General features: G+C 71.5%; 50 protein-coding genes (1 of these 50 running past the window's edge). 22 read left to right on the top strand and 28 right to left on the bottom strand.

All coding sequences use genetic code 11. The annotated features are described in order from the left end of the window. Positions 1–1,453: the 5' portion of a molybdopterin-dependent oxidoreductase gene (locus tag ACWDR3_RS25525; RefSeq protein WP_450354880.1), read on the bottom strand. It extends 164 nt beyond the left edge of the window; only the first 1,453 of its 1,617 coding nucleotides appear in the window; the start codon lies at positions 1,451–1,453; the stop codon falls past the left edge of the window. A 294-nt stretch (positions 1,454–1,747) separates the two neighbouring features. Here ACWDR3_RS25525 and ACWDR3_RS25520 point away from each other — a divergent pair, with 294 nt between their 5' ends. The 3 genes from ACWDR3_RS25520 to ACWDR3_RS25510 are packed head-to-tail and all read left to right on the top strand — an operon-like array spanning position 1,748 to position 3,302. After that, complete coding sequence (locus ACWDR3_RS25520; protein WP_450354879.1) at positions 1,748–2,332, top strand: RNA polymerase sigma factor; 585 nt, start codon at positions 1,748–1,750, stop codon at positions 2,330–2,332. Further along, a complete protein-coding gene (locus tag ACWDR3_RS25515; RefSeq protein WP_450354878.1) occupies positions 2,329–2,958 on the top strand; it encodes an Asp23/Gls24 family envelope stress response protein in 630 nt (209 codons plus the stop codon). The genes ACWDR3_RS25520 and ACWDR3_RS25515 overlap by 4 nt, the downstream gene beginning before the upstream one ends. Then, on the top strand, positions 2,955–3,302 hold the full coding sequence (locus tag ACWDR3_RS25510; protein WP_450354876.1) for a hypothetical protein: 348 nt from the start codon (positions 2,955–2,957) through the stop codon (positions 3,300–3,302). Before ACWDR3_RS25515 ends, ACWDR3_RS25510 begins: the two co-directional genes overlap by 4 nt. A gap of 219 nt (positions 3,303–3,521) precedes the next feature. Here ACWDR3_RS25510 and ACWDR3_RS25505 read toward each other — a convergent pair whose 3' ends face one another. Beyond that, on the bottom strand, positions 3,522–3,797 hold the full coding sequence (locus tag ACWDR3_RS25505; protein ID WP_450354889.1) for a hypothetical protein: 276 nt from the start codon (positions 3,795–3,797) through the stop codon (positions 3,522–3,524). Between ACWDR3_RS25505 and ACWDR3_RS25500 the strand changes: the two genes are divergently transcribed. From ACWDR3_RS25500 to ACWDR3_RS25485, 4 genes are read left to right on the top strand one after another with little or no spacing between them, the layout of a single operon-like run. Beyond that, positions 3,783–5,057 carry an NAD(P)/FAD-dependent oxidoreductase gene (locus ACWDR3_RS25500; protein WP_450354888.1) on the top strand — a complete coding sequence of 425 codons (1,275 nt, stop codon included), beginning with the start codon at positions 3,783–3,785 and terminating at the stop codon, positions 5,055–5,057. The two genes, ACWDR3_RS25505 and ACWDR3_RS25500, sit on opposite strands and share 15 nt — an antisense overlap. Further along, positions 5,054–5,785: a DUF1365 domain-containing protein gene (locus ACWDR3_RS25495; protein ID WP_450354875.1), complete on the top strand. Its 732-nt coding sequence runs from the start codon at positions 5,054–5,056 to the stop codon at positions 5,783–5,785. Before ACWDR3_RS25500 ends, ACWDR3_RS25495 begins: the two co-directional genes overlap by 4 nt. Then, positions 5,782–7,080, top strand: coding sequence for a class I SAM-dependent methyltransferase (locus ACWDR3_RS25490; RefSeq protein WP_450354873.1), 1,299 nt, complete (start codon positions 5,782–5,784; stop codon positions 7,078–7,080). Before ACWDR3_RS25495 ends, ACWDR3_RS25490 begins: the two co-directional genes overlap by 4 nt. Next, entirely contained in the window at positions 7,077–7,874 is a 798-nt protein-coding gene (locus ACWDR3_RS25485) for a DUF1295 domain-containing protein (RefSeq protein ID WP_450354871.1), read from the top strand. Before ACWDR3_RS25490 ends, ACWDR3_RS25485 begins: the two co-directional genes overlap by 4 nt. A 60-nt stretch (positions 7,875–7,934) precedes the next feature. On the opposite strand, the gene ACWDR3_RS25480 is transcribed toward ACWDR3_RS25485, so the two are convergent. Further along, positions 7,935–8,687 carry an anti-sigma factor gene (locus ACWDR3_RS25480; protein ID WP_450354869.1) on the bottom strand — a complete coding sequence of 251 codons (753 nt, stop codon included), beginning with the start codon at positions 8,685–8,687 and terminating at the stop codon, positions 7,935–7,937. Further along, positions 8,684–9,268, bottom strand: coding sequence for a sigma-70 family RNA polymerase sigma factor (locus tag ACWDR3_RS25475; RefSeq protein WP_450354868.1), 585 nt, complete (start codon positions 9,266–9,268; stop codon positions 8,684–8,686). The genes ACWDR3_RS25480 and ACWDR3_RS25475 overlap by 4 nt, the downstream gene beginning before the upstream one ends. A gap of 226 nt (positions 9,269–9,494) precedes the next feature. On the opposite strand from ACWDR3_RS25475, the gene ACWDR3_RS25470 reads away from it, so the two are divergent. Further along, positions 9,495–10,166, top strand: a complete 672-nt coding sequence (locus ACWDR3_RS25470; RefSeq protein WP_450354867.1) for an alpha/beta hydrolase — start codon at positions 9,495–9,497, stop codon at positions 10,164–10,166. Between the two features lie 30 nt (positions 10,167–10,196). Here the strand turns inward: ACWDR3_RS25470 and ACWDR3_RS25465 are convergent, their stop codons facing one another. The 7 genes from ACWDR3_RS25465 to ACWDR3_RS25435 form a co-directional block, all read right to left on the bottom strand. Continuing rightward, entirely contained in the window at positions 10,197–10,325 is a 129-nt protein-coding gene (locus ACWDR3_RS25465; protein ID WP_401726555.1) for an LPFR motif small protein, read from the bottom strand. A 42-nt stretch (positions 10,326–10,367) separates the two neighbouring features. Further along, positions 10,368–10,934, bottom strand: coding sequence for a type 1 glutamine amidotransferase domain-containing protein (locus ACWDR3_RS25460; protein WP_450354866.1), 567 nt, complete (start codon positions 10,932–10,934; stop codon positions 10,368–10,370). Between the two features lie 284 nt (positions 10,935–11,218). After that, on the bottom strand, positions 11,219–11,578 hold the full coding sequence (locus tag ACWDR3_RS25455) for an STAS domain-containing protein (protein ID WP_450354865.1): 360 nt from the start codon (positions 11,576–11,578) through the stop codon (positions 11,219–11,221). Next, positions 11,575–12,834 carry a PP2C family protein-serine/threonine phosphatase gene (locus ACWDR3_RS25450; RefSeq protein WP_450354864.1) on the bottom strand — a complete coding sequence of 420 codons (1,260 nt, stop codon included), beginning with the start codon at positions 12,832–12,834 and terminating at the stop codon, positions 11,575–11,577. Before ACWDR3_RS25450 ends, ACWDR3_RS25455 begins: the two co-directional genes overlap by 4 nt. After that, positions 12,834–13,643 (bottom strand): alpha/beta fold hydrolase, encoded by an 810-nt coding sequence (locus ACWDR3_RS25445; RefSeq protein ID WP_450354863.1) that lies wholly within the window; start codon positions 13,641–13,643, stop codon positions 12,834–12,836. Before ACWDR3_RS25445 ends, ACWDR3_RS25450 begins: the two co-directional genes overlap by 1 nt. 27 nt (positions 13,644–13,670) lie before the next feature. Beyond that, positions 13,671–14,747, bottom strand: a complete 1,077-nt coding sequence (locus ACWDR3_RS25440; protein WP_450354887.1) for an AI-2E family transporter — start codon at positions 14,745–14,747, stop codon at positions 13,671–13,673. Positions 14,748–14,812: 65 nt separating this feature from the next. Beyond that, positions 14,813–16,348: a carboxylesterase/lipase family protein gene (locus tag ACWDR3_RS25435; RefSeq protein WP_450354862.1), complete on the bottom strand. Its 1,536-nt coding sequence runs from the start codon at positions 16,346–16,348 to the stop codon at positions 14,813–14,815. A gap of 173 nt (positions 16,349–16,521) precedes the next feature. Between ACWDR3_RS25435 and ACWDR3_RS25430 the strand changes: the two genes are divergently transcribed. Further along, entirely contained in the window at positions 16,522–18,267 is a 1,746-nt protein-coding gene (locus ACWDR3_RS25430; RefSeq protein ID WP_450354861.1) for a CocE/NonD family hydrolase, read from the top strand. On the opposite strand, the gene ACWDR3_RS25425 is transcribed toward ACWDR3_RS25430, so the two are convergent. After that, the gene (locus ACWDR3_RS25425) at positions 18,264–19,304 is read right to left on the bottom strand and encodes a helix-turn-helix domain-containing protein (protein ID WP_450354860.1); all 1,041 of its coding nucleotides are present in this window, start codon (positions 19,302–19,304) and stop codon (positions 18,264–18,266) included. The genes ACWDR3_RS25430 and ACWDR3_RS25425 overlap by 4 nt on opposite strands. Before the next feature lie 25 nt (positions 19,305–19,329). Next, complete coding sequence (locus tag ACWDR3_RS25420; protein WP_450354858.1) at positions 19,330–20,319, bottom strand: alpha/beta hydrolase fold domain-containing protein; 990 nt, start codon at positions 20,317–20,319, stop codon at positions 19,330–19,332. 241 nt (positions 20,320–20,560) lie between these two features. Between ACWDR3_RS25420 and ACWDR3_RS25415 the strand changes: the two genes are divergently transcribed. After that, a complete protein-coding gene (locus ACWDR3_RS25415; protein WP_450354857.1) occupies positions 20,561–21,298 on the top strand; it encodes an SAM-dependent methyltransferase in 738 nt (245 codons plus the stop codon). Positions 21,299–21,362: 64 nt separating this feature from the next. Here ACWDR3_RS25415 and ACWDR3_RS25410 read toward each other — a convergent pair whose 3' ends face one another. Both ACWDR3_RS25410 and ACWDR3_RS25405 read right to left on the bottom strand, forming a co-directional pair. Then, positions 21,363–22,757 carry an alpha/beta hydrolase gene (locus ACWDR3_RS25410; protein ID WP_450354856.1) on the bottom strand — a complete coding sequence of 465 codons (1,395 nt, stop codon included), beginning with the start codon at positions 22,755–22,757 and terminating at the stop codon, positions 21,363–21,365. A gap of 152 nt (positions 22,758–22,909) precedes the next feature. Next, on the bottom strand, positions 22,910–23,764 hold the full coding sequence (locus ACWDR3_RS25405; RefSeq protein WP_450354855.1) for a PaaX family transcriptional regulator: 855 nt from the start codon (positions 23,762–23,764) through the stop codon (positions 22,910–22,912). 164 nt (positions 23,765–23,928) lie between these two features. Between ACWDR3_RS25405 and ACWDR3_RS25400 the strand changes: the two genes are divergently transcribed. The 6 genes from ACWDR3_RS25400 to ACWDR3_RS25375 all read left to right on the top strand — a co-directional run bounded on the left by ACWDR3_RS25400 (position 23,929) and on the right by ACWDR3_RS25375 (position 29,684). Next, on the top strand, positions 23,929–24,594 hold the full coding sequence (locus ACWDR3_RS25400; RefSeq protein ID WP_450354853.1) for a response regulator transcription factor: 666 nt from the start codon (positions 23,929–23,931) through the stop codon (positions 24,592–24,594). A 64-nt stretch (positions 24,595–24,658) separates the two neighbouring features. Continuing rightward, on the top strand, positions 24,659–26,044 hold the full coding sequence (locus tag ACWDR3_RS25395; protein ID WP_450354852.1) for a sensor histidine kinase: 1,386 nt from the start codon (positions 24,659–24,661) through the stop codon (positions 26,042–26,044). Between the two features lie 52 nt (positions 26,045–26,096). Next, positions 26,097–26,591 carry a hypothetical protein gene (locus ACWDR3_RS25390; RefSeq protein ID WP_450354851.1) on the top strand — a complete coding sequence of 165 codons (495 nt, stop codon included), beginning with the start codon at positions 26,097–26,099 and terminating at the stop codon, positions 26,589–26,591. After that, the gene (locus tag ACWDR3_RS25385; RefSeq protein ID WP_450354850.1) at positions 26,579–27,691 is read left to right on the top strand and encodes a peptidoglycan-binding protein; all 1,113 of its coding nucleotides are present in this window, start codon (positions 26,579–26,581) and stop codon (positions 27,689–27,691) included. The genes ACWDR3_RS25390 and ACWDR3_RS25385 overlap by 13 nt, the downstream gene beginning before the upstream one ends. Then, positions 27,688–28,410: an ABC transporter ATP-binding protein gene (locus ACWDR3_RS25380; RefSeq protein ID WP_450354849.1), complete on the top strand. Its 723-nt coding sequence runs from the start codon at positions 27,688–27,690 to the stop codon at positions 28,408–28,410. Before ACWDR3_RS25385 ends, ACWDR3_RS25380 begins: the two co-directional genes overlap by 4 nt. 89 nt (positions 28,411–28,499) lie before the next feature. Next, on the top strand, positions 28,500–29,684 hold the full coding sequence (locus tag ACWDR3_RS25375) for an ABC transporter permease (RefSeq protein ID WP_450354848.1): 1,185 nt from the start codon (positions 28,500–28,502) through the stop codon (positions 29,682–29,684). 66 nt (positions 29,685–29,750) lie between these two features. Here ACWDR3_RS25375 and ACWDR3_RS25370 read toward each other — a convergent pair whose 3' ends face one another. Continuing rightward, positions 29,751–30,863: a hypothetical protein gene (locus ACWDR3_RS25370; RefSeq protein WP_450354846.1), complete on the bottom strand. Its 1,113-nt coding sequence runs from the start codon at positions 30,861–30,863 to the stop codon at positions 29,751–29,753. A 120-nt stretch (positions 30,864–30,983) separates the two neighbouring features. On the opposite strand from ACWDR3_RS25370, the gene ACWDR3_RS25365 reads away from it, so the two are divergent. Continuing rightward, the gene (locus ACWDR3_RS25365) at positions 30,984–31,829 is read left to right on the top strand and encodes an alpha/beta fold hydrolase (RefSeq protein WP_450354845.1); all 846 of its coding nucleotides are present in this window, start codon (positions 30,984–30,986) and stop codon (positions 31,827–31,829) included. Between the two features lie 113 nt (positions 31,830–31,942). After that, entirely contained in the window at positions 31,943–33,664 is a 1,722-nt protein-coding gene (locus ACWDR3_RS25360) for a hypothetical protein (RefSeq protein ID WP_450354844.1), read from the top strand. Positions 33,665–33,760: 96 nt separating this feature from the next. On the opposite strand, the gene ACWDR3_RS25355 is transcribed toward ACWDR3_RS25360, so the two are convergent. From ACWDR3_RS25355 to ACWDR3_RS25310, 10 genes are all read right to left on the bottom strand, one after another. Then, positions 33,761–34,402 carry a cutinase family protein gene (locus tag ACWDR3_RS25355; RefSeq protein ID WP_450354843.1) on the bottom strand — a complete coding sequence of 214 codons (642 nt, stop codon included), beginning with the start codon at positions 34,400–34,402 and terminating at the stop codon, positions 33,761–33,763. Between the two features lie 95 nt (positions 34,403–34,497). After that, complete coding sequence (locus tag ACWDR3_RS25350) at positions 34,498–35,754, bottom strand: PucR family transcriptional regulator (protein ID WP_450354842.1); 1,257 nt, start codon at positions 35,752–35,754, stop codon at positions 34,498–34,500. Between the two features lie 122 nt (positions 35,755–35,876). Further along, positions 35,877–36,851 (bottom strand): alpha/beta hydrolase, encoded by a 975-nt coding sequence (locus tag ACWDR3_RS25345; protein WP_450354841.1) that lies wholly within the window; start codon positions 36,849–36,851, stop codon positions 35,877–35,879. Positions 36,852–36,860: 9 nt separating this feature from the next. Then, a complete protein-coding gene (locus tag ACWDR3_RS25340; protein WP_450354886.1) occupies positions 36,861–40,838 on the bottom strand; it encodes a beta-ketoacyl synthase N-terminal-like domain-containing protein in 3,978 nt (1,325 codons plus the stop codon). Positions 40,839–40,966: 128 nt separating this feature from the next. Then, positions 40,967–42,709: a fatty acyl-AMP ligase gene (locus tag ACWDR3_RS25335; protein WP_450354840.1), complete on the bottom strand. Its 1,743-nt coding sequence runs from the start codon at positions 42,707–42,709 to the stop codon at positions 40,967–40,969. A 94-nt stretch (positions 42,710–42,803) separates the two neighbouring features. Next, complete coding sequence (locus tag ACWDR3_RS25330; RefSeq protein WP_450354885.1) at positions 42,804–44,372, bottom strand: acyl-CoA carboxylase subunit beta; 1,569 nt, start codon at positions 44,370–44,372, stop codon at positions 42,804–42,806. A 195-nt stretch (positions 44,373–44,567) separates the two neighbouring features. Further along, complete coding sequence (locus ACWDR3_RS25325) at positions 44,568–45,719, bottom strand: diaminopropionate ammonia-lyase (protein WP_450354884.1); 1,152 nt, start codon at positions 45,717–45,719, stop codon at positions 44,568–44,570. 155 nt (positions 45,720–45,874) lie between these two features. Beyond that, a complete protein-coding gene (locus ACWDR3_RS25320) occupies positions 45,875–47,332 on the bottom strand; it encodes an MFS transporter (protein ID WP_450354839.1) in 1,458 nt (485 codons plus the stop codon). Between the two features lie 231 nt (positions 47,333–47,563). Further along, positions 47,564–48,325, bottom strand: a complete 762-nt coding sequence (locus ACWDR3_RS25315) for an SDR family NAD(P)-dependent oxidoreductase (protein WP_450354882.1) — start codon at positions 48,323–48,325, stop codon at positions 47,564–47,566. Positions 48,326–48,330: 5 nt separating this feature from the next. Continuing rightward, a complete protein-coding gene (locus tag ACWDR3_RS25310; protein WP_450354838.1) occupies positions 48,331–49,869 on the bottom strand; it encodes an acyl-CoA synthetase in 1,539 nt (512 codons plus the stop codon). 219 nt (positions 49,870–50,088) lie between these two features. Here ACWDR3_RS25310 and ACWDR3_RS25305 point away from each other — a divergent pair, with 219 nt between their 5' ends. The 3 genes from ACWDR3_RS25305 to ACWDR3_RS25295 all read left to right on the top strand — a co-directional run bounded on the left by ACWDR3_RS25305 (position 50,089) and on the right by ACWDR3_RS25295 (position 53,278). Then, complete coding sequence (locus ACWDR3_RS25305; protein ID WP_450354837.1) at positions 50,089–50,877, top strand: enoyl-CoA hydratase/isomerase family protein; 789 nt, start codon at positions 50,089–50,091, stop codon at positions 50,875–50,877. Between the two features lie 186 nt (positions 50,878–51,063). After that, positions 51,064–52,122, top strand: coding sequence for a 2,3-butanediol dehydrogenase (locus ACWDR3_RS25300; protein ID WP_450354836.1), 1,059 nt, complete (start codon positions 51,064–51,066; stop codon positions 52,120–52,122). Position 52,123: 1 nt separating this feature from the next. Beyond that, a complete protein-coding gene (locus tag ACWDR3_RS25295) occupies positions 52,124–53,278 on the top strand; it encodes an acyl-CoA dehydrogenase family protein (protein WP_450354835.1) in 1,155 nt (384 codons plus the stop codon). A gap of 97 nt (positions 53,279–53,375) precedes the next feature. On the opposite strand, the gene ACWDR3_RS25290 is transcribed toward ACWDR3_RS25295, so the two are convergent. After that, complete coding sequence (locus ACWDR3_RS25290; RefSeq protein ID WP_450354834.1) at positions 53,376–54,083, bottom strand: TetR family transcriptional regulator; 708 nt, start codon at positions 54,081–54,083, stop codon at positions 53,376–53,378. Between the two features lie 195 nt (positions 54,084–54,278). Between ACWDR3_RS25290 and ACWDR3_RS25285 the strand changes: the two genes are divergently transcribed. Beyond that, complete coding sequence (locus ACWDR3_RS25285) at positions 54,279–56,282, top strand: alpha-ketoacid dehydrogenase subunit alpha/beta (protein ID WP_450354833.1); 2,004 nt, start codon at positions 54,279–54,281, stop codon at positions 56,280–56,282. A gap of 86 nt (positions 56,283–56,368) precedes the next feature. On the opposite strand, the gene ACWDR3_RS25280 is transcribed toward ACWDR3_RS25285, so the two are convergent. Then, entirely contained in the window at positions 56,369–57,418 is a 1,050-nt protein-coding gene (locus ACWDR3_RS25280; RefSeq protein ID WP_450354832.1) for a cyclase family protein, read from the bottom strand. Positions 57,419–57,671 lie beyond the last annotated feature (253 nt).

Here is a 57,671-nt window from a genome sequence, read left to right as displayed (position 1 = left end):
CGCGGGTGTCCTCGGCGGCGAGGCGGGCCCGCTGCCAGGGGCCGTCGTCCACGCGGACCTCGACCTTGTCGATGCCGCGGTGCTGGGCCCAGGCGACCCCGGCGACCATGACGGTGCCGGTCCTGGGCCGGGCGAACGGCTTCGGGGTGTCGATGCGCGACTCGGTCTTGATCGGCGCCTTCCGCGCCCAGCCGCGCTTGACCCAGTAGGGGTCGTAGGAGTCGAACGTGGTGAGCTCGATGTCCTTGATCCACTTGCAGGCGGAGACGAAGCCGTACAGGCCGGGCACCACCATGCGGACCGGGAAGCCGTGCGCGAAGGGCAGCGGTTCGCCGTTCATGCCGATGGCGAGCAGCGCGTCACGGCCGTCCAGGACGTCCTCGACCGGGCTCCCGATCGTCATGCCGTCCACCGAGCGGGCCACCAACTGGTCGGCCGGACCGCCCTCGGAGGGTCGCCGCACGCCGCACTCGGCCAGCAGATCCGCCAGGCGTACGCCGATCCAGCGGGCGTTGCCGACGTACGGGCCGCCGACCCCGTTCGACACGCAGGTGAGCGTGATGTCCCGCTCGATCAGTTCGCGCCGCAGCAGATCGTCGAAGGAGAGCGTGAGCGGACGGCGTACGCCCGTGCCGTGGATGCGCAGCCGCCAGGTCGTGGCATCGACCTTGGGGACCACCAGGGCGGTGTCGACGCGGTAGAAATCGCCGTTCGGTGTGGTGAAGGGACTGACCCCGGGGATCCGCAGCTGAGCGCCCTTGGGTACGGCGGGGGCGGCGGATGCGGGGCGGGGCAGCGTGAGGTTGTTGCGTGAGGCGACCGCGTCCCGGCCGCTCGAACCGTTCAGGGTCCGGCCCAGCGCGCCCGCCCCGGCGGAGGCTGCCGCGGCCGCGGTCGCCGCGAGCACGAAGCCACGGCGGTCCCAGCCGGTGCCGGGAGGTGGAGTCTCGTCCATGCCGGCGGCGGATTCGGACGCGGGGTCCCGGCGGACCAGGCGGCCCACCAGGACGTAGAGCACCGCCGCTCCCACCAAGGCGCCCGTCACGGAGGGCAGCGCGTCGGCGAGGCCGGTCGAATCCGGGCGGCTGGTTGCCGCGACCGCTCCGACGGCCCCGAAAAGCAGGACACCGGCGGCCCCGACGCGCCGAAATCGCAGGGCGACACATCCCAGGAACAGCGCGAAAAGAGCCAGTACCGCGAGAATTCCGAGCTGGAGAAACAGCTTGTCATTGGTGCCGAAATGCCGGATCGCCCAGTCCTTCACGGCCGCCGGTGTCCGGTCGATCGCCGCGCCTCCGACCGCCACGACCGGACCGGCCTGCGGTCGTACGGCCGCCGACACCAGCTCAGCGACGGCGAGCGAGGCGAACCCGGCCAGCACACCGCTGACCGCGCCAAGGGAGAGGCGCGTCCAGCCGAGGCGCTGTCGAATGTGCTGCTCGTGGTCGGTCACGGTGGGAATCCGGTTCGGAAAGCCCGATGGATTGGTCGATCTCCCGATCGAGCGAACCTTTTTTCCGGACCAATCCGCGCCTCCTCCGGCTACGGATAAAGGCGGCCTCGGATTCGACTCGCTTGACTGAGCGAGCGGAAACCCGGATTTCGCTCAGGAAATCGAGGCGGTGCTTCTGCCGGTCGAGGGGCATGAGTACGGTGCCCGCTTCAAAAAGTGGTGCGTCAGTGGTGCGTCACAGGCACGGCGCAGCGGTGTCCAACCCTTCAGAGACCGGACGAGAGGAGCCGCCCAGTGGCGGGCGCCCACACACAGACCGCACCACCGGACACCGGGGGCGAGACGGACGACGCCCTGCTGGCGGTCCGGGCCGCGGAAGGGGACGAGGACGCCTTCGCCGTGCTCGTCCAGCGCCACGCGCCGATGCTGATCCGGCTGGCCACCCGCCTGCTGGACACCCGTCCCGAGGCCGAGGACGCCGTGCAGGACGCCTTCCTCAGCGCCTGGCGGAGACTGCCGGAGTTCCACGGGCACTCCTCCTTCGGCACGTGGATGTACCGCATCGTCACCAACCGCTGTCTGAACGTGCTGCGGGCCCGCAGACCCGTGGCACCGCTGGACGCGGCAGCCGACCTGCCCGCGGCCGAGCACGCCACCTCTCCGGCCCGGATCACCGAGGGCCGAGACGCGGTCCGTGAACTGCGCGAGGCCCTCGATCTGTTGTCCGCCGAACAGCGCGCCTGTTGGGTGTTGAGAGAATTGGACGGCCAGTCCTACGAACACATCGCGGAGGTGGTCGGCATCAGCCAAGACGCCGTCCGCGCCCGCGTCTTCCGCGCACGCCGCTGCCTGACACAAGCAATGGGGGCCTGGCGATGACCGCCCACACCGACCCGACCGACCACGGACCCGGCAGCGAGGACGAGCGGCTGGCCTGCGGACGGCTGCTCTCCCAGGTCTGGGACGACTGGGAGCGGCAGACGGACGACCCGCACCTGCTGACCTGCCCGCACTGCCAAGAAGCCGTACAGGATCTCGACCAGTTGGAAACGGCCGTACGAGATCTGCGCGACGACTCCGCGGAGCCGTCCGCCTCCGAGGTGACCTCGCTGACGCGGCGGGTCATGGACGTCGTACGCCTCGAACTGCGCCCCGGCCGGCCGTTGCCGCTTGGGGAGCCCGGCGAGGATCTCTGGATCATGGAAGCGGTCGCTGCTCGAAGCCTGCGCGCCGCGGCCGAGAGCGTGCCCGGCGTCCGGGCGGGCTCCTGCCGGCTGCTGCCCGTGGTCGAAGGCGGCACTGTCGAGGTCGGTGCGGTGGTCGAGGTCCGCCTCGACATCCACGCCCCGGTCGACGCCTACCTCCCCGAGCTCGCCGAGCAGGTGCGCGGACGGGTGCGGGACGCGGCGGACCGTGAGCTGGGCATGCCCACAGCGGCCGTGGACATCCGTGTCACCGACCTCCTCGACACCCCGGCCGACAGCCAGGAAGGCCGTGCCCGATGACCCAGCACACCGCACACGCCACGCTCGCCGAGGAGATCGCCCGGGCCGTCGAGGCCGTCCCGGGTGTGGCCTTTCTCCGGCCGGGGCTCACCGGGAGGCTTCGCTCCACCCTGTCCCGGACGGACGGGAGCACGCGGTCCGCGCCGCCGTCCGGGGTGCGGGTGAGCAGGCCCGACGGCGCGGAGGTATGGCGCGTCGAGATCCGCCTGGTCGCACTCCGGCACGTGCGCAGCGTGGACGTCGCCCGCGCCGCCCGGAGCACCGTCGAGGAACGCGTGGCGCAGCTGTTCCCCGCGGACACGACGTCGGCGCAGGTCACCGTGACCGTCACCGGCCTGGTCTGACCTCGCCGCCGGGCGGGGCGGTATCTCGACGAGGTACCGCCCCGGCGTCCTGCCCGGATGTGAACCGACCTCCCGCCCGGATCGCAACCGACGTCCTGCCCGGATCTGAACCGACCTCCCGCCCGGATCTCAAGAAGATCCGCCCCCGGCCAATCCGCGCCCTCCCCGGCCTCGGATTACGCGCGAGATCAGAGTTCGCGACCGGGAGGAGAACCGATGTCACGCGCGCCGGGGAGCGGGCCGCACGGGCGGCAGGAAGCGGTCCGGGGAGGCGTGTCGCGCGGGCGGCAGGAAGCGGCCGAGGGAGGTGCGCCGCGCGGGCCGCAGGAGGCGGCCGCGGATGATGCGGAGCGCAGGCTGCAGGGGGCGACCGGCGATGGTGCGGAGCGCGGGCTGCTGAAGGCGGCCGGGAATGGCACGGCGCGAGGGCTGCAGCGGGCGGCCAGGGATGCGGAGCGCGGCCCGCAAGATGCAGCCGGGATTGCTGCGGAGCACGCGCGGCGGCGTACGGCCGTCGTGGGCTCCGGCGTGGCCGGGCTGACCGCCGCGTATGTGCTGAGCCGCGTCCACCACGTCACCTTGTACGAGGCCGACGACCGGCTCGGCGGGCATGCCCACACCCACGAACTGACGGGCACCGACGGGGTGTCCCGCCGCGTCGACTCGGGCTTCATCGTGCACAACCGCCGCACCTACCCGCACCTGCTGCGCCTCTTCGACGAACTCGGCGTCGCCACGCAGGAGTCGGAGATGAGCATGTCGGTGCGGTGCGAGGGGTGCGGCCTGGAGTACGCCGGAGCGCGCGGACTCGCCGGCCTGTTCGCCTCGCCGCGCACCGCACTGCGCGGCGCCTATCTGCGCATGCTCACCGAGGTGCCCCGCTTCCACCGCGCGGCGCGCCGCACCCTGGCACGCGAGCCCGAAAGCACCCTCACCCTGGGCGAGTTCCTCGACCGGGAGGGCTGTTCCGCCTATTTCCGCGCCCACTTCATGACCCCGCTCGTGTCGGCGGTGTGGTCCTGCGACGCCGTCACCGCCCAGCGCTACCCGGCCGTCTACCTGTTCCGCTTCCTGGAGCACCACGGAATGCTCGCGGTGACCGGCGCACCGACCTGGCGCACCGTCACCGGCGGCTCACGTTCGTACGTCGACCGCGTCGCCGAGCGCCTGGACTCGGTGCGCCTCGCAGCCCCGGTCCGCGCTCTTCGCCGTACGTCCGACGGCGTCGAGGTCGTCACGCACGACGGCACCACACGGTCGTACGACTCCGTGGTCGTCGCCACCCACCCGGACCAGGCGCTCCAACTGCTCGCGGACGCCACCCCGTTGGAGAAAGAGGTCCTCGGCGCCTTCCGCTACTCCCGCAACACCACGCTCCTGCACACCGACCCGGGCCTGCTGCCCCGAGCCCGGGGCGCCCGTGCCTCGTGGAACTACCTCATGCCGACCTGCGCCGCCGACTCCGGTCAGGTGCGGGTCAGTTACGACATGAACCGGCTCCAGTGCCTCGACGCACCCGAGAGATACGTCGTCACGTTGAACGGCGAGGACCGGGTGGACCCGCGGCGGGTGCTGGCGCGGATGACGTACGAACACCCCGTCTACACGCCGGAGTCGGTCGCCGCACAGCGACGGCTGCATGAGCTGAACAGCGCCGTGACCGTCTATGCCGGCGCCTACCACGGCTGGGGTTTCCACGAGGACGGCTGCCGTTCCGGAGCCATGGCCGCCGCGGCCCTGGGGGTGCGCTGGTGACGGTTGAACCGGCCCTCTATCGCTGCGCGGTCAGTCACGTACGGACCTCGCCCGTCCGGCACGCGGTGCGCCATCGCACGTACATGTGGCTGATCGACCCCGACCATCCACCCGAACTCCCGCGCGTGCTGTGGCCGTTGGCGCGCTTCGATCCGCGCGACCACTTCCGCGGGGATCACGTGTCCGTCCGTGCCGGGCTTGACGCCTTCCTCGCCGCGCACGGTGTGGACCTGGCGGGCGGGCCGGTCGTGATGCTGACCCATGCGCGAGTGTTCGGGTACGTGTTCAATCCGTTGACCCTCTACTGGTGCCACGACCGCGACGGCTCCCCGCGCTGCGTGGTCGCCGAGGTCCACAACACCTACGGCGAGCGGCACAGCTATCTGCTGTTCCCGGACGAGACCGGATCGGCGCGCGTCGACAAGGAGTTCTACGTCTCGCCGTTCTTCCCCGTCGACGGCCGCTACCGCATGCGGCTGCCAGGTCCCCGTGAACAGCTCGATGTCACCGTGCAGTTGGAGCGCGCGGGTGGACGGCCCTTCACCGCGACCGTCCGGGGCACGCGCCACGACGTCACCCCCGGCGCACTGCTGCGGCTGGCCCTGCGCCACCCGTGGTCGACCCTCGCGGTGTCCGCCGCCATCCGCCTCCACGGCATCCGTCTCTACCTGCGCCGACTGCCCGTCCAACCCCGTCCCGCCCACCATGACCCGGAGAACGCAGCATGAGGACCGCCGAATCCCGTTCCACCGCACGGCAGTTGGCCCCGCCGTCCCCGACCGCCGGTGTCGATGCCGTGCGCTGGCCCGACGTGGCCGCACCCGCGAAGGCCTCGGCCGTCACCACCACCGTCACCGCGACCGTACTGCGCCGCACCTTCGAACGCCTGCCGCTGCGCGTGCGGTTCGCCGACGGCACCACGGCAGGCCTGGGCGGTCCGGTGCTGGACATCCACGACTCGAAGGCGTTCCACCGCCGTATCGGCGGACAGGGACTGATCGGCTTCGGTGAGTCCTACATGGCGGGGGAGTGGGACGCCCCCGACCTGGTGGCCGTTCTGACCGTGCTCGCCGCCAACGCGGCCGAGCTGATCCCGGCCCCGCTCCAACGACTGCGCGGGCTATGGGCGTTGCGCCGACCGCACGCCCAGCGCAACACACCCGACGGCGCCCGCGCCAACATCAGCCGCCACTACGACCTGTCCAACGACCTCTTCGCCCTCTTCCTCGACGACACCCTCACCTACTCCGCCGCCCTCTTCCGTGCTCTCCCCGCCGACCGGTCCCTGCTCGCCGCCGCCCAACACCGCAAGATCGACCGCCTGTTGGACCTTGCCGACGTCGGCGAGGGCACCCGACTCCTGGAGATCGGCACCGGATGGGGCGAGCTCGCCCTCCGCGCCGCCGCGCGCGGGGCCCGCGTCACCTCGCTCACCCTCTCCCACGAACAGCGCGAACTCGCCCTGCGGCGAGTCGCCGAGGCCGGCCTCTCCGACCGCGTCCGCATCGACCTGTGCGACTACCGCGAGGCCGGCGGCACGTACGACGCCGTCGTCAGCGTGGAGATGGTCGAGGCGGTCGGCGCCGAATACTGGCCCGAGTACTTCCGCACCCTCGACGCCCGTCTGGCACCCGGAGGCCGCGCGGTCCTCCAGGCCATCACCATGCCGCACGAGCGGATGCTGGCCAGCAGGAACACCTTCACCTGGATCCAGAAGTACATCTTCCCCGGCGGTCTGCTGCCCTCGGTCGAGGCGGTGGCCGAGACCGTGCGCGACCACACGGACCTGCGGATCGCCCGCAGGGACGGCTACGGCGCGCACTACGCCGAGACCCTGCGACTGTGGCGCGAACGCTTCACCGAACGCGCCGACGAGGTCGCGGCCCTCGGCTTCGACGAGGTCTTCCGCCGCATGTGGACCCTCTACCTCGCCTACTCCGAAGCGGGCTTCCGCGCCGGATACCTCGACGTTCAGCAGTACCTGCTCACCAAGGAGAACCTCGCAGGGCTGGACCGGCTGTGAGCGGCCTCGACTGGAGTGCCTTCGCGGCCAATCTCGGTTGGGCCGCGGCGGCCTCGCTCGCGGTCATGCTGGTCACGTTCGCGGTCGCCGTACGCCGTGGTGTGCATCGGATCGTCGACGTCGCCTGGGGAGTCGCCTTCACCGCGGTCGCCGTGGTGAGTTGCGTGGCCTCGGCGGGCAGCGGGGATCCGGGTCGCCGGTACCTGGTCACCGTACTGACGGCGCTGTGGGGACTGCGGCTGGCGCTGCACATCGCCCGGCGGGGGCGCGGGCACGGGGAGGACCCGCGTTACGAGCAGCTGTTGGGCAAGGCTCCGGGCAGCCGGAACCTGTACGCGCTGCGCATGGTCTATCTCCTCCAGGGCGCGTTGGTGTGGCTGGTGTCGTTGCCGGTCCAGGCCGCGCAGTACGTGTCCGGTCCGGTGACGGGGTTCGCCGTGGCCGGTGCGGTCCTGGTGGTGTTCGGGGTGGGCTTCGAAGCCGTCGGGGACGCCCAACTCGCCTGGTTCAAAAGGGATTCGGCCCACCGTGGCCGGATCATGGACGCGGGGCTGTGGAGTTGGACCCGGCACCCCAACTACTTCGGTGACTTCTGCGTCTGGTGGGGGCTGTATCTGATCGCCTGCGATTCGGCCGGGGCCGCCGTCGCGACGGTCGTGTCGCCGCTGGTGATGAGCTATCTGCTCATCTGGGGCAGCGGGAAGCGCCTGTTGGAGCGGCACATGGCCGAACGCCCGGGATTCGCCGAGTACATGGCCCGTACCAGCGGCTTCTTTCCGCGGCCGCCCAAATGACGCCTGGTCCCGCCGAGGGGACGGGACCAGGTCTTCTCACGCCGGTCGTCGTGCTGTTCCTCAAGTGGGGAATGCCAGCAGGGCGACCGGCGTGGTCGTGGGCTGCTTCGAGCCGCCCGCGGGTTCGACGGTGACGCCCATGCCGGAGGCTCCGTCCACGGAACCCCGCATGAGGACGGCCTGGTCGCTGCGGCCGGGGTCCATCAGACCGGCGGACCGCATGGTGCCGCCGTCGTCGAACCACAGTTGGTACACCTTGCCGGCGGCCGGATGCGCCATCTTGGAGACGACGAACACGGCCTTGTCCTGATCGCGGGAGACCACGACACTTCCGGTCGCGCCGCCACCCAGCGCCGCGGCCCGGGTCCTGGCGTCGGGCGCGGCCAGTACGGCGGCGATCTCGTCCGTGCGCTGTTCGGCCCGGCGCGCCTGGTTCGAGGCGTCCTCTGCCCGTTGGTGCTGCCACACCGCCGTTCCGCCGAGCGCGGCGGCTCCGGCGAGGCATGCGGCCAGCGCCCACCTGGACAGCAGCCGTGCGCTCAGGACCGTACGGACGGAACGGGCCGGTGCCGGTCCGCCGGGGGATTCCTGCCGGACGCCGGTGATCCTCTGCAGCACCTCCTGGCGCATCTCCCGGCGGGGCGCGGCGGAGACGGCGAGGCCGAGGCGGGCCGCGGTGGCGGTCAGTTCGGCGGTCTCCTGGGTGCACGGTTCGCAGTCCGTGAGGTGTCGCTCGAAGGCTTCGCGTTCGTCGTCGGGCAGGGCGTGCAGGGCGTAGGCGCCGGTCATCCGGTGCAGATCGGCGGTGATCACGCGGTCACCCCCAGGCAGTCGCGCAGCCGGATGAGACCGTCGCGCAGTCGGGTCTTGACGGTGCCCAGCGGAACCGCGAGGGCTTCCGCGACCTGGCGGTAGGTGAGCCCGCGGTAGTAGGCGAGGGTGACGGACTGCCGCTGGATCTCGGTCAGCGTGCGCAGACAGCGGCGCACCTGCTCCCGCTCCAGCCGGGCCTCCACCTGCTCGGTCACCTCGTCGTACTCGGGCGTCCGGTCCAGCAGCGCGGCCTTGTGGTCCCTGGCGGCCGCGGCCTCCACCGAGCGGACCCGGTCGACGGCGCGGCGGTGGGCGAGGGTGAGGATCCAGTTGATGGCCGTCCCGCGGTCCTGACGGTAGCGCGGAGCGGTGCGCCACACCTCCACGAGGACCTCCTGGGTCACCTCCTCGGACTGTGCCTGATCGCGCAGCACGGCCCGTACGACACCGAGGACCGGGCTCGCGACGGTGTCGTACACAGAAGCGAACGCCCGTTCGTCTCCCAGTGCCACGCGGCCCACCAGCTCCTGCAGATCCGGCTCCGTCGATGGATTTCTGCCGATATGCACGGCTTCTTTCACGGGGGTCCTCCGTGGTAGAGACATTTCCGGGCGTAATCCGAAGCCGCGGAGCCCGCGGATTGGCCATGCGGTGATGAAATCGCAGGTGGCGCCGGACGGCGCGGGCAGAGGGGCGGAGAACGGACAATACGTCCCACGATCGGCCAAGCCGTCGCCCGCGCGGTGACGAATCACCGATGGGGCCGGTGATCCCGGCGACGCGAGCACAGGGCGACGAGGAGCACAGATGGCAGGGCACGAGCACGCATCCGTCGGCGAGGCGGCGGGAGCGTCCGCGCCGGCGCTGGTGACGCGCCGCGTCCCGCCCGCGCCCCGGGCCGCGGTGCTGTTCCTGCACGGCGGCAAGGAGGACAGCCGCGCGCCCTCGCGCCCCTGGCACCCGGCGGCCGTACGGATGCGGCCCTTCCTGCGGGCGGTCGCCGCGGCGGCACCCGACGACGTGCTGCTCGGTGAGGTCCGCTATCGCGTGCGCGGCTGGAACGGCGCCGACGCCGATCCCCTGCACGACACCCGGCGCGCGCTGGCGGAGCTCTCCCGAGACCACGGCGACCTCCCGACCGTTCTCGTGGGCCACTCGATGGGCGGCCGGGCGGCCCTGCGAGCCGCGGCCGCGCCCCAGGTGCGTGCCGTCCTGGCCCTGGCGCCGTGGTGCCCCGACGGCGAGCCGGTGGCCCACCTGCTGGACAAGGACGTCGTCGTCCTCCACGGCGACCGCGACCGGGTCACCGACCCCCGGGCATCGGAGTCCTTCGTGAAACGCGCCCGCGCGCAGGCCGCCCGCGCCGATGTCGTCCTGATGCCGGGCGGCGACCACGCCATGCTCCGCCACAGCGGCGACTGGCACCGCAGAGCCGCCTCGGCCGTCGTCGCCTTCCTGGCGGCCGGCGATGCCGTCTGAACCGCACCCCGCCTGCGCGCATCGGCGTTCTCAGTGGCGGCCGTGCGCGCTGTCGGAGGCCCCGCCGAAGAGCCGGGCGAGGGCGCGGAAGGGCAGGGTGACGACGGTGGCGATCGCGCCGCCGATCGAGCGCAGTACGTCGGCTATGGCCTTGAACATGGAGAGTCCCATCTTTGGATCTTCGAATTTTTCGCGAATGGGTCAGGATCCGACGAGGGCCTTGTCGATCGCGTCGAGGAAGGCGTCGAGGTCCTTGGGTGTGCGGGAGGTGACCAGGGTGAAGTCGCCCGAGGTGTCGCTGACCACGGGTTCGTCGACCCAGGACGCGGCTCCGGCGTTGCGGATGTCGGTGCGCAGCGAGGCGTAGGAGGTCAGGGTCCTGCCCCGGACGACGTCGGCTTCCACCAGGGCCCAGGGGCCGTGGCAGATGGCGGCGATCGGGCGTCCCGACGTGGCGAACGCCTTCACGATCGTGAGGGCCTTGTCCTCCAGGCGGAGCTGGTCGGCGTTGAGGGTGCCGCCGGGGAGCAGCAGGAGCTGGTGATCGCCGGGATCCACCACGTCGAAGGTGGCATCCGGTCGCACGGTCTCGCCGGGGTCCTTGTCTCCCACCAGCGTCTGCACCGGGTCCGCTGTCGCGGCGGCGACGGTGACGTCCGCGCCGTCCTGCCGCAGTCGCCTGAGCGGGACCAGCAGTTCGTCCTGCTCGACCCCGTAGTTGGTGACGAGCGCCAGTACGCGGTGGCCGTTGAGGGGCTTGTCAGCCATGATGGTGCGCCTTTCTTCGCGGATCGTCGTGGGGACGTGTCTCCCCACCCCCGAGTGCTCAGAACTGCGCGAGTCATTACTCCGGGCTCGGTTCGCCGGGTGGATCGAGAAGGAGGCCGGCCACGCTCCTGCCCCGGCCTCACGACATCCGGCAGGGAGGCGGCGCTCGACCTCCCCAGGCGTTGCGCCGCTCCCCACCAACGCAGTCCAGGTGCCCGCGGAATCTCGTCCTACGCCCGCTCGGCCCGGCGGGCACGCGACAAGGTCGGCGCCGGGGTCGACGGTCAGGTAGTCGGGGGGCGCCAGGCGGTTTCGGCGGCCTGGGCGGTGGGGTGGGTGGTGAAGACCTGGTCCAGGCCGACGTTGCGGAAGATGCGGCTCACGCGTTCGGGGACCGCGGCCAGCGCGATGGCCGCGTCGGCCGCCAGGGCGTGATTGCGGGCGGCGATCAGCATGGTGATGCCGGTGGAGTCGCAGAACCTGATGCCTGCGAGGTCGAGGACGAGCTGCTGGCCCGGACGCAGGTCGAGTTCGGCCAGCGCGGCGCGGACCTCGGGCGCGGTGTGATGGTCCAGGTCCCCGGTCAGTTCGATGACCGCCCCGGCGGTGGTGGCGCGGGTGAGGAGAGTCAGGTCCTCGGTCACTGCTGCTCCTGACTGGTGGAGTGGGGCACGTGGACGGCCAGGACTGCGGTGTCGTCGTCCACGCCGGTGCCGAAGGTGTCGAGCAGGCCGCGGACCGCGTCCGTGGTGTCCGACGCGGTGGTGGGGGCCAGGGCGCGGCAGAAGTCGAGGAGCGCTTCGTCGCCGTACCGGTCCTCGCCGTCCGTGGCGGTGTGGGCCTCGGTCAATCCGTCGGTGTGCAGGAGCAGGGTGTCGCCGGGGGCGAGCCGCACGGTGGTGGTGGCGATGTGGGCGTCGGGCAGGACACCGATCAACTGTCCACCGGGGGTGGGCAGTTGATCGGCGGTGCCGTCCGCCCGCATCAGCAGGGCCGGCGGATGTCCGCCGCTGGCCAGCGTGATGCGGAAACCGTCCCCGTCAGGGGTGAGGAGGCCGAAGACGACCGTGCAGAAGCGTGGGTCGTTCCCGTTGTACTCGTGGTTCAGGACCGTGTTGAGGTTGGCCAGGACGGTGGCCGGGTCGGGGTCGTAGACCGCGGCGGCCCGCAGCGTGTAGCGGGCCAGGGAGGTGAGGGCCGCGGCGGCTGCGCCCTTGCCGCAGACATCGCCGAGGAAGAGACCCCAGGTGCCGTCGGCGAGGGGGAACAGGTCGTAGAAGTCGCCGCCCACCTCGTCGACGGACGCGATGTGGTAGTACGCGGCCACGTCCAGGCCCGGAACATTCGCCAGCGTGGGCGGCAGCAGCGTCTTCTGCAGGGTGGCGTTGAGGCGCTTGAGACGGTCGCGCTCCAGGTCGGCTTCCTTGCGGGCGCGCAGCAGTTCGGTCTCGTAGGCGCGGCGCTCGCGGGCGTCGAAGAGGGTGGTGCGGATCAGGAGCGGCTGTCCGTCGCTGCCCGTCTTGACCGTCGAGGTGACCAGGACCGGCAGCCGCGAGCCGTCGGCGGCCTTGAGTTCGAGGGCGATGCCGCTGACCTCGCCCTGCATCATGAGCAGCGGGGCGTAGTGGGTCTCGTGGTAGAGCCGGCCGCCGACGGTCAGCAGGTCGGAGAAGTGCCTGCGGCCCACCAGGTCGTCGCGTTCGTGGCCGAGCCAGTCCAGCAGGGTGGCGTTGACCTTCGCGATCCGGCCGTCCAGCAGCGTGGAGAGATAGCCGCAGGGCGCGTGTTCGTACAGGTCCTCGGCGCTGTCCTCCAGGAGCGCGGAGAACTGCGCCTGTTCGTCCCGCGGTCCGCGGTGTTCGCTCGGGCTGCCCTCTTCCGCGTCGCTGGTCCCGCCCATCACCCGCCCGCTCCGGCGAACGCGGCGATCGCCGCGGCGGTCTCCTCCGGAGCGGCGAGCTGGGGGCAGTGTCCCGTCGCGTTCAGCGTGACCAGCCGGCTGCCCGGAATCTGCGCGTGCACGAACGCGCCCACCTCGGGCGGCGCGATCGCGTCGCGGGAGCACTGGGCGACCAGCGTGGGCACGCTCACCCGGGCCAGGTCCCGGCGGTTGTCGGACAGGAACGTCACCCGGGCGAAGACCCGGGCGATCTCCGGGTCGGTACGGCAGAAGCTGTTGGTCAGCTCCTCACCCAGCTCTGGCCGCTCCGGGTTGCCCATGATCACCGGAGCCATGGCGCCCGACCAGCCCAGATAGTTGGCGTCCAGCGACTCCAGCAGCTCGTCGATGTCCTCGGCGCTGAACCCGCCCCGGTAACCGGTGTCCGGGTCGTCCACGAAACACGGTGAGGGAGCCAGCAGCACCAGACCGGCGAACGCCGCGGGCTCCCGCGCGGCGGCCAGCACGCCCATCATCGCGCTCACCGAATGCCCCACGAACGTGACCGGACCGAGGGCGAGTTCGCGGCACAGCTCCAGCACGTCGTCGGCGTACCCGTCCAACGTCGAATAGCGCTCCCGGGTCCACGCCGTCGGGTCCGACTTCCCCGACCCCACGTGGTCGAAGAGGACCACGGTGAAGTCCTTCTCCAGCGTCGGTACGACCAGCCGCCACATGTTCTGGTCGCATCCGAAGCCGTGCGCCAGCATCACCACCGGCCCGCCGACCGCGCCGGTCACGGTCACATGGTTCCTGCCGCGCACATCCATGCGGCACATCCTCGCAGACGGCTCGGATCAGCCTTCGGGCGTCGGCTCCGGCGAGGGCTCGCTCAGCTCCTCGCGCACGTAGTTCCACACCACCGCGATGAGCGCCGCGATCGGTACGGCGAGCAGGCTGCCCACGATGCCGGCCAGACTGCCGCCCAGCGTCACCGCCAGCAGGATCACGGCCGCGTGCAGGCCGAGCCCACGACTCTGGATCATGGGCTGGAACACGTTCCCCTCCAACTGCTGCACGACGACGATGATCGCCAGCACGATCAGCGCGTCCGTCAGACCGTTGGAGACCAACGCGATGAGGACCGCGACGAAACCCGCGAACAGGGCGCCGATGATCGGCACGAACGCGGAGACGAACGTGAGCACCGCCAACGGCAGCACCAGCGGCACCCCCACGATCCACAGCCCGAGGCCGATCAGTACGGCGTCGAGCAGACCGACGGCCGCCTGGGACCGGACGAAGGAGCCCAGGGTGGTCCAGCCGCGCGACGCCACGGTGGGGATGTCGGTGGCGAGCCGGCCGGGCAGCTGACGGGCGAGCCACGGCAGGAAGCGCGGGCCGTCCTTGAGGAAGAAGAACATCAGGAAGAGCGCGAGTACGGCGGTGACCAGGCCGTTGACGACGGTGCTCACGCCCGTGATCACCGTGGTGACCATGCTGCCGACGCCGTCCTGGGCCTTGGCGACCGCGCTGTCGATGGCCTTGGTGATCTCGTCGTCGCCGATGTTCAGCGGGGGCCCGGACGCCCACTCGCGCACCTTCTGGATGCCGTCGACCACGCCGTCGGTCAGCTCACCGGACTGGGACGCCACCGGCACGGCGATCAGCGCCGCGACGCCGACCGCGACCAGGAGGAACAGCACGGTCACGGCCGATGCGGCGAGCGCGGGCTTCCATCCGTGGCGTCGCAGGAAACGGGCCAGGGGCCAGGTCAGGGTCGTCAGCAGCAGACCGACGACGAGCGGCCACACCACCGACCACATCTGGCCCAGCAGCCACAGAGTGACTGCGAGCATCGCGAATATCAGCAGCAACTCCGCGGAAAAGCGCGCCGATGTGCGGAGCGCGGCACGGGCCTTCGTGGAACTCATGGTGGCAGTCACGGTCGAACCCTATGGGCAGGGCTGTCGGCGGCGGGATCTGGGCCGTGGCGTGCCTACGGCAGCAGGGGTACGGGCGGGAACTCGTGGTGCTCCCAGAGCCGTCGCGAGTTCTCCTCGGGGTAGGCCGAGACGGTGGGCGGTGCGCCGAACACCTGGGTGAGGCGGTGTTCGGGGTCGAACGCGGGCCAGCCCGGGTCGCCGGTGGCGGCGAAGGCGGTCCATGCCTTCCGGAAGCGGGCGGAGAGGTCGAGGGCTTCGGCCGTCGGCCGGGCGCCCAGCATCTGGCCGAAGCCGGTGGTGAAGTCGCCGAACAGCAGCGGGAGATCCATCCCGTGGCAGGCGCCGAAGGGGAAGTCGGCGCCTTGCGGGGGCCAGGTCAACTCGTAGACGTAGGCCTGCCCGCCGCCCCTCGCCTGGCTCTCGGCCAGCCGGAGCGAGGGCATGCGGAACAGCCAGTCGGAGCGGACCAGCACCCAGAGCTCCTCGGCGGAGGCGTTCGGGAAGGCGGAGCGGTAGGCGCTCTCGGCGTCCGGGTCGGGACCGTAGACGGCGAAGGCGCGGGAGATCTCCTCCTTGTCGATCGCGCCCGGCTGCGGCGGCAGGAACAACCGGTACTCGTCCCGCGTGTGCCCGGCGATCAGGTCGATGCCGCGTCCCGCACCGCCGGCGAGGGCCTGCCACGGCGTGGTGGGCAGTACCTCGCCGTCCACGACCGGGCCGAACAGGCTGGGGTGGTCGGCCAGTTGACCCCACCGGCCGACGCGCTCGCGCTGGCCGGCGGTCGCCGCCTCGCCGGTCATCGCGAGGTCGTTCGGCTCGACTGTGGAGAGATCGGCCGCCGTGGGACGTAGACCGCGCTCGGCGGCGATGACCGCGGAGACGTCGGCCGCCAACTCCGGTGAGAGGAAAGGGCCTCCGACGCTCTGCGCGATCGCCCTGCGGAACAACCCGGCCGCCGAGGGCATCGCCAGCAGCGCGGCCACCGAACCGGCACCGGCCGATTCGCCGAAGACCGTGACCTGATCGGGGTCGCCACCGAACGCGGCGATGTTCTCGCGCACCCACTCCAGCGCGGCCACCTGGTCGAGGAGACCGCGGTTGGCCGGGGCGCCCTCGATCGTGGCGAAGCCTTCGACGCCGAGCCGGTAGTTGCAGCTGACCACCACCAACTCGCCTTCCCGGGCGATCCGTTGGGCGTCATAGGCGCTGTCGCCGCTGGAGCCCAGTTTGTAGGCACCGCCATGAAGCCACACCATCACCGGGCGCAGCGCCGCGCGGTCCGGGGCCGGTGTCCACACGTTGAGCGTCAGCCAGTCGCTGCCCGTCGACTGCGGTGGCAGGGCGTCTCCCTGGTCCCGGAAAACGGCGTAGTCCTGCGGTGCGCAGGAACCGAACGCGAACGCCTCCCGCACTCCGTCCCAGCGGGGCACCCGCCGTGGCGCCGCGAATCGCGCCTCGCCCACGGGAGGCGCGGCGAACGGGATGCCGCGGAAGACGGCGAGGCCGTGCTCCCGACGGCCCAGTACACGTCCGGCAGTGGTGCGCGCTTCGGCTGCGACGGCGGACTGCTTGGCTTCTTCGGCTGTCATCGACGACTACCTCTGGTGGTGAGCGGGAGATCCGTCCCCCGAGTGTGCGGCCAGGTCAGGAGGGGTGCGCGCTGCCGGATGGCGGGAAAGACCCGCCATCCGGCTAGCCGTCTCCGCGCTGATCCGGCCGCACACTCGCAGGACGGTTCTCCCCCCGGACAGGCAGGTGTGCGATGAAGTACGAAGCCGCTTTCGACGTGCGGATCCCCATGCGGGACGGCACGGAGCTGTCGACGAACATCTGGCGAGCGGAGACGGACGAGCCGATGCCCGTGCTGCTCACGCGTACTCCCTATGACAAGGAGAAGGTGGGCCTGGGGACCGCCCTGATGCCGAGTCTGAACGTCATGCTGCGGGGTGGTTACGCGGTCGTCGTCCAGGACTGCCGGGGCACCTACGGTTCGGACGGCGTCTTCGTGCCGCACGTGGACGACGCCTCGGACGCCGCCGACACGGTGGCCTGGCTGGCGGAGCAGGAGTGGTGCGACGGCAACGTGGGCATGTTCGGGGCCTCCTATCTGGGCATGGTGCAGTTGCTGGCCGCCTCGTCCAAGGCCCCGGCGCTCAAGGCGATCGCGCCGATGATGGCGTCGGGCGACCTGTACGCGACGCCCTGGCGTTCCCGGGGCGGGGCGCTGTCTCTGGACACCGTGCTCGGCTGGGCCACCCTGATGGCGCTGGGCGAGGCGCAGCGGGGTCTCGCGCAGGGGCGCGCCGACGTCGAGGACGTCACCGCCCTCGCGGCGCGCGTGGCGGCGGATCGCTCGCTGCGCAACGACTCGACTCCGGTGGCCGACCAGCCGCTGATCTCCGCCCACCTGCCCTGGATGGTCGACGTCGCGATCGGTCGTCCCGACCGGGATCAGGCCTGGCGGGACCTGTCGGCGCTGGAGCAGGTCGGCTCGCTCACGACGCCCGCGCTGCACATCGGTGGGTGGTACGACCTGTTCATCGGGGAGACGCTGCGTGACTTCGGGGAGATGAAGGCGGAGGCCGGCACGGCGGAGGCGCGGGAGGGGCAGCGGCTGATCGTCGGACCGTGGTGCCATTCGCTCGTCGGGTTCGCCGGCTTCTTTCCCGACCGTGACTTCGGAATGGCGGCGAGCATGGACGCGGCGGCGCTGGGCGAGCGGCAGATCGCCTTCTTCGACCGCTGGCTGAAGGGACAACAGGACGCTCTGGAGGGCCAGTTGCCGGTGCGGCTGTTCGTGATGGGCATCGACCAGTGGCGGGACGAACCGGACTGGCCGCTGCCCGACACCGACTACCGGGCCTACTACCTGGAGGGCGACGGCCCGGCGAACAGCGCGGCCGGCGCGGGGCGGCTGTCGACGGCCGAACCGACCGGCGACTTCGTCGACACCTACCTCTACGACCCGCGTCGACCGGTGCCCTCGCTCGGCGGCACCCTCATGAGCCTCGTGGGGTACGACGGTCCCGCCGACCAGCGCCCGCTGCACGACCGGGACGACGTGCTGGTCTTCACCACCGAGGTGCTGGAGGAGCCGGTGGAGGTGACGGGACCGGTGTCGGCGCGGCTGTTCGTGAGCTCGTCGGCCGTCGACACGGACTTCACCGCGAAGCTGATCGACGTGCACCCGGACGGGCGGGCCATCATCCTGTGCGACGGCATCCTGCGCATGCGCTACCGGGAGGGGCTGGACGCGCCGCGGCCGATGACGCCCGGAGAGGTGTACGAGATCGAGGTCGATCTCATCGCCACGGCCAATGTCTTTTTGGCCGGGCACCGGATCACGGTAGAGGTCTCCAGCTCCAACTTCCCCCGCTACGACCGGAATTCCAACACCGGCGGAGTCATCGCACAGGAGCACCTCGCCGACATGACGACCGCGGTCAACCGGATCCACCGCGGGTCCGAGTACCCCAGCCGGATCGTCCTGCCGGTCGTCCAGCGCTAGGGGGCGGCCGGGTGCAGCAGCAACCGCCTGGCGGCCAGGGCCAGTTGCACCCGCAGCCGGCCTTCGGGATCGTGCACCGGGAACCCCAGGGACTGCTCGATCACGGTCAGTCGGCCCTTGAGCGTCGAGTGGTGGACGTACAGGGCCGCCGCCGCGAGCCGCAGGCTGGTGTGCGAGGTGAACTCGACCAGGGTGCGCAGCACCCACGGGGCGGAGCGGCCGGCCTTCTCCAGGGCGTGGACGTCGGCCGGCGGTGAGGTGGGGTCGAGGGCGTCGGCGAGCAGGGCCAGGGTGCCGAGTTCCTCGAAGACGACGACGCGGGGGCCCGGGTCCTCGTCGGTGTCCTCGGCGGCGAAGCGCAGTGCGGTCCGGGCGCGGTCCCTGGACCGGGGGAGTTCCAGCACCGGAACGGCCGGTCCGACACCCGTCCGCCCGAGACGCTCCCAGCGTCGCGCCCGGGCGGCACGGTCCCCGTCGCTCTTGGTCGCGGCCACGATCTGTCCGGCGCCGTCGGTCCACGCCACCACCCGAAGGTCGGCCCCCTCGGGCAGATGCAGCAGCCGCGCCGCGTGCAGCCGATCGGCCTCACTGGCGGCGCCGTCCAGCAGCACCTCGACCGCGGCCGGGTCGTCCGAGAACGGGCCCGCACTCCTCCCGGCCGCGTTGCGCGTGCGATGGAGCACCTCACGGGCGGCGAACGCGGCCCGGTCGAGCACCATCGCCTCGATCAGCGAGTGCCGGCCGACCCGCTCCAGCCAGAGCGCCGGCCGGCCACCCGGCACGAGGGGCGCGCCGACCCAGCGCGGATCGATGGGTCCGCCGTCGCGCTCGACCCGACCGTCGAGGTCGGCGCGGAGGGCGACGGCGAACCGTTCGTCGATGAGCCGGGCCGGTGAGCCGGTCAGTGTCGCCGCCGCGGACAGGATGGGCCCCAACCCCGCGTGCCCTTCGACGAGTTCGTCGAACCGGGTGATGACCCTGATGGCAGCGCCCGCCTCCGGGTCGAGGGCGTCCAGTTTGGCGACTACGTGGTGCATGACCGCCTCGTTCCGTCTCGATCCGTCAGCGCAGGTGGGCGCGGAAGAAGGAGCCGATCGTGTCGAGGCTCAGCGCCGGGCCCGTACTGGTCCCAGTCTTCCCGCACCCCTTGGAGGTCTGCACCGTCTGCGGCGGGTAGGGCTCGGAGAGGCCGCCGGTGAAGGGGAAGAAGTGACCCTCGCCGTGCAGGGTGTGCAGGGTGACGTCGGCGCACACGTTCTTCAGCGCCGAGTACAGCAGTTGGCTCTGTTCGAGCGGGATCAGGGTGTCCGCGTCTCCGTGCCCGATGAGGAACGCCGGGAGCTTGCGGGCCGATGACACGTACGTGAGCGGGCTGGCCTGCTTCAGCTGCTTGGCGGTGCAGGAGGCCAGGCCGTCCGGGCAGCCGAGGTAGGCGGCGCCCGTGTTCTCGAGGGCCGGGTAGCCGGCGGCCTTGGTGAAGTCGGTGGGTCCGGACAGGTCCACGACGGCGTCGACGCAGCTGGAGGGTCCGGTCGTACCGATGCTGCCTTCCAGGGAACGGACGCCACAGCTGGCGCCGACCACGGAGACGATCTGGCCCCCGGCGGATCCGCCCATGAGACCGACTTCCCCGTTGAGTCCGTAGTCGGACTTGTTGGCCCGCAGGTACCGGATCGCGGACTTGACCTCCTGGACCTGCGTGGGGGACTTGGCGCTGCCGCTCAGCGTGTAGTTGACGGAGGCGACCGCGAAGCCGTGCGAGAGCAGGGAGTCCCACTCGGGAATGGTCTTCAGCTCGGCCTTGTCGCCGCCGCCCCAGCCACCGCCGTGCACGTAGACGACCACGGGCATCGATTTGCGGGCGCCCTCGGGGACGTACAGGTCGAGGATCTGGCTCTGCGCCGAGGCGTACGACACGTTCGAGTAAGTGGTGTAGCCGGAGTCGGCGGCAGCGGCGGAGGGGGAGTCGGCGGCACCGGCGATCGTGGGGCTTGCGACCACACCGAGACAGGCCGACGCCAACGCCAAGGTGGTGACCAGACGGCGTCTCATTCGGTGTCGTAAACGCGATGTCGGAGCGACTGACATGGGTGGACTCCTTTGTCCTCGGTCACGGAACGTCCCGTCCACAGTGGAAGTGGAGGACTCTTCTCCAGGAGTATTGACGTTTTTTTACGATGGCGACAAGGCCGCGATGAGAAGTCACAGGTTCGGGCACTTGCCGTGCACGACGGCAAACGAGGTCTACGGAAAATGAGGTGTGCGGAACTCGCGCCGCTGACAGGCTGCGCCGGTGAATCGCGAAGAGATGTCCAAGATCGCCCATGGCCGCCACCCGATCAAATCCCCGCTCGACGACGACTCCGTACGTCGGCTGCTGGCGCGCGGCGCTCCGCGTGGCGACGAGCGTGTGCTCGACCTCGGCTGCGGCGGTGGGGAGTGGCTCCTGCGCGCCCTGGCCATGGGCCCGCGCCTGCACGCCGAGGGCGTCGACATCTCCAAGGACGCTCTGGCGCAGGCCCGCCGGGCGGCGAGCGATCGCGGTGTCGAGGAGCGCCTCGTCCTCCACCACCAGGAGGCCGCGGGCTTCACCTCCCCGCAGCCGTTCGACCTCGTGCTCAGCGTCGGCGCCGCGCATGCCTTCGGCGGTCTGCTCCCCACGCTCGCGGCGGCCCGCAAGCACCTCGCTCCCGGCGGCCGCGTCCTGATCGGTGACGGATTCTGGGAACGCGAACCATCCCCGGAAGCCATCGAGATGCTCGGGGACTTCGCCGACCTCGCGACCACCGTGGACCGGGTCGTCGCCGACGGCTGGACCCCTGTCGACGGCCACGTCAGCACGCGCCGCGAGCTGGACGACTACGAGTGGGCGTGCTGGGGGACGCTGGCCGAATGGGCCCTGGATCATGCCGCTGACCCGGAGAGCGCGGACGTCCTGGCGACCGCCGGCATCCGCCGCTCCGAATGGCTGCGCGGCTACCGGGACTCCTTCGGCTTTGTCTCGCTGATCCTGCGCCGGACGTCCGACTGAGGGACCGGGCCGCGTGCCCGGCCTCTCAGGTCGAGACACCGGCCCCGTCCCGGCCGGTGGGTCGTCACCGCGTGCCGGTCAGCCGGCTCGGCCGGTAGTCGGTGAAGGCCGCGCCGTCGAGGCCCAACTCGTCGGCACTGCGCTGGAGTTCGCCCGCGGTGGCGGAGTCGCCCCAACGCCCGCTGTCCAGGCGGTGCTCCACGGCGTGCAGGCCGGCGACCACCTCGGCGGTGGTGAAGTTGCAGTGGCTCGGCCGTGCGACGTAGGCCTGACGCAGCAGTGCGGAGTCGCCGGCCCTGTGCACCCGCCCGGCGAAGGCCGACTCCTGCTCTACGGGGACCAGTTGATCGGCGGTGTTGTGGATGTCCAGCAGCGGCACGGCCAGGCCCTGTCCGGCGGTGGAGGTCCGCTTCAGATGCGCCACCGCGGCCGGGTCGGCGGTGATGTCGGCGCCCTGGGTGAGCTGGTTCAGGTCGGCCCGCAGGTCGAGTCCGGCGTCGCGGTAGAGCGCCTCGACCTGCTCGGCGTGCGCGGACGCGCGCAGCAACTCGGCGTAGTCGACACCCTTGTTCCACGAGGTGTTGCCGCCCGCGGACTGCTCCACCGACCAGCGCGCCGGAACGATGAAGCTGAGCAGGCCCTGCGCGAGCCACGCGTACTGCTGCTGCTCCTGACCCGCGAAGTCGTCCTGCGCGGGCGGGAGTTGGCCGGGTGCCCAGTCGGCCAGATTGAGGAAGGCGGCGGCGAGGGCGATCCGGGCGCGTCCGGCCGCGGTCTGCTGCGCTGCTACGACCGCCTGCGTGAGCCGGGCGGCGAGCGCGGCGCCGTCGGCCTGGCTGTCCAGGTTCACGAGCTGGTCGGCGACGGCCGGGTCGAAGAACGTGGCGAGGGTGTACTCGGCGTCCAGTTGGTAGTTGTCCAGGTCGACGCCGCCCGCGACCAGCCCGCAGAGGCCGAGCGCGCCGTCGATGCGTCCCGCGCCGTCCCGGGCGAGCTGTGCGTTGACCAGGCCGCCCATGGACTGGCCCACCGAGATCACCCGGCTCGGGGCGCCGACCTGGCGGCGGAAGGCGTCGAGCGCCGCGAACTGGTCCCGCTCGGCCGAATCCAGCGCCCACATCGAGCCGTTCGGATCGTACGAGGAGCCGGCGAGGGCGTATCCGCCGTCGAGCAGGGCCTGTTGCACGGCGGGCGAGGGCGCGTCCGCGGCAGTGGTCGGGCCGAAGCCGTGACTGAACAGCAGCAGGGTGCCGTTCCATTGCGCGGGCTTGTCCGCGATCCAGGTGGCGCCGTCGGACAACGTGCCGGTGAAGTGCTCGGTTGTGGCGGCCTGCGCGGCGGTCGCCGGTCCGAGAAGGCCGGTCGCGAGAACGGTCGCGCAGGCGGCGGCGAGGAGAGAAAGACGGGGGCGCGAACGGGGGCGGGTACCGGGGCGAGGGTGGGGGTGGGGACGGGGCATGGTGGCGGCTCCGCGGGGCGAGGGGGGACCGAGGTGGGGGGCGTGCTTGAGGAGCGCTGCGAATGTAGGTCTCGTTTTTCATGGCCGTCAATAGACTGACCAATAACGACGCGGACGCGTGAGCGTACGGACGCGCCCCACCGGCGTGCGGGTCAGCCCAGCGTCAGGGTGTCCAGCAGACGTGCCGCCGCCCGCGCGGCCGGCCGTTCCCAGCGGCTCGCCAGGCCGCGGAAGACGGTCTCCGCCTGCCCGGCGGGCCAGTCCGCCGGCAGATGCTCGGCGGGCAGATGCGGGTCCCGGCGCACCAGGTCAAGCCAGTCGGTGTGCAACAGGAGCTGGCCCGCGAGCTCATCGCCGGAGACGGCGGCGGGCAACGGGTTGGTACGGTCCCAGCGCTCCAGGAACGCCCGGTACCGCGCGCCGATCGCCGGTACGTCGAACGCCTGCTCAAGCACCTCGCGGACATCGGTGGGCGACTCCACCTCGGCCCGGAACACCCTCAGGTACGGCTCCAGGCCGAGCCCCGCCACCATCGCGCGGACGTCGACGCGGGACGGGGCCACCCAGACGCCGTTCTGCAACGGGCCGAAGCCCGCCCAGATCAGGCGGGAGCGCAGATCGTGCCGTTCACGGTTCCACGCCTCGGGCAGCGAGAAGCCGACCATCGTCCAGCGGCCGTCCCAGTCCCGGTTGACGGCGCCGGTGCGCCAGATCCGGTCCTTGCCGTCCGTGAGCACCTGGACCGCGTGCGGAGTCAGCTCGAAATAGGTCTTCCGGCCCTGCCGGGTGCGCTCCAGCAGACCCCGTTTGACCATCCGGTTCAGCGTGGTCCGCACCGCCTCCTCGGTGCTGCCCGCCCTGCCGAGCGCGGCGATCACACTGCCCGACGACACCGCGACCGACCGCCCCAGCACATGCGCGCCGAAGAAGGTCAGCATCAAGGACTGGGTACGCGGCTCGGGGCCGCTCTCGGCGGCCGGTCCGGCGGCGACATCGACACTGGTCACCGGCCCAGCCTAGGCCCGTGGTGAGCGGGCCAGGCACGCGCCACGCGAAGTGTGTCATTTCCTTGACGGCATTCCTCGAATGGCCTGATGTCGGCGGCGCGTGTCGACGCAGGGCGGCGGTGCCATTCAGGGCGTGTTCAGGGTGGTGTGCCACCGTGGGCGCGGTGCGGGTACTGGTGGTCGAGGACGATGCGCGATTGGCGGACGTACTGTTCGCGGGGCTGGTGGCCGAGGGGTTCGGAGTCGATGTCGTGCACGACGGCCTGGAGGGGTACTGGCAGGCGTGCGAGGGAGCGCATGACGTCATCGTGCTGGACATCATGCTGCCCTCCCTCAACGGCTACGACGTGGCACGACGGTTGCGGGCGGAGCAGGTCTGGACGCCGGTGCTGATGCTCACCGCGAAGGACGGCGAGTACGACGAGGCGGACGGGTTGGACGTCGGGGCGGACGACTACCTGCGCAAGCCGTTCTCGTTCGTCGTGCTGGTCGCCCGGTTGAGGGCGCTGGCGCGCAGGGGAGCCACGCCCAGGCCGCGGTTGCTCAGCCACGGAGGCCTCACGCTCGACCCCGAGTCGGGGGACTGCACGGCGGACGGACGGGCGGTCGGGCTCCAGCCGCGCGAACGGGCCGTGCTGGAGGTCCTGTTGCGGAACCGGGACCGCGTGCTGTCGAAGGAGCGGCTCCTCAGGGCGGTCTGGGGGCTGGACGCGCCCGGGGACGCGAACCTCATCGAGGTCTATGTGTCGGGGTTGCGGCGGAAGATCGGCGCGGCACGGATCGACACGGTGCGGGGGCTGGGGTACCGGCTGGTCGATCCCGATGCGTGAACGGCGGGGGTCAACGACGAGGGGCATGCGCCGAGTCATGGTCAGGGGCACGTGGCGGCCCGCCTTGCGAAGCACGTGGTCGTCAACTCTGTGGCGCGCACTGCCGGTCGGGCGGCGGCCCACGCTCCGCGTCACACTCACCGCGCTCGTCACGCTGGCTGTCGGACTCGCGCTCGCGCTCGCCTCGGTCACGCTGGTCGCCGGCATGTCACACACGCTGGTCGGCGATGTGAAAGCGGCGGCCGTGCGTGAAGTCGACCGGGTGGCCGAGGAGTTGGCGACCGGGAAGCCCGCGACCGAGCAGCGGTACAGCGCGGCGGACGTGGTCACCGTGATCCGGGTCGAGGACGAGCACGGACGGGTCGTCCAGACGCTCCCCGAGCTGCCGACCGAGCCGTCTCCCGACCGCCCAACTACTCCTGCCTCCGGGGAGGTTGTGCGGGTCCCCGACCGGGATCTGGTGGTCGCCTCCCGCACCGTCGGCACGCCCGACGGCGTACGGACCGTGTCCGCGGTGTCCCGGCTCGGGCCGATCAGCCGGAGCATCGACCTGGTGGTCCGGGCGCTGTGGGTCGCAACGCCCTTGCTCACGGCCTTCGTCGGGCTCCTGACCTGGTTCGCCGTGGACCGGGCGCTGCGGCCGATCGAGGCCATCCGCAAGCGCGCCGAGGCGATCAGCCACTCGACCCTCGACGAACGGCTGCCCAGGCCGCGGACCGGCGACGAGGTGGAACGGCTGACCACCACACTGAACGCCATGCTGGACCGCCTCGACGAAGGCGCCCGCCGACAACGGGAGTTCGTGTCCGACGCCTCGCACGAGCTGCGTACCCCGCTCGCCGCGATGCGAGCGGAGCTGGAGGTGTCGCTGACCCACCGGGGCGCCGACGACTGGAAAGGTGTCGCCGGGCGTCTGCTGGCGGATCACCGACGCCTCGACCGGCTCACCGGCGATCTGCTGATGCTCGCCCGCACCGACGACTCGACGGTGTCCCGGCGCGCCGAGACCGTGCGGCTGGACGAGATCGTGGCGGGCGAGCTGGGTGCCGTGCGCGAGGCCGAGGTCGTCACCTCGCTGGGCGAGCCCGTCGAGGTGACCGGCGTGGTCGCCGAACTCGCCAGGCTGGCGCGGAACTTGTTCGACAACGCCGACCGGCACGCGAGCGGCCGGGTGGAGGTACGCGTCGCGACGGCGGGCGGCCGCGCCGTGTTCAGCGTCGACGACGACGGGCCGGGGATCCCCGAGGAGCAACGGGCGCGGGTGTTCGAGCGGTTCGTGCGGCTGGGGGACGGCAGCCGGGCCCGGGGCGACGGGGGAGTCGGCCTGGGCCTCGCCATGGTGCGCGGTATCGCGCACCGGCACGGCGGGGACGTCACGGTCACCGAGTCCGCGCTGGGCGGCGCCCGCTTCGAGGTTCAGCTGCCGCTCAGCCCGGCTCAGGTCGTCTGAAGGATCCCTCGCCACCGTGGCTGTCCTCACACGACCACGGAGGTGAACGGCCATGTCGCGTTCGGTACGCGGTGGTTCGACGGTGCTCCTGCTCGCCGGCGCCCTGCTTCTCGCAGGGTGCGGCTCGGGCGGGGGCGCATCCGCCCAGCAGCCCGAGAAGTCGGAGCAGTCCCAGCAGGACAAGACGCAGGACGTGATGCTGGCGTACGCCCAGTGCATGCGGAAGAACGGCGTACAGGTGCCCGACCCGCGGGCCGACGATCCCGGCTCGTTGTACGACGGCGTCGACACCGGGTCGGCGGCGTTCAAGGCGGCCGACAAGAACTGCGCCCATCTGATCGCCGGGATCGTCCAGGACCGGGAGAAGCAGGATCCCGAGCAGGCGCAGAAGACCCAGGAGGAACTGCTCGCGCTCGCCAAGTGCCTTCGTGCGCAAGGGATCGACGTCTCCGATCCGGTGCCCGGACAGACCGACGGACCGTTCGGCAAGAGCCTGGACCGCACCGACCCGGCCGTGTCCAAGGCGCTGAAGGCGTGCCAGAAGTGAGGACGACGGAGCAGGGCGAGAAGCGTGGGAAGACGGGAAAACGACGTGTCGTCACGGCCGTGCTCGGCGCGTCCGTCGCGATGACGGGCCTGTCCGTGCTGCTGGTCGGGACGCTGTCCGCGACGGGCTCGTCGGACGGCGGTGACGGCGGGCAGGGCGCGTATGCCACCGCCGAGGCCGCCGTCCGTGATCTGACCCTGACCCAGACCCTGAACGGCGTCGTCGCCTACCAGGATCTGCGGGCACTGTCGCCGGGGCGTAGCGGTGTGGTCACCCAACTGCCCGAGGTGGACGAGCAGTTCGGGTCGGGAGACGTGCTCATGCGGATCGACGACCGCCCGGTGGTTCTGCTGACGGGCAAGGTGCCCGCGTGGCGGGACCTGCGGCCGGGGATGTCCGACGGCGCGGACGTGCGGGAGCTGGAGACGGCCCTGCTCGCGCTCGGGCACGGCACGAAGGGCGACGGATTTCCGGACGAGCACTGGGACGCGCGTACGACGGAGGCGGTCGAGGAGTTCCAGGGGAAGTCCGGCGCCGTGGTCGACGGCGTGGTCTCCCTGGGCGCCGTGGTCTTCGCGCCCGGCCCGATCCGGGTCGCCAAACTCGACGCCCACCTGGGTGGTCCGGCCGTCCCCGGCACGTCGGCGATGAAGATCTCCGACACCGTACGGGTGGTGCTGCTCGACCTCGATCCCCTCGACCGGAACCTGATGAAGCAAGGAGCCCCGCTGGAGGTCGAGTTCCCCTCCGGGGACAAGGTCGCCGCGACGGTGAAGTCCATCAGCACGACGCTGGAGATGAACGCCGACAACAAGGGGGTGTACAAGGTCACGGCGAGCCTGAAGAAGCCGTCGGCGGACAAGGACCTCGTACTGGCGCCGGTGACGGTGCACTACACGACGGTCGTCGCCAAGGGTGTGCTGTCCGTCCCGGCCACGGCGATCGTCGGGACACCAGGGGGCGGTTACGCGGTGGACGTGGTCTCGGAGAAGGACGGCGCGCTCAAGAGGACACCGGTTCAACTCGGGGCGTGGGGCGACGGTTTCGTCGCGATCACGGGCGGAGTCCTGGCCGGCAGCAAGGTGGAGGTGCCGAAGTGACCGGGCCGACCGCACCGACCGCTCACGGATCGGACGCCGGACCGGTGCTCGAACTCGTCGATGTCGTGCACCAGTACCCGGGATCCCCGCCCGTACGGGCCCTCGACGGCGTCAATCTGACGGTGGCGGCCGGGGATTGGGTCGCGATCGTGGGCCCGTCCGGCTCCGGCAAGTCCACGCTGCTCAACTTGATGGGCGCGCTCTCCACGCCCACCTCGGGCGTCGTACGCGTGGACGGCCATGACGTGACCCGGCTGAGCGACGGCCAACTCTCCGCGCTGCGTGGACGGGCGCTGGGCTTCGTCTTCCAGTCCTTCCACCTGCTCCAAGGGCTCACGGCACTCGACAACGTGGCGACGGCCCTCCTGTACCGGGGGATCCCGGTCGGGCGACGGCGGGAGCGGGCCGCGCGGGCGCTGGAGCGGGTCGGGCTCGGCCGGCGGCTCGGGCACCGGCCCTCCCAACTGTCCGGCGGCGAGTGCCAACGGGTCGCCATCGCCAGGGCGTTGGTGGGGGAACCGGCACTTATCCTCGCCGACGAGCCGACCGGCAACCTGGACTCGCACACCGGCGAGGAGATCATGAACCTGTTCGGCGAACTGCACTCCGCCGGCGCGACCCTCGCGCTCATCACCCACGACGAGGACATCGCCCGCGCGGCCCCACGCCGGCTCCAGGTCAGAGACGGCCGGATCGTCGCCCAGGAGGTGACGGCGTGAGGTCGGTGGGCGGCGGCTCAAGGTCCACGGACGGCGACCTGAGGTCTGCGGACGGCGGCTCAAGGTCCGCGAACGACGGCCTGAGGTCCGTGCTCCGGCCCCGTGACGCGCTGGCCCTCGGCCTGCTCGGGCTGGTCGGCGGGAGCGGCCGACGAGGGCGGGCGTTGCTGACGGCCGTCGGCATCTCGATCGGCATCGCCGCCATCGTGGCCGTCGTCGGCATCTCGGCGTCCTCGAAGGCGAACGTCCTCGCCGTCCTCGACCGGCTCGGCACCAACTATCTGACGGTCGCCCCGGGCCAGTCCCTGACCGGCGGCAGCGCCCACCTGCCGGCCCAGGCACCGGACCGGCTGTCGCTCCTCGACCAGGTGCAGGCCGTGGCCACGACCGCCCAACTGGACGTGACCGTACGGCGCAGCGACCGGCTGCCCGCGACCGACACCAGGGGGACGGCCGTACTGGCCGCCGACGACGGCTTGTTGAGCACACTGGGCGGTGAACTCACCGCCGGGCACTGGCTGGACGACGGGCCGAGCGGCTACCCCACGGTCGTACTGGGCACAACGGCCGCGCGACTCCAAGGAGTTGACCTGGACCGAGGCGAACAGCTGGTCTGGCTCGGGGACCAGTGGTTCGCGGTCGTTGGCGTGCTCAAGGCGATGCCCCTCGCCCCCGAACTCGACAACACGGCGATGATCAGCGCCGAGATCGCCGAGCAGAAACTCGGCTACCAGGGGTCACCCACGACCGTGTATCTCAGGACCGACCCGCGGCACGTCGCCTCCGTGTACGAGGTGGCCGCGAGCACCGCCGACCCGCGGAGCCCGGAGGAGGTCGAGGTCACCCGGCCGTCGGACGCGTTGGAGGCACGGGCCGCCGCGGACACGTCGTTCACAGCACTGCTGCTCGGCCTCGGCGGGGTCGCGTTGCTGGTGGGTGGAGTCGGCATCGGCAACGTCATGGTCATCTCGGTGCTGGAGCGGCGGGGCGAGATCGGGGTGCGGCGCGCCCTCGGCGCCTCACGGCGGCACATCAGGGCGCAGTTCCTGGTGGAGGCCCTGGCCCAGGCGGGAGCGGGCGGACTCGTCGGGGTGGCACTGGGCGCCGCGATCACCGTCGGGTACGACGTCGGCGCGGACTGGCCGGTCGTCCTGCCCGCCCAGGGGCTGGCCGGCGGCGTACTGGCCGCCCTCACGGTCGGCGGCCTCGCCGGTCTCTACCCGGCGAGCCGCGCGGCCCGCCTCCAGCCGGCGGAGGCGGTGCGGCCGGTCTGACCCCGCACTCCGGTGAGACCGGGCCGGCCGCGCGGATACCTTCCCGCCGCCCCCGAGATACCGCCCCTAGCCGCGCTCCTCGTAACGCCGCCACTCGCGTCCCCCGTCGCGAGAGGTCCACAGCCCTTCGCCCTTGACCAGGTCGTACGAGGGCGTCGTCGCGTCCGCGATGCCGTAGAGCGTCGTACCGTCGACGGCGAAGGACGTGAAGATCGCCGGCGTCTTCAGTTCATGGAAGGCGTCGGCGGTGCGGTCGTCGGCGAGCCAGTACCGGCCGCCCTCCTCGCCGACCAACAGCCGTCCGTCCGCGAGCAGTTCCAGGACCCCGAAGTCCGGGAAGTCCTTGAGCTTCTGCCAGGGAATGCCGCCGCCGAGGACCGTCCGCCAGTGCTCGCCGTCGTCCGTGGTCACCAACAGGCCACGCACGCTCTGGCTTTCGTCCTCGCCTTGGAGGAGTGCCAACGCCGCGGTGCCGCCCCGCGCGGTGAGGACGCCTCCCCAGTACGGCTTGGGGACGGCGGTGGAGCCGAGGGTGCGACCGTCGCGCTGCCGTACGACGCTTTCGGGGACGTCGGTCAGGGGCTGGCGCAGGCTCCAGACCGCGCCTCGCTCGTCGACGACGACTTGGTTGACGTCGTCCAGCGCTCCGGACACGGGCGCGACGGTGTGCGTGGCGGGGCGGTAGACGCGGGCCGGGTACGGGTCGCCGAGCAGGATGTCCCCGGGGCGGGTGCCCTCCGGGGTCTTGCTCACCACGACCTTCATGCGTTTCCCGCGCACGTCGAGGGCGTGCAGGTCGCTGTCCCCCTCGTCCGACGGCGCCCGCACGAAGCCCCCGGGTACCCCCTTGTACCTGGGCGGCACATTCTCGGCGTCGGCGTGTTCCGCGTGCTCGGCGACGGTACGGCCGTCCGGGCCGACGATGCGCCAGGCGGTGGCGGCAGGACCCTCGTCGTCCTCGACATTGCCGGCGTTGTACGTCAGCAGCAGCGAGCCGTCGTCCGCCCGGGCCACACCGTAGGGCGCACCGGCCGCCTCGATGACGTCGGCGGGACTGGGGTGCGGGTCCTTGAGAACACGCATGTACCGCGCCTCACGGCCGCCGGCATTCCCGTCGCCGGAGCCCCCGTCGTCCGTGCCGCAGGCGCTCAGCGTCAACGCGGCACCCGCCACCGCCACGCCCCCGACCGTCCGCCACCTGCGTCTCCTCAGCCACCCCATGGCCTCATCCTCACATGAGCGCGGAGCGGCCCGGCGCCGTCGGATGCACAATGGGCAGGCCCCAGAAGGAGGACGGCGATGGCTGAGCGCATGATCGAGGTGAACGGCGTCGAGCTGTGCACCGAGCCCTTCGGCGACCCGTCGGATCCGCCGATCCTCCTGGTCATGGGCACCGGGGCCTCGATGCTCTGGTGGGAGGAGGGCTTCTGCCGGCTGCTCGCGGCGGGCGGGCGCCGGGTGATCCGCTACGACCACCGGGACACCGGTCGATCGACCACCTACGCGCGGGGCCGGCCCGGCTACACCGGCGCGGACCTGGCCGGTGACGCCCTCCGCGTGCTCGACGCGTACGAGATCCCGGCCGCGCACGTCGTCGGCGTCTCGGCCGGCGGAGGGATGGCGCAACTGATCGCGCTGGAACGGCCCGACCGTGTCCTCTCGCTGGTTCTGATCAGTACGTCCCCTGCCGTGTCCGGCGACCGTGAACTGCCGCCGCCGACCGAGGAGTTCATGACCTTCGTCTCGACCGCGCAGGCCGATTGGTCGGACCCCGAGTCGGTGATCGACTATCTGGTCGACTACGCACGGGTGTTGGCAGGGGGCCGGCGCCCGTTCGACGTGGCGGCCGCGCGCGGCCTTGTCCGCCGCGATGTAGAGCGCGCACGCGACTTCGCCGCGGCGACGAACCACGACGAGATCGACACGGGCAAGCTTCCGGAGCAACCGCTGTCGTCGATCGCCGTACCCACGCTGGTCGTTCACGGGACGGCGGATCCGATGTTCCCGCCCGCGCACGGCGAGGCGTTGGCTCAGGAGATCCCGGACGCGAGGTTGATGGTCCTGGAGGAGGCCGGTCACGGGGTCGAGCGTGCCGACTGGGAGACGATCGCCGGCGCGATCGTCGAGCACAGCGCCGTGAGGTGACTCGACCGTTTCTCCGCGGCTTCTCTGCGGCCCGATGACAAGGCCCCCGGCAAGCGCTGCGTTCTTGTGAGCACTTCCTGAGCCCGGAGTCCCGACCGCCCTACGGTCCGGCCATGAAGACGAGCCGCAGCAGAGGAAGGGCTTGGCGCGGTGGCGCGCTGGCGGTGCTGCTGACCGCCGGCGCGCTCACGGCGGCCGCGCCGCAGGCCCAGGGAGAGAGCGCGCGTACCGAGACCCCCGTGACGTCGACCCACCCGGCGGACGGCGTGGCCGAGTCGGTGGTGCGGGTGAAAGTGCCGTTGCCGCAGTCGTTCGGCGCTCGTCCGGGGGCGTGCGACTGGCTGTCGTATCTGCGCTACCGCGCCACCGACGGGCCGCGTGCGTCGGCCGACGCCGACCGGATCCTCGTGGCCCAGCCGGGCATCCTGGAGGGGGCCGGAGCCTTCGACAGCGTCGCCCGCAACACCGTCGCCCGAGCCGCCGCGCAAGGGCGGCACATCGAGTTCTGGGCCCTGGACCGGCGCTCCAACTGCCTTGAGGACCCGACCGGTATCGCCTCGGGCGACCAGCACACCGCCGTCGACTACTACTACCGGGGCATGGCCGTCGGCGGCCGGACCTTCGCCGGGTTCGTCGGCAACGACCGGCTCGGCTGGATGGCCAGGCTCGGCATCGAGCAGACCGTGCGGGACGAATTCGACCTGCTCGTCGCCGAGTTGCCTGATCAGGCAGCGCGCAAGAACAAGGTGCTGTGCGGCGGGCACTCGCTCGGTGGCGTGATCACCGGGTACTTCGCGGCGGCCGACTTCGACGGGAACCCCGCCACCAAGGCCGACGCCGGGCAGAACCAGTGCGCCGGGTACTTCGCCCTCGACACGACGGTCTCCACCTCGCTGGCGGACCTGAGCGGAAGCATCCCGGACGACACCAACCTGCCCGACATCGGGCTCGGTTACGGAGTCGTGCAGGCCGGGCTCGACAGCGGTGTCCTGTCGCGCTCGCTCTCCGCCCCCGTGCTGCTCAACCCCGAGACCATGACCCTGCTCGCCATCACCGGGCTGGGGGCCGTGCGGGATCCGGACGGTGAGGCGGACCTGCCGTCCTATCTGCCCTCCAACGTCAACATCGAGGCCACCAACCGCTTCCTGTTCTCCAAGGACACCGCGACCTTCCTCACCGGCTCACCCGCGGTGAAGGACTTCCGGCTCAGCAACGACGCGGTGCTCGGGGCGCTGATGGACGACAACTCCGTACCGCTGGCGTTCCTGCAGAGCAGTGTGGGCTTCTTCGACGGCGGGCCGATCGTCGACAAGAACTTCCCCGCGGCCAACGGGAGTTCGGAGCAGTCGCAGGTGTTCGGCGTCGAGTACAAGGCGATTCCCGCACAGCCGCATGGGCCGCTCTACACCTGGCGCAATTACGACCGTGTCGGCGACGCCGACGACCCCGGGTACCGGTCGTCCGACGGCACCCCGTTCACCGACGCCGGCAAGGAGGTCACGGACATCCACGAGTTGGCCCGCAGCATGGGGGAGCAGCCGTTGGACTTCACCGAGCAGTACTTCCCGACCAAGCTGGTCACCGACATCGAGCTGGCCACTTCGCCGCAGGTGAAGCAACTCGTCGTGCACCCCGAGGGGTTGACGGCCAACCCGACGCTCACCGTGCTCGCGGGCGACGGATTGCTCGCGGGCCGTATCCCGGCCGACCTGCATCCCGTGATCGCGCCCGGCTATCAGCACCTCGACGTACTGACCGCGGCGCCCGTCCAGAACGACGGCAGGCCCGAGGTCGTGTCCAGCAGCCTCGCCGTGTTCGCCGCCACGCCCAGGTAGCAGTCGAGGCTCAAGCAGCAGACGACGTACACCAAGTAGGGCCCGGGAGGATCAACTCCCGGGCCCTACGGCGTCGCTGTGGATCAGAGCCGCGGATCAGACCTTGCCCGCGGCGAACGTGGCCGCCGCGTCGGCGTTCGCGGTGTAGCCGAGGTGGGCCAGGACGTCGGTTCCGCCGCTCTGGCAGATGGGGTCACCGTTGGCGCAGAAGTCGATGGTGCGGCTCTGGTAGGTGCCGGTGACGCCTCTGCCGATGGCGCGGATCGGGTTGCCGAACAGCAGGACGGCGGCGACGCGCGGTCCGACGGCGGCGGGAATGGTCGCCACGATCGGGCTGCCGACCACCGCGCCGTCGCTGCTGATGCCGATCGAGTTGTCGACGACGTTCGCGCCCTGCGAATAGCCGACGAGAATGAAACGCTGATTCGGACAGGCAGCGGCCTGCGCGTTGACGTGGTTCACCAGATCCGCGTTTCCCTGTGCGGCCGACGTCAGGGAAAGGTCGGCGGGATAGTTCACCGCGTAGCTGGAGAGATTCTTGCCCGTGATTTTCTTCTGGAGCGCGGAGAACACCGGATCGCCGACGATCAGACCGAGTGTGCCCGGTTCGAAGGTGCCGCGCGCCGCCACGACGTCGATGTCCGAGCAGGCGGCGGCCGATGCCGTGGGTGCGGTGAGGGTGGCGAGGCCGGCCCCGCCGACCAATGAGAGCGCCGCGAGGCACAAGCGAATACGCATGGGAATCCTTTGAGGGTGGGGCGCGTGGAACGCGCCTGTGGAAAGGACATCCCGAAGGTATTCGCGTTGCCTTACTCGGTGTTATGGACGGGAATTCAGAAGTTCCCTTTGTTTTTGTCGGGGCGTGAGTCGTCGCCATCTTCCCGCGACGCCGCGGAGCGCAGCGCGAGGATCAGGTCCAGACGGGCGTCGGGAGAGTGCAGCGAGTCGCCGAAAAGCTTCTCCAGTTGCCGCAAGCGATAGCGGACCGTCTGCGGATGGATATGGAGCCGCGCGGCGACATCGGGAACGTTGCTGCCACTGAGCAGCCACGCGAGCAACGTCTCGGCCAGTCGCGCCCGTTGGCCCTCGGAGGCGGCGTCGAGCGGCGCGAGGGCCCGTGCCTCCAACTGGGCGAGCAGCGGCTCGTCGCTGTGCAGCAACAGGGTCGACAGGTGATCGGCGCACAGCACCACGCCCTGCCGGGGCAGCACCCCGCGACCCATCAACCCCAGTGCCCGGGTGGCCCAACGCAGCGACCGCGCCGCCTCGGCGACCGGCACCGTCGGCCCGATCGCCGCCGGACGGCCGGCCAGGCCCAGGATGAACGACCGCCCACCGAACCTGCCGTACCCCTCCGGATCCGGCACGAGCACACGCGGCGGCCGAGACTCCATGTCCACCAACGCGCCGGGCATCGCGGGCACTTGGTCCTGCGAACGCGGATCCGCGGGACCCGCCAACGCGACGACGGCGACCCGCGACGGCACCCGCCACCGCGCGCCGTGCGCCAGGTCCTGCACCGCCTCCAGCGTCACCGGCCCCTCGCCCAGGAGCAGATCGAGCAGCCGTCCGCGCCGCCGCTCCAACTCGCCCGAGCTGTGCGACTGCGCCTCCGCGTAACCGGCCGCCGCGGCCTCCGCCACCTCGTGCACGGTCCGGAACGCCAGCTCCCCGAGCGTGGCCACCACGGCCGAATCCAGGCCGAGTTCCTCCGCCGTACGTCCCATCAGGCGCCAGGCGTGCATGCCGCCCACGCGTAACGCGGACTGCAGCGCGTCCAGGCTGCGGCCCTCCAGGGCCTCGCCGCGCCCGAGTTCCTCGTAGTAGGCCGCCGCCATCGCGACGCCCTGGGCGCGTGGGTCCGCGATGTGGTCGACGAACAGTGTGAGCGCCTGCACCACCCCGGAGCGAAGGTTCTCGCGCTGGGTCCCGTCGGCCGGCCGCGCGTACTCGGGGACCTGGTTGCGGACCACCTCCGCCACCTCGTCGGCGACGACCGGGAGTTGGGCGCGCAGCAGCTCGGCCAGGTCGGACGGCACCGACGAGGCCGCGGGTTCGACGGGCACACCGCGCGGGGTGGGGACAGCCACGACGGACGCTCCTTTCCCCCGGAGGCGACTCACCCAGGGGCCGTTGCCCGTGGGACGAGGGGGATGTCCCGAGTTGGACGGACGTCCCCTGCGCTCCGTTCCGTGCCCCGGCGGCACCGACATCACTCCGGCAGCCCCAGCGCACCGGCGAGCATCGGCCACGAGGCCGTGAACTCCCCTTTCCAGTAAGCCCAGCTGTGTCCTCCTCCCGCGTAGTAGTGGGTCGTCGCGGGGATACCGAGAAGCGCGAGGGTGTCGGTGAAGCGGTGCGCGGAGGGCCACAGCAGACTCTCCAACACCTCAGGCAGCCAGTCGCCGATGCCACCGACCACGCCGCTGCCCTGGGACACGTACAAGGGTGTGCCGCGCAGACCCGTGGCGCGGGCGCGCGGATTGAAGTCGCGCCAAGTGAGCGCGCCGAGAATCGGATTGCCCCACAGGGAACTCGGCGCCAGGTTCTCGCGGGCCACAATGGCGTCCACGAGGGGCGGCACGCCCAAGGCCGTGGTGTCGAGGATGCCGCTGAAGGAGGCCGCCGCGGTGAACGCGCCCGGGTGACGGGCCGCGTGCGCCATCGCGCCGTAACCCCCCGTGGACACGCCCGCGACGGCCCGTACCCCGGACGCCCGGTAGTCGCGGGCGAGCAGCGCTTGTACCTCCTGGACCTGGAAGGTCTCGTAGTCGGGACCACCGCGCCAGGCACTGGGGATGCCGGTCGGGCCCGCGTCCGGCATGGCCACGATCAGGTCGCGGTCCGCGGTGAAGGCCTCGATGTCCGTCTCCCGGGTCCAGGATGTGTAGTCGTCGTGGGCGCCGTGCAGCAGATACAGCACGGGGTACGTCCGATCGCTCTGCGCGTCGAAGTCCGACGGCAGGATCAGCCGCACCGGCGCGCTGCGGCCCAGCGCGGGGGAGGACACGGCCAAGTCGAAGGTGCGTGCCCCGACTTGGGTGGCCGCGCGGGCGCGCCCGGCACCGACCGTGACGCCGAAGAGGGCGGCCAGGCCGGTGGCCGCAGCGGCCTTGGCGACGGCGCGGCGGGACATTCCGGAGGCCGAGGCCGAGGCCGTGGAGACGGGGACGGGACGGTGCGGCATGGCGGCTCCTCAGTCCGGTGCGGCGGGGCCGCCCGGCGAGGGGAGCACCCGCCGGAGATGGGCGGCGATCTCGTCGACGTGCGGCGGGTCGAGCAGCGACAGGTGATGCCCCGCCACCGGCACGACCGTCAGACGCGGGCACAGCTCGTCCCAGCCGAGCGCGTCGTCGTCTCTTTCGTACGCCGGATCGCGCACGGTGTGCGGAGCCGGCTCGGTGGCCCGGAACAGAACCACGGGACCGTCGTAGCGCTCCGGCCGATGGGCCTCGCCGATCCGCAGATCCAGATAGGAGGCACGCTGGTGCTCCAACGCGGCCGACGGCACCTCGGCGATCCCACGCAGGGCCCGCAGCACGAGGTCGATGCGCTCGTGGTCGTCGTCCATTGCCACGAGTTCGTCGTACGGCAGCGGGAGTTGGACCCCGTAGGCGTCGGCGACGTGGTGCGCGAACCCGGTGAGGTGGGCGCGGATGCGATCGGCGGGTGTGCGGCCGGGCTGCGGGAGGGGGCGTACGGAATCGATGAGTACGACGAGTTCTACGTCCCGTCCTGCCGCGGTGAGTTGCCGGGCCGTCTCCTGAGCGACGAAGCCGCCGAAGGACCAACCTCCGAGCAGGCAAGGGCCGTTGGGACAGACGGCGGCGATCGCCTCGGCGTAGCGGCGCGCCTTCTCCGGCACGGTTCCGGCGTCCTCGATCCGGTCCAGCCCGTGCACCGGCCGGTCGGCGCCCAGTCGTTCGGCGAGCGTGCGATAGACGTCGGTGGATCCGCCGGCGGCGTGGAAGAGGAAGAGCGGGGAGCCCGTGCCGCCTTTATGGAGTGTGCGGAGGGGCAAAGGCATCTCAGCCAACTGCCCTATCCGATTGGCCAGTTCATCAACTGTGGTGGCATCGAACAGGTCCCGCAGCCGCAGTTCGATCCCGAAGTCGCGTTCCAGGGCGGTGCGGATGCGGACGGCCATCAGGGAGTCCAGGCCGAGGTCGGCCAGTGCCGTGGTGGGTGTGATGCGGGCCGCCGGATGGCCGGTGACGGTGGCGATGTGGTGACTCACGCGCGCGGCCAACGAGGTCGCCGTCGCCTCATTCGGGGGCGCCACGGGCACGGTCCAACGGGCAGCTGTGGGTGTTGCGACAGGAGCCCGGCCGTCCGTCCACCAGTAGCGGACGTGCCGCCAACGCGGTACAGGAAGGTCGATGACCCGGCCGGCCGGCGTCGGCAGAGGCAGACCCGCCGCGTACAGGGCGCCCAACTCCGAGAGGAGCGCGGCGGATCCGTCGGCGTCGCGCCGCAGCGAGCCCACCGCCAGTGAGCCGGGGATGCTTTCGGCGACGGATCTGGTCAGCACCGGATGCGGCGAGATCTCGACGAAGGCGGTGTGCCCGTCGGCCGCGGCTGCCGCGAGGGCCCGATCCAGACGCACGGGCCGGCGCAGGTTGGCGGCCCAGTGTGCGGCGTCGAACCCGCAGTCGCCGCGCGGGTCGTCGAGGACCGTGGAGTAGACGGGGATACGGGGAGGACGGCCCCGGACGTCCGAGAGGGCCTCGGTCAGTTGCGGCAACAGGGGATCCACCTGGGGCGAGTGTCCGGCGCCGACGACCCGCATGACCCGGGTGGCACGTCCTCGCTCCTCCAGCCAGTGCACGAGCCGATTGACCGCCGACTCGTCGCCGGTGACGACCTTCTGTCGAGGAGAGGAGTGGACGGCAACCTGCACTCCAGGGAAGTCCCGCTCCAGCATGGGCAGTTCGGCGTCCGCCAGATCCACGACGGCCATCGCACCGCCGTGCAGCCCGCTGAGCAGCCGAGCCCGTGCGGTGATGACCCGAGCCCCGTCCGCCACGTCCAGCGCGCCCGCGCAGACGGCGGCGGCCACCTCGCCCATGGAGTGGCCGATCACGGCGGCCGGTTCGACGCCGTACGAGCGCCACAGTTCGGCGAGCGCCAACTGCAGCCCGAACAGCACGGGTTGGGAGACGTCGAGGAGGTCGAGATCTCCGGCGGAGGTCAGGTGCTCGTGGAAGGAGAACCCGAACTCGCCGGCGAGTCGGGCGTCGAGTTTCTCCACGGCGGCGGCGAAGGCCGGTTTCTCGGCGAGCAGTCGGCGACCCATGCCGGGCCACTGGCTCCCGTACCCGGAGAACACCCAGACCGGGCCGCGCCCCACGAGATCGCGGTCGCCGGTGGATATGCGTGTATCCGCGCGGCCCCTCGCCAACGCATCCAGCGCATCGGCCAGTTCGGATCCGCCACCGGCGACGACGGCGGCCCGTACCGGCCCGCGCCCCGCGCGTCCCGCGAGCGTGCGGGCCACGTCGCTGGGGCGGGCCACGTTCCCCTCCGGTGTGCGAAGCCACGCGGCAAGGCGGGCCGCGGTGTCCCGGACCCGCTCGGTGTCGACGTCGGACAACAGGTGGAGGCAGGTGGCCGGTTGGTCGGTCGCGGGCGGCGAGAGGACTGCGGGGCGCCATTCCTCCAGTACGGCATGGGCGTTGGTGCCGCCGAAGCCGAAGCCCGAGATCCCGGCGGTGGCGGTGCCGCCGTAGCGGGGCCACGGTTCGGGCTCGGTCACCACGCGCAGCCGCGGGTCTGCCATGGCGCTGCCGCTCGCGTGCAACGACGGCGGGACGAGGTCGTGGTGGAGCGCGAGGACGGTTTTCACGAGGCCCGCGAGGCCTGCCGCGCATTCCAGGTGGCCGAGGTTTCCCTTCACGGAGCCCAGCAGCAACGGCTGTTCGAGGTCACGGTCCGCGCCGAGCACCGCGCCGAGCGCGCCCGCCTCGATCGGGTCGCCCAGCGGGGTGCCGGTCCCGTGCGCCTCGACGTAGTCGACGTGGGCCGGGATCAGCCCGGACCGCGCGTACACGGTGGCCAACAGGGCTTGCTGGGCAGCCGGGTTGGGGGCCAGGAGACCGTTGGAGCGGCCGTCGGAGTTGACGGCGGTCGCGCGGATGACGGCGAGGACGCGGTCGCCGTCCCGCTCCGCGTCGGACAGTCGCTTCAGCAGCACCGCCGCGCAGCCCTCACCGCGCCCGATGCCGTCGGCCGCCGTCGAGAACGGCTTGCAGCGGCCGTCCGGCGCCAGTGCGCCCGCCCGTTCGAAGGCGACGCCGACGGAGGGCGACAGGAGGACGTTGACGCCGGCGGCGATCGCCGTGTCGCTCTCGCCGGTGCGCAGGCTGACACAGGCGTGATGCAGGGCGACCAGCGAGGAGGAACACGCGGTGTCGACGGCCATGCTCGGACCGTGGGTGTCGAGGACGTACGCCAGTCGGCCCGCCGCCACACTGAGCGCCGCGCCCGCCGGGGCCCATGGATCGACCAAGTCCGGGTCGGCGCCGGTGAGTTGGCCGTACTCCGGGGCCGAGATGCCGACGTAGATCCCGGTCGCCGTACCCGCCAGAGCGGTGGCGGGGACGGCGGCGTGGTCGAGCGTCTCGCGGACGACCTCCAGGAGGATCCGCTGCTGCGGGTCCATCACCGCGGCCTCGCGCGGGGTGATGCGGAAGAAGTCGGCGTCGAACCCGGCGATGTCGTCGAGGTATCCGCCGTACGCGGGGGCGTCGGCGGGTGGGAACGCCGTGAAGTCGCCCCATCTGTCCTCGGGGACGCGCCCGATCGCGTCGACCCCGTCGATCAGCAGCCGCCAGTAGTCGCCCGGGCCGCGCACGCCACCGGGCAGTCGGCAGCCGACGCCGATGACCGCGACGGGCTCGCCCGGCGCCCCCGGGGGAGAGGCGCCGGACGAGGTTCGGGTGAACTGCGCGGCCGTACCGCACAGTTGGGCCACCAGCGCGTCCCCGGTGGGTGCTTCCCACACCAGGGTCGCCGGCAACTCGCGGCCGGTCAGCCGGGACAGCTCGCCGGCCAGCACGACCGCGTCCCGCGAGGACATGCCGAGGTCGGCCAGCGGCCGGTCCATCGGGACGTCGTGGACGGGAGTGCGGTTGCCGTTCCACTCGGCGACCAACTCCGCGATCCGGCGGCGCAGGGCATTCGCGTCGGCGGCCTTTGAGCTGTGGTCTCCGTCGGCTGCACTCGTGCTGCGGTCTCCGTCGGCTGCCCGCGCACTGCCGGCTTCGTCGGCCGCGCTCGCACGGCGGACCCCGTCGGCGGCTGTCACTCCGCCGTCTCCGTCGCGTAGGCGCCCTCCAGGTACCGGGCCCGCGTCAGAGCCCGGGACACCTTGCCGCTGGACGTCCGGGGCACGGCGCCCGGCGCGACCAGGACGACGTCCGCGAGCCGCAGCCCGTGCCGGGCGGAGACGGCTGCGCGCACGGCACGCGCCAGTGAGGGTACGTCGAGGTCGGCGAGGCTGGTGGTTCGCGCGTGCTCCGCCACGACCACCACCCGCTCACCCCCGCCGCCCGGCACACCGAACGCGGCGAGCCGGTCGCGCCGCAGGGCCGGGTGCGTGTTCTGGACGGTGGCCTCCACGTCCTGCGGATAGTGGTTGCGGCCGTCGACGACGATGAGGTCCTTGAGCCGCCCGGTGACGATCAACTGCCCGCTCAGGATGGTCCCCAGATCACCGGTGCGCAGCCAGCCGCCCGGCGCGTCCTTGCCGAGCTTCGCGCCGAACACCCGTTGCGTCTGGGGCGCGTTGTGCCAGTAGCCGCGCCCCACGTTGGGACCCTGCACCCAGATCTCGCCGACCTCACCCTCGGCCAGGACGGCATGGGAGACGGGATCGACGACACGGACCCGCTGGCCGGCCGGGGTTCCGCAACCCGCAAGGAGTACGGCCCGTGGGTCATCGGGCCGCGCGGGCAGGGCCTTTCCGGCGGCGAGGGCGTCACGGTCCAGCGCGAACCGGTCGAGCGGCTCGCCCGGCCGGGCGGCGCTGACGAAGACGGTGGCCTCCGCGAGTCCGTACGACGGACAGTGGACCTCCGCCGCGAGCCCCTGCGCGGCGAACGCGGCGTGGAACCGGTCGACGGTGCCGGGCCGCACCGGCTCGCTGCCGTTGATCAACGCGACGACCCCGTCCAGCCGCAGCTCCGCCTTCTGCGCTTCGGTGACGGTCGAAGTGCAGTAGTCGTAGGCGAAGTTGGGCGCTGCGCTCAGCGCACGCGGATGCGCGGCCAACAGCCGCAGCCAGCGCGCCGGTTCGTGCAGGAACGCGGCCGGGTCCATGAGCACCGACAGCAGCCCCCGTACGACCGGGGCCGCGACGCTCAGCACGAGCCCCATGTCGTGGTAGAGCGGCAGCCAGCCCACGCAGGTCACCGGGTGCGCGTCGGCGCGGTAGGCGCCCAGCGCCTGGCGGGCGTTGGCGACGACGTTGGTGTGGGTGATCTCGACTCCCGCCGGAGCGCGGGTGGATCCGGAGGTGTACTGGAGATACGCGGTCGCGCCGGGGTCGAGCACCGGCGCCTGCCAGTCCCTGGCGGCGGCATCGGGCACCTGGTCCGCCGAGAGGACCGACACCCGGGCGCGCTCGCAGAAGTCCGCCACCTCCTCCAGAACGCGACCGGTCGTCACCACGACCGCGGGACGGGCATCGGCCAACACCCCGACGAGCCGGTCCCCGTGCCCCGGCAGACCGGGCGGGTACAGCGGTACGGCGACCATCCCCGCGGTGAGCGCGGCCAGGAAGGCGGTGATGTAGTCCGTACCCTGCGGACACAACAAGGCGACCCGCGCCCCGGGTTCGGCCTGCTCGGCGAGCCGCGCGGCCAACGTCCGTACGCGCACGTCCAGTCGCTGCCAGGTGAGGGTGCGGTGCACTCCGCGCGAGTTCGGCGTGGGGTGATCGACGAAGGTGAACGCCCGGCGGTCGGGGGTGGTTTCGGCCCAGTGCCGCACGTAGTCGGGCAGGGTCCGGTACGCGGGCGCGAGCGGGGGGCGGCGGCTGTCCATCGGGCGTTGCTCCTCACATCGCGGTGTCGGCCGGCGATTCGGGCGGCTCAGAGCGGTTGGACCGAACAGGGGTGAGCAAGGGTGAACAGGGCGGTCAGAGCGGGATGTTGCCGTGCCGGCGCTCCGGCATCGGGGCGCGCTTGCCGCGCAGTGTGCGCAGGGCGCGGCAGAGGTGGGCGCGGGTGTCGCGCGGGGCGATCACTGCATCGACGTACCCGCGTTCAGCGGCGAGGTACGGGGTCCCGTGGGTGGACTCGTACGTGGCGATGAGGCGGGCTCGCAGCGCCTCCGGGTCGGCCGCGGCGGCGAGTTCGCGCCGGTGCAGCACGCCGACGGCGCCCTCCGCGCCCATGACGGCGATACGGGCCGTGGGCCAGGCGAGATTGACGTCGGCGCCGAGGTGCTTGGAGCCCATCACCGCGTACCCGCCGCCGTACGCCTTGCGCACCACCACGGTGACCTTGGGGACGGTCGCCTCGGCGTACGCGTACAGCAGTTTGGCGCCGCGCCGGATGATGCCGGCCCGCTCTTGGCGGACGCCGGAGAGGTAGCCGGGGACGTCGGCGAAGGTCAGCAGCGGAATGCCGAACGCGTCGCAGAACCGTACGAAACGTGCCGCCTTCTCGGACGCGTCGATGTCGAGGACACCGGCCGAGTGCAGCGGCTGATTGGCGACGACACCGACACTGCTGCCCTCGACGCGGGCCAGGGCACAGATGATGTTCGGCGCGAACAACTCCTGCACGTAGAGGAGTTCACCGTCGTCGACGACCGCCTGGAGGATGTCCCGCATGTCGTAGGCCTGACCGGTCCGGTCCGGCACGACCTCGTCCAGCCCGTCTGCGGCGGGCGTCGACCCGGGAGCGTACTGCGGGGGTCGGTCCAGGTTGTTGGCGGGCAGGTACGACAGCAGGTCGCGTACGGTGTCGAGGGCTTCTTCCTCGTCGGCGGCGAGGAAGTGGGCGTTGCCGTTCACGGAGTTGCTGGTGCGGGCGCCGCCCAGGTCCTCGGCGGTGGTGTGCTCGCCGGTGACCGCCTCGATGACGTCGGGACCGGTGACGAACATGTGCGAGGCGCCGTCCACCATGACCGTGAAGTCGGTGATGGCGGGGGAGTAGGCGGCACCGCCCGCGCACGGCCCGAGGATGACCGAGATCTGCGGGATCACCCCGGACGCCTTCACATTGCGGCGCACCAACTCGGCGTAGAGGGCGAGCGATGCGACGCCCTCCTGGATGCGGGCGCCGCCGGAGTCGTTGAGGCCGATGACGGGGCAGCCGGTCTTGAGGGCGAGGTCCATCAGGGCCACGGTCTTCTCGCCGAACGCCTCGCCCATGCTGCCGCCGAAGACCGTGGAGTCCTGGGCGAACACGCAGACGGGTCGCCCGTCGACCGTGCCGTACCCGGTGACGACCCCGTCACCGTAGGGGCGGTGGGCGCCGTCCCCCGTGGATCTGGCCCGCACGAACAGACCCGTCTCCGCGAACGAGTCCACGTCCAGCAGCCGTTCGATCCGCTCCCGCGCACCGAAGGCCCCGCGTCTTCTCGGCGTGGCCGGAGTCAGGGCCTGCGCCCGGCGGTGTTCCAAGTCCGTGATGCGCTCGGCGGTGCGGTCCGCCGTATGTGCCGCTGTCGCCCGGGATGTTGTCGCCTCTCGCGTCACAGCCACCTCCGAAGGGGTTCTCGAATATGGCAGCGATTCGGGAGCGGTCCTGGGTGATGGCCGTTCTGTTTGCGGGAGTTGAGTCCTGGGCGACGGAGGTTCGTCCTGAGGTGACAAAGGGGCGACGGTCGGCGGCACCAACGGGCGTCCCGGCGGCCGGGGTTGGGCGGACAGCGGTGCGGGTGTCGGAGGCGGTCAGGGCCGCGCGTTCTCGGAGTGGGGGTTGGCGGCCGGGCCCTCGGTGCTGAGCAGGACGACCGTCGAGGTGGGTCCGACGGCCAGGGCGGTACGGCGTTCGGCGGCGCCCTCGCCGGTCAGGGCGGCGCGTGCACCTGCCAGCGAGGCCGCGCCGCAGGGCCCGGCGGCGACACCGACGGCGGCGAGATCGCGTGCGGCCTCGGCACTGTCGGCGTCCGTGACCACGACGGCCGCGTCCAGACCGTCACGTAGAAACGGCCAGGCCAGGCTGGAGACGGTGCCGCAGTTCAGGCCGGCCATGGTGGTGGCGCCGGTCGGCACGCTGACCGGCGCACGGCGGCCGAGGCTGGCCAGAACACAGGCCGCGGTGTCGGGCTCCACGGACAGCAGGGCGGTCGGCGCGGGCCCGGCCGCGCGGCTGCGGTAGTGGGTGACGGCGGCCTGCGCGAGCGAGCCCACGCCCACCGGGACCGCCACCAGATCGGGCGCCCCGATGCCCAACTGCGCGTCAATCTCCGCGAACAGGGTCGAGTAGCCCTCCACGATCCAGCCGGGAATCCGCTCGTATCCGGGCCAGGCGGTGTCCTGCACGAGCACGGCGTCCCGCGCGCTCGCCGCCGCGTCGGCCGCCCGGCGCACGGCTTCGTCGTACGCGCCCGGCACGAGTGTGACCTGTGCGCCTTCGTCCTCGATGGCGGTCACGGCGGCCGGGTGGACGCCCCGCGGGACGAAGACATGGGAACGCTGCCCGAACAGCCGCGCCATCCGGGCCACGGCCCGGCCGTGGTTCCCGTCGGTGGCGGTGACCAGCCGCACCTGACCACCGGTCCCGCTGCTGCCGCCGTTCGCCCCGCTGCCGCCGTTCGCCCGCTCCGCCAGCACCCGGTGCACCGCCCAGGACGCGCCCAGCGCCTTGAACGCGGGCAGCCCCAGCCGCGCGGACTCGTCCTTGACGAACAGCCGGCCGACCCCGAGTTCCCTTGCCAGGGACGGGAGTTCGGTCAGTGCGGTCGGTGCGTAACCCGGTTGCTCGGCGTGGAAGGTCTGCACCTCGGCCGGAGGCGGCGCACAGGTCCAGGTCCTGGCGTCGGGTCGTACGAACCACGGCAGGTGGCGCGGCGGGGTCGGGTTGCCGGTGGCGAAAGGAATCTTGGACACGCGATCATCGTGAGCCCGCCCATATCGATGGTCCAGTACATCTTTCTGATCGATATCGATCAGAAAAGCCACCGGCCACGGGGCGGGCTCACTGTCCTCCGGCATCACGGTGGCTGCCGCCATCACGATGTCCACCGGCATTCAGATCAGGCGGCCTGTCCTGCCGCCACCTCGTCGAGCCGCTTGCTCTTCGGGATCAGGGTGACGAGCACCGCGCCGAGGGCGCAGCAACCGACCACCAGCCAGAGGCCGTTGGTGAAGCCGGCGTCCAGGTAGAACTGGGTGCCCTTGAGGACCGCGCCGTTCTGGGCCATGACGACGAAGGCCAACTGGGAGACGACGATCTGGGCGACGCCCTGGCCGAGGGTCTGCACGCCGTTGGCGAGGGCCTGTTCCTCGGGGGTCACCACCTCGATGATCATGATGGGCACGATGGCCATGACCATGCCGGTGCCCAGGCCCGCGATCAGACCCATCTCGATGATCTGCGCGGCGTTGTGGTGCAGTTGGGTGCCGATGCCGTAGCCGAGGACCGTGAGCGCGGAGCCGGCGCCCAGGATGATCCGCGCGTCCACCCGGCGGGCGAGCACACCGGTGCCGACGGCCGCCACGATGATCATGGCGCTGATCGGGCTGGTGACGATGGCGTTGTGGGTCCCGGACCAGCCCAGGCCTTCGGAGACGCTGGGGATGTTCGGCATGAGGATCAGCAGCTGGATCACCACGCCGACGGCGCTGAGCGAGCCCGCCGCGATGGACGTGGCCAGCAGGACGGTCCACACCGGCCGGCGCCGGGTCATGGACAGCGGGAACAGGGGCTCGGCCACCCGGCGCTCGACCAGGACGAAGGCGACCAGCGTGAGCACCGCGCCGATGACGTAGCCGGCGAACTTGCCGCTGTCCCAGCCCCAGTGCGAGCCCTGGCCGACGGCGTACACGAGTGCCGTGACCCCGCCGCCGAGGAGGATTCCGCCGGCCCAGTCCATCCGGCCACCCACCGCGCGGATCGGGCTCTCGGGCACGAAGGCGGCCACCAGGAGGAAGCTCGCCGCAGTGCTGATGGCCATGAACCACAGCACTCCGCGGAAGCCGTAGTCGTCCAGGAGCCAGCCGGACAGGAACGGTCCGCCGAAGGCGACGAGGCCGATGCCACCGGCGAGGATGCCGCTGGCGAGTCCGACCCAGCGGCGCGGGAAGACGTCGCGGGTGATCGCGTAGGCCAGCGGGGCGGTGGCGGCGTAGACGCCCGCGATGCCGCGCCCGATCAGCAGGGTGCGGTAGTCGGTGGCGAGGGCGGCGACCAGGTCGCCGACGAAGCCGAGCCCGGTGGCGACGAGCAGGACGCGCTTCTTGCCGAAGAGGGCCGCGGCCTTGACCGCGAACGGCAGGAAGAAGGTGCCGGTCAGCAGGGTCATCAGGGTGAACCACGCGATGTCGGTGGTCCGGAAGTGGATCGCGACATCGGCCTGCGCGATGCCGGACAACGCGGCCATGAGCGCGACCAGTTGGACGGTCCAGACGAGCGCGACGACGACGAGCGCGTTGCGTGTCGAGGAACGGGTGGGCTCGGGGGCCTGCGGGGGAGCGGTGCGGGTCTCGGACATCCGGGGGCCTTCCGTGGTGCGTCGGAGGGTGCGGGGAGGGCGTGGGGATGGGGGTGCGGGGATGGTGTGTGGGGGAGTGGCTCGTAACGTAGACCTAACGGTCGGTACAATCAATGAGTCGTGCAGAGCGAATCGCTCGAACCCGTTTCGCCGTGCCCCGCCGTGCTCCCTGCGCCGGGCGCCCACGCCCCCTCAGCAGGCGTCACGCTCCAGCAGTGGGCGTCACGCCCCTCAGCAGGCCGTCCAGCCGCCGTCCACCGTGAGCGTGGTGCCCGTGACGAAGCGGGACGCGTCCGAGACGAGGAACACCGCGGCCCCGCCCAGCTCCTCGGCGTCGCCCACGCGACCCAGGGGCGTGTTACTCACGATCCGCTCGCCCCAGCGGCTGTCCAGCAGCCCGGAGCTGAGGTCGGTCTGGAAATAGCCGGGGGCGAGGGAGTTGACCCGTACCCCGCGATCGGCCCACTCCACGGCCAGCGCTCGCGTGAGGGCCTCGACCCCGCCCTTGCTCGCGGCGTAGGCGGCGATTCGCTCGAAGCCGGTGCGGGCGTGCACGGACGAGACGTTGACGATCGAGCCCGAACGCTGCTCCAGCATCACCTTGCCCGCCTCGCGGCAACAGTAGAAGGTGCCTTGCAGGTTGACGTCGATCACCTGTCGCCAGTCCTCGTCGGTGACCCGCTCGCTGCGCGTGAAGTGCGGGCTGATCCCGGCACAGTTGACGACCGCGTCCAGGCCGCCCGTCCACCGCGTGATCCGCTCGACCATGTCCCGCACGCCGGCCGAGTCCGCCACCGACCCGGGCAGGACGAGCACCTTGCCGCCGTGCGGGGCGAGTTCGGACTCCAGCCGTTCCAGGTCGGTGCCGGTCCGGGCGGTCACCGCCACGGCCGCCCCCGCCTGCGAGACGGCGACGGCGATCGCCCGCCCGAGTCCCTTCCCCGCCCCCGTCACCCACACCGTCTTGCGGTCCAGGCGCAGTTGGCCGTTCACATCGTTCAAGACCGGTCCTCCGTGGGCAGGTCGCGCAGGGTCCGCTTGAGGACCTTGCCCGACGGCGTACGAGGCAGTTCGGCGACGAAGTCGAAGCGGGCGGGCACCTTGAACTTGGCCAGACGGCCCTGGCAGAACTCCCGCAGTTCCTCCGCCCCGGCGTCCGCCCGAGGTCGCAACACCACGAAGGCGCGCGGCACTTCGCCCCACCGGGGATGGGTGAGGCCGACCACCGCGGCCTCCAGTACCGCGGGATGCTCGTACAGGACCCGCTCGACCTCCGGGGTCGCGATGTTCTCGCCGCCGGAGACGATCATGTCCTTCTTGCGGTCGTCGATGTAGACGAAACCGTCCTCGTCGACGTGTCCGATGTCCCCGGTGTGGAACCAGCCGTCCTTGAGGGCGGCGGCCGTGGCCTTCTCGTCGCGCCAGTACCCGGCGAAGACCTTGGGTCCGCGCAGGGTGATCTCGCCCAACTCGCCCGCCGGGACCTCCTTGCCGGTGTCGTCGACGATCCGCACGCGCGTGTGCGGCACAGGGCGGCCGACCGAGCCCAGCTTGGTCAGCGCGTGCGCGCGGTCGAGGAAGGTGTCGCCCGACACCGTCTCGGTCAGCCCGTAGGCGTCGGCGAACCAGGCGTTGGGGAACGCGGTCATGATCCGGCGCAGCACCGGCTCGGGCGTCTTCTCCCCGCCGCCCAGGACGAAGCGCACGGAACCGGTGTCGTAGCCGTCGCGGTCCGGGACCTCCAGGACCGCGTTGACCATCGCGGGCGCCAGCCACACGTTGGTGACGCCGTGTTCCTGGATGGCGTCCAGGACGCCCACCGGGTCGAACTTCCGTTGCAGCACGACGCTTCCGCCCGTGTACAGGACCCCGAGGGCGGGCATGTCGAGCCCGCCCACGTGGTAGAGCGGCCCGCACACCAGAGTCGTGTCCGCCGAGGTCAGGCCGAAGTGGACGATGTGGGCGAGGTTCTTGGCCTGCACGTTGCCGTGGGTGATGCACACGCCCTTGGGGCGGGCCGTGGTGCCGGAGGTGTACATCAGGCGCTGGAGGTCGTCGGGGCCGGCCTCGACGGGCTCGACGTGGGCGCCGGGGTGCCGGGCGAGCAGCTCCTCGTATCCGGTCCACGGCTCGGCGACCGGCTGCCCGCCGACCTGGATCCGGTGTACGAGACCCGGCAGGTGCGCCGCGATCCGGTCGGCCGCGCGCGCGAACTCCGGCTCGGTCACCAGGACCTTGGCCTCGGCATGGCCCAAGATGTACTGCCATTCCTCTTCGGACAGGCGGTAGTTCAGCGGGAGGAATACCGCGCCGAGCCGTCCCGCCGCGTACAGGAGTTCCAGGAATTCGGGCTGGTTGTAGAGCAGCAGCCCCACGACGTCACCGCGCCCGACCCCCGACTCGGCCAGCCCGGCGGCCAGTCGGTTCACCCGTGCGTGCAGCTCCCGCACGGTCAGGCGCCGCTTTCCCTGGGTGATCACCACGGCGTCAGGGCGCTGGGACAGGTGGTAATCGAGGATGCTCGCGAAATTGTGCAAGGCAACTCTCTCGGCTCGGTGGCCGGGAATGTCCCGACCGGTCGGTTGCTCGCTCCCAAGATTTAGTGTACCTCTTGGTCTATAAAACCTGTCGGCACTCTACGACGACCCGTGCCGAGCGACAAGCCGTCCGACCACGGGCGATGCCGCTCTTCAGCGGACCGGCCCAGGACGGGACGCCGCACTTCGGCAGACCCGCCCGAGACGAGGAGGGACCTCGTGTCACGCATCCGCCTCGACCCCGACGGACCCGTCACCACGGTCCGCCTCGACCACCCGCCCATGAACGCGTTCGACGACGAACTGCGCGCCGAACTCGCCTCGTGCGCCCGGGAATTGGCGGACGCTCGTGGTGTGCGCGCCGTGGTGCTGTACGGCGGGGAGCGGCTGTTCGCGGCCGGTGCGGACATCAAGGCGCTGGCCGCGATGAGCGCCGAGGAAGTGCGGGGCTGGAACCGGGCGTTGCAGCGGACCTTCGACGAGATCGCCCGGCTCCCCATGCCGGTCGTCGCGGCGATCACCGGGTACGCGCTCGGCGGCGGCCTGGAGTTGGCGCTCGCCGCCGACTACCGGGTGGCCGCCGAGGACGCGGTGCTCGGGCAGCCCGAGGTGCAGCTCGGCATCATGCCCGGCTCGGGCGGCACCCAGCGCCTGGTCCGGCTGATCGGCCCGGCCCGCGCGAAGAACCTGTTGATGACCGGCCGCCGGGTCGGCGCCGAGGAGGCGCTGCGGCTCGGGCTCGTCGACGAGGTGGTCCCACCGGCCGCGGTCCTCGACACCGCGCTCGGCTACGCCCGTCGGCTCGCCGAGGGGCCGCCGGCCGCGCTGGAGGCCATCAAGGAAGCGGTCGACCATGGCGCCGACGCGGGACTGTCCGCCGGGCTCGCGCTCGAACGGGCCCTGTTCACCGGGGTGTTCGGCACCGCGGACGCCAGCCACGGCATCCGCTCGTTCCTCGAATACGGCCCGGGGAAGGCGCGGTTCACCGGCGAGGACAGCAAGGGCTAGGGCCGATGCGGAAGTTGTCCCGGCCGGACCTGGAAGTCGGCGCGGTCGGACTCGGAGGTCGGCCGGCCGGTCTTGGCAGTCGGCGCGGTCGGACTCGGAGGTCGGCCCGGCCGGTCTTGGAAGCCGGCCCGGTTGCTCAGCAGCCGTGCGGCACGGGAGCCGTACGACACGAGAAGGGTGGAGACGATGAAGGCGTTGCGCTGGCACGGCGCGCGTGATCTGCGGCTGGAGGAACTGCCCGACCCGCCCGCGCCGCGGCCGCACGAGGCGGTCGTGGAGGTGGCCTGGTGCGGAGTGTGCGGCACCGACCTGCACGAGTACCTCGAAGGCCCGCACATGATCCGCGCCGATCCGCACCCCCTCACCGGAGCCCGCCCGCCGCTCGCCCTCGGCCATGAACTCAGCGGCACCGTCCTGGAGTTGGGCGCGGAGGTGCCGGGCATCGCGGTCGGCGACCGGGTGACCGCGGACCCCGTGTGGCGCTGCGGGGCCTGCTACTGGTGCGTGCGCGGCGAGTACCACATCTGCCCGAAGAGCGGCTCGGTCGGCCTCGCCTCGCCCGGCGCCTTCGCGGACCGCGTCACCGTTCCCCTCGCCGGACTGACCCGCCTGCCCGACAACGTCAGCGACGAGATGGCGGCCGTCGCCGAACCCCTCGCCGTCGGTCTGCACGCCGTCACCCGCGGCCAAGTCCGGCCCGGCGACAACGTCCTGGTGGTCGGCGGCGGCCCCATCGGCTTCGCGGTCGTCCTCGCGGCCCGCCTGGCGGGCGCCGCCGGGCTCTACGTCAGCGAACCGCTCAAGGAACGCCGGGAACGGCTCCTCGACCTGGGCGTCACCGAGGCGTTCGACCCGCGCGAGAGCGACGTACGCCGTGAGGTCTTCGTGCGCACCGGCCGCATCGGGCCGGACGTCGTCATCGACGCGACCGGTGTGCCGGCCCTGGCCGCGCAGGCCGTCTCGACCGTCCGGCGCGGCGGCCGGGTCGTGCTCGCGGGCGTCGGCCACGGCAAGGTCGAGTTCGACATGGGGCAGCTCGTCTTCTACGAACGCACCGTCCTCGGCACGCTCGGCTACCACCACGACATCCCGCGCGTGATCGACCTCATGAGCACCGGGCGCCTGGACGCCGCGCCCCTGGTCACCGGACGCCTCCCGCTCTCCGAAGGAGCCGGACTGTTCGCGGAGTTGGCCGCCGACCGGGCCCGCCATCTCAAGGTTCTGCTGACCCCGAAGGGACTGTGACATGGATTTCGACCTGCCGGAGGAGACCTGTGACCTGCGGGACATGGTGCGTGAGTTCGCGGCCAAGGAGATCACCCCGCACGCGGCCGGCTGGTCCGAGAACGAGCACTTCCCCACCCACGTCTTCACCAAGCTCGGCGAACTCGGCCTGATGGGCATGCTCGTGCCCGAGGAGTACGACGGCGCGGGCTCCGACACCGTCTCCTACGTGGCCGTGATGGAGGAACTCGGCGCCGCCGACCAGTCGGTGGCCTCCTCCTGGAACGCCCACTCGACCATCGCCACCCTGCCCCTCCTCGCGTATGGCACCGAGGCACAGAAGCAACGCTGGCTGGCGCCGCTGGCCCGGGGCGAGGCGATCGGCGCCTTCGGTCTGACCGAGCCGGACGCCGGTTCCGACGCGGCCGGCATCGCCACCACCGCCCGCCGGGCGGACGGGGGTTGGGTGCTCAACGGCACGAAGATGTTCATCACCAACGCCGGCACCGACATCAGCCAGGGCGTCACCCTGCTCGCCGTCACCGGCCGGGACGAGGAGGGACGCAAGCGGTTCGCGACCTTCTACGTCGAGACCGGCACCCCCGGCTACAGGTGCGGACCCAAACTGAAGAAGCTCGGCTGGCACGCCATGGACACCCGGGAACTGGTCTTCGACGACTGCTGGATACCCGACGACCACCTGATCGGCGAAGAGGGCAACGGGCTGCGCCAGTTCCTGTCGGTGCTCGACAAGGGCCGTATCAGCGTGGCCGCGTTGAGCCTCTCACTCGCCAAGGCGGCACTGTCCCTCGCGGTCAAACACGCGGCGGAACGGCACCAGTTCGGCCGCCCGCTCTCCGCCTTCCAGGCCGTCGCGCACAAGATCGCCGACATCGGCACCGAGGTGGAGGCGGCCCGCTGGATGGTCTACCGCGCCGCCTGGCTCGCCGACCGAGGCCGCCCGTACAGCACGGAGGCCGCCATGGCCAAGGTGTACGCCTCCGAGGTCGCCAACCGCGCCGCCTCCCAGGCCGTCCAGATCCACGGCGGCTACGGCTACATGCGCGAGTCGGAGATCTCCCGCTTCTACGCCGACGCCAAGATCCTGGAGATCGGCGAGGGCACCAACGAGATCCAGCGCAACGTCATCGCGCGGGCCCTGCTGAGGCAGGCGTGAGCCGGCCATGACGTACGGCCGTGTCCCGCGGGGCGCCGGAGCGCGCCGCGGGACCATGTCAGCGCAGGGCCGGACCGTGTCAGGGCGCCGCGCGTTGTCAGCTCCCGACCGCGGCCGGCTCCCAGACCGCCTCGGGGTCCAGCGGCAGCTCCGCGCGGTCGCGCTTGAACGCCGTCGCCCGCTCCTCGGTCTTGGCCAGGGCGGAGTCGACCGCGCCGAAACCGCGGAACAGGGTCGCGCAGTACTCCCGGGACAGATACGCCGGATCCCACCGGCCCTCCGGCTTCACCCACTGGTAGGTGTGGTTGTGCAGGTTGAGGAACTGCAGGGTCGCCAGGCGCGGTTCGGGCACCCGGAGGCTGCCCTGTTCCCCGGCCTCCGTCAGCAGACCGGTGATCAGGTGCTCGAACTCCGAGCGCTGGCCCAGCAGTGTCTGCAGCTCCGGGCCGGTCAGACTGCGGTAGTCGTGCTCGTAGACCCAGATGTGGTCGAGCCGGTGGAAGATGATCGTCAGCAGCGACTCGGACAGCAGCCGCAGCCGCAGCAGCGGGTCCGTGTCGAGGCCCGCGATCTGGCGGGTGCGGGACAGCAGCGGGCTCATCACCCGCCCCTGGATCTCGATCAGCAGGTTCTCCTTGGACCCGATGTAGTAGTACAGCGCGCCCTTGGCGAGCCCCACCGCACGGCCGAGATCGTTGACGGACGTCGCCGCGTAGCCCTGGCGGGCGAACAGCTCGGCGGCCGTGTCGATGATCTTCTGGCGGCGGACCTCGAAGTCCGGTCCATGACCCGGCGGTCGTGGCATCGCATCTCTCCCCTGTCGGGACGACGTGTCGAACCGACCCACCCCAGGATCCGCACCGGGCGCCGCGGGGGCGCCAAGGGGGGACAGCGGACCCCGGGACGTCGTCACTTCTGTTTGCTAGACCAGACGGTACATTAAAAGGCGAGCCGGACGGCGCGGGGGCGCGCCCCCTGCGCGAACATTGCGAGGACGCGCATGACTCAGGCACCGCAGTCCACCGACGCGGGCGTCGGGACCCGATCCGCCCACGCGGACCAACTCCTGGAAATGTACCGGCGGATGCGCCGGATCCGCCGTTTCGAGGAGCGGGCGTCCGAGCTGTACAAGGCGACGGAGATCCCCGGCTTCCTGCATCTGTCGATCGGCCAGGAGGCCACCGCCGTCGGCGCCTGCTGGCCCCTCGGCGAACGCGACGGCATCACCTCCACCCACCGCGGCCACGGCCACGTCCTGGCCAAGGGCCTGGACCCGGCGCCGATGATGGCCGAGCTGATGGGCAAGGAGGCCGGCACCTGTCACGGCCGCGGCGGCTCCATGCACATCGCCGACCCCGGCCTCGGCATCTACGGCGCCAACGGCATCGTCGGCGCGGGCCTGCCCATCGCCACGGGCGTGGCCACCGCCGCCAAGCTGCGCGACGCCGGTGACGTCGTCGTCGCGTTCTTCGGGGACGGCGCGGTCGCGCAGGGCATGTTCCACGAGGCCGTGAACCTGGCCGCCGTATGGGACCTGCCCGTCGTCTTCCTCTGCGAGAACAACCACTACTCCGAGTTCTCGCCCGCCTCCGCGCAGCACCGCGCCCCGCTCTCCGCCCGCGCCGCCGGCTACGGCATCGGCTACGCGCACGTCGACGGCAACGACGTCCTCGCCGTCGCCGGGACGATGGCGGACGTGGTGGCACGCCTGCGCGCGGGCGGCGGTCCCGTCCTGCTGGAGGCGGAGACCTACCGCTGGCACGGCCACTACGAGGGCGACCCCGAGCGCTACCGCACCTCCGAGGAGGTCGCCGCAGCCAAGGAACGCGACCCCCTCCTCGTCGCCCGCCGCCACCTCGCGGACGCGGGCGTGCCCACCGCCCTCGCGGACGCCGTCGACGAAGAGATCGACAAGGAGATCGAGGCGGCCGTCGAATGGGCGCGCGGGCTGCCCGAACCCGCCCCGGAGACGCTGTACGACTTCGTCTCCGCACCGCGCCCGACCGTGCCCGAACCCGCCCCGGCCGACGGGGAGGTCTTCCGCACCATGGACGCCGTACGCCTCGCCCTGGAGCACGAGTTGACGGCGGACCCGACCGTCTTCGTGGCCGGCATCGACGTCGGCGCGGGCGGCAACGTCTTCGGCCTCACCCGCGGCCTCGCCCAGGCCTTCCCCGGCCGGGTCCGCGACACCCCGATCAGCGAGAGCGCGATCCTCGGTACGGCGGTCGGGGCGGCCATGGCCGGCATGAAGCCGGTCGTCGAGATCATGTACATGGACTTCATCGGCGTCTGCCTCGACATGCTGCTCAACCAGGCCGCCAAGCTCCGCTTCATGACCGGCGGCCGGGCCTCGCTGCCCCTCGTCGTGCGCACCCAGTTCGGCGCGGGCCGCTCCTCCGGCAGCCAGCACTCCCAGAGTCTTGAGGCGCTGCTCGCCCACATCCCCGGCCTGACGGTGGTGATGCCGTCCAACCCCGCTGACACCTATGGCCTGTTGCGCGCCGCCATCCAGGACCCGAACCCGGTCGTCTTCGTCGAGAACCGACTCCAGTACGGACTCAAGGGCCCCAAGCCGGCGGCCGACCACCTGATCCCCCTGGGCAAGGCGAAGGTGATCCGCGAGGGCGCCGACATCACCCTGGTCTCCTGGTCGCGGATGGTTCAAGACGGCCTGGCCGCCGCGGAGTTGCTCGCCGGCGAGGGCATCAGCGTCGAAGTGATCGACCTGCGCACCATCACCCCGCTGGACCGCGAGACCGTCCTCGCCTCCCTCGCCAAGACCAACCGCCTGGTCATCGCGCACGAGGCGGTACGTGACTTCGGCGTCGGCGCGGAGCTGTCCGCCCTCGCCGTCGACGAGGGCTTCTGGCACCTCGACGCCCCGGTCACGCGGGTGGCCCCACCGTCCGTCCCGGCCCCGTACGCCCCCTCGCTGGAGCGCGTCTGGCTGCCCTCACGGGACACGATCGCGGACACACTGCGCAGGATCGCCGCGGTCTGAACAGGGATGAGCGGTTCAGGGACGAGCGGTTCCACGACGGGAAGGGCCCCCAGAGATTCTGGGGGCCCTTCCCGTCGTAGCGGCTGTCAGACGGTCGCGACCGGTGTCAGCGGGCTGCCCTGCGTTCCGGGCAGGTTGAGCGGGGGAGCGGTGAGCAGGAAGCGGCTGCGGTCGTGCTCGCGCAGCCAGGCCGCCAGCTTCTCCAGGTACCACAACTCGCCCAGCGGGACGCCGAGTTTGAAGAGGCAGAGGTTGTGGATCGGGAGCAGCGAGTGCGGGGTGTTGTCCTCGGGGCCGACGCCCACGCCCTCGACGGCGTAGTTGTCCGCGATCAGCGCCGAGATCTGCGACTCGGCGATCCACTCCAGCAGCGCCGGGTCGTACGCGTCGAGGTAGGAGGCCGTGGTGTGGATGCCCACGGGGTCCGGGTTCTTGCCCCAGGCCATCACCGCGGTGTCGAAGCCGGTGTGCAGGAGGAGCATGTCACCGGGCTCGACGACGATGTTGTCCGCCGCCATGATCTCCCGCAGGGTCTTGAGGTCGACCGGCTGCCAGGTGCTGCCCAGGTGGTGGGCGAGGTCGATCAGGACGCCCCGGCCCTGGACCCCGTGCTCCGCCATGTGCTCCAGGCCGAGGTGGCGCGCGAAGCCGAGGCTGCCGCTGCCGTCGCCCTTGGCGTCCTCCCGCGGTCCGACGATGTCGGTGTCGGCGCGGTACCCGTTGTAGTAGACGGCCTCGGCGATGCCGTCACCGTCGGCGTCGAACTCCTGGCCCTGATGGGCGAGCGCGTCCCACTGCGTCGAGTACTGGAGCCACAGGGTCACCACGTCGTCGGACCAGACGTCCGTGAGGTGCGGCGAGAAGTGCTCCCGCGCCTTGATGTTGTAGAAGACGTCCTGCTTGTGTTCCAGGTCCTCGGTGGGCCGCAGGATCGGCGGATACCGGCGCTGGTTCAACCAACTTCCGCCCGGATAGTCGAGCGGCAGGCTCAGGCCGAAGGCGATGCCGTGCTCGACCTCGCGCACTCCCTGGAGCACCTTCTCGGGGGTCAGCAGATTGATACGCCCCAGCTCGTCGTCCTCGCCGAAGTCGCCCCAGGTGGAGCCGGGCGGACGCTGCTTCCAACGCTTGGTCACGGTGTTGCCTCCTCGTGCGACGGTCCCCGTTGACAGCCAACAGCATGCTATTGAGATTGGACCGAACGGTCAACGAATCTTTCCCAAGGTAATAGACTGCGTGGTCGAAAGGTGTCTCAGGCGCTTCAATGTTGGAGGAGAAAATGAGCGAATCCACAGCGGCGTGGGTCGCGGCCGGTGCCCACCGGCTCAGCACCGTGCGCGACAGCGACGAGATCGTCGTGCTCCAGCACGGCACGATCGTGGAACGCGG

The sequence above is a fragment of the Streptomyces sp. NPDC001002 genome, assembly GCF_053599215.1.
Note: the sequence above shows the minus strand (reverse complement) of the source record. Positions and strands in the feature narration are given on the sequence as shown.

Bases quoted from the DNA above. Each gene is read 5' to 3' on its own strand.
- ACWDR3_RS25460 (WP_450354866.1), bottom strand. From the start codon at position 10,934: ATGGCTGACAAGCCCCTCAACGGCCACCGCGTACTGGCGCTCGTCACC.
- ACWDR3_RS25300 (WP_450354836.1), top strand. From the start codon at position 51,064: ATGAAGGCGTTGCGCTGGCACGGCGCGCGTGATCTGCGGCTGGAGGAA.
- ACWDR3_RS25390 (WP_450354851.1), top strand. From the start codon at position 26,097: ATGTCGCGTTCGGTACGCGGTGGTTCGACGGTGCTCCTGCTCGCCGGC.
- ACWDR3_RS25425 (WP_450354860.1), bottom strand. From the start codon at position 19,304: ATGCACCACGTAGTCGCCAAACTGGACGCCCTCGACCCGGAGGCGGGC.
- ACWDR3_RS25515 (WP_450354878.1), top strand. From the start codon at position 2,329: ATGACCGCCCACACCGACCCGACCGACCACGGACCCGGCAGCGAGGAC.
- ACWDR3_RS25435 (WP_450354862.1), bottom strand. From the start codon at position 16,348: ATGACAGCCGAAGAAGCCAAGCAGTCCGCCGTCGCAGCCGAAGCGCGC.
- ACWDR3_RS25510 (WP_450354876.1), top strand. From the start codon at position 2,955: ATGACCCAGCACACCGCACACGCCACGCTCGCCGAGGAGATCGCCCGG.
- ACWDR3_RS25465 (WP_401726555.1), bottom strand. From the start codon at position 10,325: ATGTTCAAGGCCATAGCCGACGTACTGCGCTCGATCGGCGGCGCGATC.
- ACWDR3_RS25430 (WP_450354861.1), top strand. From the start codon at position 16,522: ATGAAGTACGAAGCCGCTTTCGACGTGCGGATCCCCATGCGGGACGGC.
- ACWDR3_RS25490 (WP_450354873.1), top strand. From the start codon at position 5,782: ATGAGGACCGCCGAATCCCGTTCCACCGCACGGCAGTTGGCCCCGCCG.
- ACWDR3_RS25320 (WP_450354839.1), bottom strand. From the start codon at position 47,332: ATGTCCGAGACCCGCACCGCTCCCCCGCAGGCCCCCGAGCCCACCCGT.
- ACWDR3_RS25450 (WP_450354864.1), bottom strand. From the start codon at position 12,834: ATGGGCGGGACCAGCGACGCGGAAGAGGGCAGCCCGAGCGAACACCGC.
- ACWDR3_RS25335 (WP_450354840.1), bottom strand. From the start codon at position 42,709: ATGGACAGCCGCCGCCCCCCGCTCGCGCCCGCGTACCGGACCCTGCCC.
- ACWDR3_RS25440 (WP_450354887.1), bottom strand. From the start codon at position 14,747: ATGAGTTCCACGAAGGCCCGTGCCGCGCTCCGCACATCGGCGCGCTTT.
- ACWDR3_RS25410 (WP_450354856.1), bottom strand. From the start codon at position 22,757: ATGCCCCGTCCCCACCCCCACCCTCGCCCCGGTACCCGCCCCCGTTCG.
- ACWDR3_RS25365 (WP_450354845.1), top strand. From the start codon at position 30,984: ATGGCTGAGCGCATGATCGAGGTGAACGGCGTCGAGCTGTGCACCGAG.
- ACWDR3_RS25445 (WP_450354863.1), bottom strand. From the start codon at position 13,643: ATGGATGTGCGCGGCAGGAACCATGTGACCGTGACCGGCGCGGTCGGC.
- ACWDR3_RS25285 (WP_450354833.1), top strand. From the start codon at position 54,279: ATGACTCAGGCACCGCAGTCCACCGACGCGGGCGTCGGGACCCGATCC.
- ACWDR3_RS25360 (WP_450354844.1), top strand. From the start codon at position 31,943: ATGAAGACGAGCCGCAGCAGAGGAAGGGCTTGGCGCGGTGGCGCGCTG.
- ACWDR3_RS25355 (WP_450354843.1), bottom strand. From the start codon at position 34,402: ATGCGTATTCGCTTGTGCCTCGCGGCGCTCTCATTGGTCGGCGGGGCC.
- ACWDR3_RS25345 (WP_450354841.1), bottom strand. From the start codon at position 36,851: ATGCCGCACCGTCCCGTCCCCGTCTCCACGGCCTCGGCCTCGGCCTCC.
- ACWDR3_RS25295 (WP_450354835.1), top strand. From the start codon at position 52,124: ATGGATTTCGACCTGCCGGAGGAGACCTGTGACCTGCGGGACATGGTG.
- ACWDR3_RS25420 (WP_450354858.1), bottom strand. From the start codon at position 20,319: ATGAGACGCCGTCTGGTCACCACCTTGGCGTTGGCGTCGGCCTGTCTC.
- ACWDR3_RS25470 (WP_450354867.1), top strand. From the start codon at position 9,495: ATGGCAGGGCACGAGCACGCATCCGTCGGCGAGGCGGCGGGAGCGTCC.
- ACWDR3_RS25290 (WP_450354834.1), bottom strand. From the start codon at position 54,083: ATGCCACGACCGCCGGGTCATGGACCGGACTTCGAGGTCCGCCGCCAG.